44 protein-coding genes (2 of these 44 only partly in view) are annotated in these 57,671 nt (G+C 71.3%); 24 read left to right on the top strand and 20 right to left on the bottom strand.

What is annotated here, in order from left to right; genetic code table 11:
- From ABD932_RS16180 to ABD932_RS16170, 3 genes are all read left to right on the top strand, one after another.
- Positions 1 to 430 carry the final stretch of a PHP domain-containing protein gene (locus ABD932_RS16180; RefSeq protein WP_345013165.1) on the top strand. The gene continues 1,256 nt to the left of window position 1, outside the view, so the window shows 430 of its 1,686 coding nt (coding positions 1,257-1,686); its start codon lies off the left edge, out of view; it ends in the stop codon at positions 428 to 430.
- Positions 430 to 1,278 (top strand): hypothetical protein, encoded by an 849-nt coding sequence (locus ABD932_RS16175; RefSeq protein WP_345013163.1) that lies wholly within the window; start codon positions 430 to 432, stop codon positions 1,276 to 1,278. Before ABD932_RS16180 ends, ABD932_RS16175 begins: the two co-directional genes overlap by 1 nt.
- 167 nt (positions 1,279 to 1,445) lie before the next feature.
- Positions 1,446 to 2,342 carry an alpha/beta fold hydrolase gene (locus tag ABD932_RS16170; protein ID WP_345013161.1) on the top strand — a complete coding sequence of 299 codons (897 nt, stop codon included), beginning with the start codon at positions 1,446 to 1,448 and terminating at the stop codon, positions 2,340 to 2,342.
- A 55-nt stretch (positions 2,343 to 2,397) separates the two neighbouring features.
- Here the strand turns inward: ABD932_RS16170 and fxsT are convergent, their stop codons facing one another.
- From fxsT to ABD932_RS16130, 8 genes are all read right to left on the bottom strand, one after another.
- Positions 2,398 to 6,453: an FxSxx-COOH system tetratricopeptide repeat protein gene (gene fxsT / locus ABD932_RS16165; RefSeq protein ID WP_345013159.1), complete on the bottom strand. Its 4,056-nt coding sequence runs from the start codon at positions 6,451 to 6,453 to the stop codon at positions 2,398 to 2,400.
- Positions 6,440 to 7,768, bottom strand: a complete 1,329-nt coding sequence (locus tag ABD932_RS16160; protein ID WP_345013157.1) for a TIR-like protein FxsC — start codon at positions 7,766 to 7,768, stop codon at positions 6,440 to 6,442. Before ABD932_RS16160 ends, fxsT begins: the two co-directional genes overlap by 14 nt.
- Positions 7,769 to 7,811: 43 nt before the next feature.
- Complete coding sequence (locus ABD932_RS16155) at positions 7,812 to 8,648, bottom strand: AAC(3) family N-acetyltransferase (RefSeq protein ID WP_345013155.1); 837 nt, start codon at positions 8,646 to 8,648, stop codon at positions 7,812 to 7,814.
- Positions 8,645 to 10,777 (bottom strand): FxsB family cyclophane-forming radical SAM/SPASM peptide maturase, encoded by a 2,133-nt coding sequence (locus tag ABD932_RS16150; RefSeq protein WP_345013153.1) that lies wholly within the window; start codon positions 10,775 to 10,777, stop codon positions 8,645 to 8,647. The genes ABD932_RS16155 and ABD932_RS16150 overlap by 4 nt, the downstream gene beginning before the upstream one ends.
- A gap of 416 nt (positions 10,778 to 11,193) precedes the next feature.
- Entirely contained in the window at positions 11,194 to 11,649 is a 456-nt protein-coding gene (locus tag ABD932_RS16145) for a MaoC family dehydratase (RefSeq protein ID WP_345013151.1), read from the bottom strand.
- A gap of 8 nt (positions 11,650 to 11,657) precedes the next feature.
- Positions 11,658 to 13,160: an o-succinylbenzoate--CoA ligase gene (gene menE, locus ABD932_RS16140; RefSeq protein ID WP_345013149.1), complete on the bottom strand. Its 1,503-nt coding sequence runs from the start codon at positions 13,158 to 13,160 to the stop codon at positions 11,658 to 11,660.
- A 10-nt stretch (positions 13,161 to 13,170) separates the two neighbouring features.
- Positions 13,171 to 14,046, bottom strand: a complete 876-nt coding sequence (locus ABD932_RS16135; protein WP_425587483.1) for an amidohydrolase family protein — start codon at positions 14,044 to 14,046, stop codon at positions 13,171 to 13,173.
- Between the two features lie 11 nt (positions 14,047 to 14,057).
- Positions 14,058 to 14,975, bottom strand: coding sequence for an SDR family NAD(P)-dependent oxidoreductase (locus tag ABD932_RS16130; RefSeq protein WP_345013145.1), 918 nt, complete (start codon positions 14,973 to 14,975; stop codon positions 14,058 to 14,060).
- Positions 14,976 to 15,181: 206 nt separating this feature from the next.
- Between ABD932_RS16130 and ABD932_RS16125 the strand changes: the two genes are divergently transcribed.
- The 5 genes from ABD932_RS16125 (at position 15,182) to ABD932_RS16105 (ending at position 20,598) form a co-directional block, all read left to right on the top strand.
- Complete coding sequence (locus tag ABD932_RS16125; RefSeq protein WP_345013143.1) at positions 15,182 to 15,607, top strand: MarR family winged helix-turn-helix transcriptional regulator; 426 nt, start codon at positions 15,182 to 15,184, stop codon at positions 15,605 to 15,607.
- Positions 15,608 to 15,617: 10 nt separating this feature from the next.
- Positions 15,618 to 16,406: an IclR family transcriptional regulator gene (locus ABD932_RS16120; RefSeq protein ID WP_250086562.1), complete on the top strand. Its 789-nt coding sequence runs from the start codon at positions 15,618 to 15,620 to the stop codon at positions 16,404 to 16,406.
- 99 nt (positions 16,407 to 16,505) lie between these two features.
- Positions 16,506 to 17,699 (top strand): sensor histidine kinase, encoded by a 1,194-nt coding sequence (locus ABD932_RS16115; RefSeq protein WP_345013139.1) that lies wholly within the window; start codon positions 16,506 to 16,508, stop codon positions 17,697 to 17,699.
- Positions 17,696 to 18,364 carry a response regulator gene (locus tag ABD932_RS16110; protein ID WP_345013137.1) on the top strand — a complete coding sequence of 223 codons (669 nt, stop codon included), beginning with the start codon at positions 17,696 to 17,698 and terminating at the stop codon, positions 18,362 to 18,364. The genes ABD932_RS16115 and ABD932_RS16110 overlap by 4 nt, the downstream gene beginning before the upstream one ends.
- Before the next feature lie 128 nt (positions 18,365 to 18,492).
- The gene (locus ABD932_RS16105) at positions 18,493 to 20,598 is read left to right on the top strand and encodes an MMPL family transporter (RefSeq protein WP_345013135.1); all 2,106 of its coding nucleotides are present in this window, start codon (positions 18,493 to 18,495) and stop codon (positions 20,596 to 20,598) included.
- A 73-nt stretch (positions 20,599 to 20,671) separates the two neighbouring features.
- Here ABD932_RS16105 and ABD932_RS16100 read toward each other — a convergent pair whose 3' ends face one another.
- A complete protein-coding gene (locus ABD932_RS16100) occupies positions 20,672 to 20,959 on the bottom strand; it encodes a DUF1905 domain-containing protein (RefSeq protein WP_345013133.1) in 288 nt (95 codons plus the stop codon).
- 240 nt (positions 20,960 to 21,199) lie between these two features.
- Between ABD932_RS16100 and ABD932_RS16095 the strand changes: the two genes are divergently transcribed.
- Positions 21,200 to 22,597 carry a glycoside hydrolase family 16 protein gene (locus ABD932_RS16095; protein WP_345013131.1) on the top strand — a complete coding sequence of 466 codons (1,398 nt, stop codon included), beginning with the start codon at positions 21,200 to 21,202 and terminating at the stop codon, positions 22,595 to 22,597.
- Between the two features lie 58 nt (positions 22,598 to 22,655).
- Here the strand turns inward: ABD932_RS16095 and ABD932_RS16090 are convergent, their stop codons facing one another.
- Positions 22,656 to 23,081, bottom strand: coding sequence for a spore germination protein GerW family protein (locus ABD932_RS16090; protein WP_345013129.1), 426 nt, complete (start codon positions 23,079 to 23,081; stop codon positions 22,656 to 22,658).
- 160 nt (positions 23,082 to 23,241) lie between these two features.
- The gene (locus ABD932_RS16085) at positions 23,242 to 24,165 is read right to left on the bottom strand and encodes a helix-turn-helix domain-containing protein (protein ID WP_345013127.1); all 924 of its coding nucleotides are present in this window, start codon (positions 24,163 to 24,165) and stop codon (positions 23,242 to 23,244) included.
- A gap of 177 nt (positions 24,166 to 24,342) precedes the next feature.
- Between ABD932_RS16085 and tkt the strand changes: the two genes are divergently transcribed.
- The 7 genes from tkt to ABD932_RS16050 are packed head-to-tail and all read left to right on the top strand — an operon-like array spanning position 24,343 to position 33,186.
- The gene (gene tkt, locus ABD932_RS16080) at positions 24,343 to 26,418 is read left to right on the top strand and encodes a transketolase (protein WP_345013125.1); all 2,076 of its coding nucleotides are present in this window, start codon (positions 24,343 to 24,345) and stop codon (positions 26,416 to 26,418) included.
- Between the two features lie 19 nt (positions 26,419 to 26,437).
- Positions 26,438 to 27,586, top strand: a complete 1,149-nt coding sequence (gene tal, locus ABD932_RS16075; protein WP_345013123.1) for a transaldolase — start codon at positions 26,438 to 26,440, stop codon at positions 27,584 to 27,586.
- The gene (gene zwf / locus ABD932_RS16070) at positions 27,583 to 29,124 is read left to right on the top strand and encodes a glucose-6-phosphate dehydrogenase (RefSeq protein ID WP_345013121.1); all 1,542 of its coding nucleotides are present in this window, start codon (positions 27,583 to 27,585) and stop codon (positions 29,122 to 29,124) included. Before tal ends, zwf begins: the two co-directional genes overlap by 4 nt.
- The gene (gene opcA, locus ABD932_RS16065) at positions 29,121 to 30,056 is read left to right on the top strand and encodes a glucose-6-phosphate dehydrogenase assembly protein OpcA (RefSeq protein WP_345013119.1); all 936 of its coding nucleotides are present in this window, start codon (positions 29,121 to 29,123) and stop codon (positions 30,054 to 30,056) included. The genes zwf and opcA overlap by 4 nt, the downstream gene beginning before the upstream one ends.
- 4 nt (positions 30,057 to 30,060) lie before the next feature.
- Positions 30,061 to 31,710 (top strand): glucose-6-phosphate isomerase, encoded by a 1,650-nt coding sequence (gene pgi, locus ABD932_RS16060; RefSeq protein ID WP_345014423.1) that lies wholly within the window; start codon positions 30,061 to 30,063, stop codon positions 31,708 to 31,710.
- Positions 31,711 to 31,716: 6 nt separating this feature from the next.
- Entirely contained in the window at positions 31,717 to 32,592 is an 876-nt protein-coding gene (gene gnd, locus ABD932_RS16055; RefSeq protein ID WP_345013117.1) for a phosphogluconate dehydrogenase (NAD(+)-dependent, decarboxylating), read from the top strand.
- Between the two features lie 6 nt (positions 32,593 to 32,598).
- Complete coding sequence (locus tag ABD932_RS16050) at positions 32,599 to 33,186, top strand: histidine phosphatase family protein (RefSeq protein ID WP_345013115.1); 588 nt, start codon at positions 32,599 to 32,601, stop codon at positions 33,184 to 33,186.
- A gap of 18 nt (positions 33,187 to 33,204) precedes the next feature.
- Here the strand turns inward: ABD932_RS16050 and ABD932_RS16045 are convergent, their stop codons facing one another.
- The gene (locus ABD932_RS16045) at positions 33,205 to 34,449 is read right to left on the bottom strand and encodes a lipase family protein (RefSeq protein WP_345013113.1); all 1,245 of its coding nucleotides are present in this window, start codon (positions 34,447 to 34,449) and stop codon (positions 33,205 to 33,207) included.
- A 345-nt stretch (positions 34,450 to 34,794) separates the two neighbouring features.
- Between ABD932_RS16045 and ABD932_RS16040 the strand changes: the two genes are divergently transcribed.
- Both ABD932_RS16040 and ABD932_RS16035 read left to right on the top strand, forming a co-directional pair.
- On the top strand, positions 34,795 to 37,656 hold the full coding sequence (locus tag ABD932_RS16040) for a peroxidase family protein (RefSeq protein WP_345013111.1): 2,862 nt from the start codon (positions 34,795 to 34,797) through the stop codon (positions 37,654 to 37,656).
- A gap of 87 nt (positions 37,657 to 37,743) precedes the next feature.
- Positions 37,744 to 39,210, top strand: coding sequence for a pentapeptide repeat-containing protein (locus ABD932_RS16035; RefSeq protein WP_345013109.1), 1,467 nt, complete (start codon positions 37,744 to 37,746; stop codon positions 39,208 to 39,210).
- A gap of 6 nt (positions 39,211 to 39,216) precedes the next feature.
- Here ABD932_RS16035 and ABD932_RS16030 read toward each other — a convergent pair whose 3' ends face one another.
- Both ABD932_RS16030 and ABD932_RS16025 read right to left on the bottom strand, forming a co-directional pair.
- The gene (locus ABD932_RS16030; protein ID WP_345013107.1) at positions 39,217 to 41,013 is read right to left on the bottom strand and encodes a bifunctional sugar phosphate isomerase/epimerase/4-hydroxyphenylpyruvate dioxygenase family protein; all 1,797 of its coding nucleotides are present in this window, start codon (positions 41,011 to 41,013) and stop codon (positions 39,217 to 39,219) included.
- Between the two features lie 122 nt (positions 41,014 to 41,135).
- Positions 41,136 to 42,023, bottom strand: a complete 888-nt coding sequence (locus tag ABD932_RS16025) for a shikimate dehydrogenase (protein ID WP_345013105.1) — start codon at positions 42,021 to 42,023, stop codon at positions 41,136 to 41,138.
- Positions 42,024 to 42,191: 168 nt separating this feature from the next.
- On the opposite strand from ABD932_RS16025, the gene ABD932_RS16020 reads away from it, so the two are divergent.
- Positions 42,192 to 42,857, top strand: a complete 666-nt coding sequence (locus ABD932_RS16020) for a TetR/AcrR family transcriptional regulator (protein WP_126396514.1) — start codon at positions 42,192 to 42,194, stop codon at positions 42,855 to 42,857.
- Between the two features lie 222 nt (positions 42,858 to 43,079).
- Entirely contained in the window at positions 43,080 to 44,420 is a 1,341-nt protein-coding gene (locus ABD932_RS16015; protein ID WP_345013101.1) for an MFS transporter, read from the top strand.
- 88 nt (positions 44,421 to 44,508) lie between these two features.
- Here the strand turns inward: ABD932_RS16015 and ABD932_RS16010 are convergent, their stop codons facing one another.
- From ABD932_RS16010 to wecB, 4 genes are read right to left on the bottom strand one after another with little or no spacing between them, the layout of a single operon-like run.
- Complete coding sequence (locus ABD932_RS16010) at positions 44,509 to 46,716, bottom strand: glycosyltransferase (protein ID WP_345013099.1); 2,208 nt, start codon at positions 46,714 to 46,716, stop codon at positions 44,509 to 44,511.
- Positions 46,713 to 48,521 carry a hypothetical protein gene (locus tag ABD932_RS16005; protein ID WP_345013097.1) on the bottom strand — a complete coding sequence of 603 codons (1,809 nt, stop codon included), beginning with the start codon at positions 48,519 to 48,521 and terminating at the stop codon, positions 46,713 to 46,715. Before ABD932_RS16005 ends, ABD932_RS16010 begins: the two co-directional genes overlap by 4 nt.
- Positions 48,521 to 49,252 (bottom strand): class I SAM-dependent methyltransferase, encoded by a 732-nt coding sequence (locus ABD932_RS16000; RefSeq protein ID WP_345013095.1) that lies wholly within the window; start codon positions 49,250 to 49,252, stop codon positions 48,521 to 48,523. Before ABD932_RS16000 ends, ABD932_RS16005 begins: the two co-directional genes overlap by 1 nt.
- Positions 49,245 to 50,333 carry a non-hydrolyzing UDP-N-acetylglucosamine 2-epimerase gene (wecB, locus tag ABD932_RS15995; RefSeq protein WP_345013093.1) on the bottom strand — a complete coding sequence of 363 codons (1,089 nt, stop codon included), beginning with the start codon at positions 50,331 to 50,333 and terminating at the stop codon, positions 49,245 to 49,247. The genes ABD932_RS16000 and wecB overlap by 8 nt, the downstream gene beginning before the upstream one ends.
- Before the next feature lie 180 nt (positions 50,334 to 50,513).
- On the opposite strand from wecB, the gene ABD932_RS15990 reads away from it, so the two are divergent.
- The 3 genes from ABD932_RS15990 (at position 50,514) to ABD932_RS15980 (ending at position 54,519) form a co-directional block, all read left to right on the top strand.
- Entirely contained in the window at positions 50,514 to 51,932 is a 1,419-nt protein-coding gene (locus ABD932_RS15990; protein ID WP_345013091.1) for a glycosyltransferase family 4 protein, read from the top strand.
- A 5-nt stretch (positions 51,933 to 51,937) separates the two neighbouring features.
- Positions 51,938 to 53,272, top strand: a complete 1,335-nt coding sequence (locus ABD932_RS15985) for a nucleotide sugar dehydrogenase (RefSeq protein WP_345013089.1) — start codon at positions 51,938 to 51,940, stop codon at positions 53,270 to 53,272.
- A gap of 83 nt (positions 53,273 to 53,355) precedes the next feature.
- On the top strand, positions 53,356 to 54,519 hold the full coding sequence (locus ABD932_RS15980) for a glycosyltransferase (protein WP_345013087.1): 1,164 nt from the start codon (positions 53,356 to 53,358) through the stop codon (positions 54,517 to 54,519).
- A 4-nt stretch (positions 54,520 to 54,523) separates the two neighbouring features.
- Here ABD932_RS15980 and ABD932_RS15975 read toward each other — a convergent pair whose 3' ends face one another.
- A complete protein-coding gene (locus ABD932_RS15975; protein ID WP_345014421.1) occupies positions 54,524 to 54,934 on the bottom strand; it encodes a VOC family protein in 411 nt (136 codons plus the stop codon).
- 262 nt (positions 54,935 to 55,196) lie between these two features.
- On the opposite strand from ABD932_RS15975, the gene ABD932_RS15970 reads away from it, so the two are divergent.
- Entirely contained in the window at positions 55,197 to 57,245 is a 2,049-nt protein-coding gene (locus ABD932_RS15970) for a glycoside hydrolase family 31 protein (protein WP_345013085.1), read from the top strand.
- A 104-nt stretch (positions 57,246 to 57,349) separates the two neighbouring features.
- On the opposite strand, the gene ABD932_RS15965 is transcribed toward ABD932_RS15970, so the two are convergent.
- On the bottom strand, positions 57,350 to 57,671 hold the 3' portion of the coding sequence (locus tag ABD932_RS15965; protein ID WP_345013084.1) for a PPOX class F420-dependent oxidoreductase. 128 nt of this gene lie beyond the right edge of the window; the window shows 322 of its 450 coding nt (coding positions 129-450); its start codon lies beyond the right edge, outside the window; it ends in the stop codon at positions 57,350 to 57,352.

The raw sequence follows: 57,671 nt of genomic DNA, 5'->3' as shown, positions 1-57,671 counted from the left end.
CACGCTGGGCGGCCGGCTGCGGGTGCGCAAGGGCGAGAAGCTCACCCTCGACATCACCGTGACGACCGCCTCACGGCCCAACCCCCAGGGAATTCTGCCGGAGTTGGCGCACGTCGATGTCATCCGGGGCGCGGTGCGCGGCCCGGTGGCCGACCGGGACTCCTGGCGGGCGCCGGACACCAAGGTCGTGCAGACCAAGGACGTGAGCGGCCGCAAGGGGACGTACACCCTGCGCATCCCGCTGACCGCCGGGGACGAGTCCTTCTACGTCCGGCTGCGCGGCAGCGACGGCAACCGCCACGGCGCGGGCTACCTGGGCGCGTCGGTCGACCCGCACGGGCCGATCCCGCACGAGCCCGGGAACGGTGACCCGTGGGCGGATACGTGGTTCTATTCGAACCCGGTATTCGTCGACGTGGCAGGAGTCTGATGAGACGTCATTTCCTCACCCCCGGTTGCTTATTGGCCGCGCTCGCGCTCGGCGCGGGGACGGCGTCCGCCGCCGGTGATCCGCAGTGGGCGCAGGCCGGCAGGGCGTACACGGACACGTTGGGCGGCGGGCAGGGCGTGGCGAGCCGCGCGGACGGCTCACTGCTGTACCGCGGGCTCGCCTCCATCCCGCTGGACCTGCGGATCAAGGGCTGGAACCACATCGGCGACCCGGACGTCGCCCGCGGCCACACCTTCGACGCCTACCAGGGCCCGGACACGGCCACGTCCAAGATGTTCGCGGTGACGACCCCGGCCGGGAAGCGCTACGAGTACGTCCACCCGCTCAACCCGGGCGAGAAGCTGAACAACTCCTTCGCCACCGTCTCGCCCGACGGGCAGTGGCTGGTGTCGGGCGAGTGGGGGGAGCAGAACAGACTCCAGGTCTTCCCCGCTCCCCTGCTCAACCCGTCCACCCCACCCACGGGCGGAGACCTGAAGGAGGCCTGGCAGATCACCCTGGACAAGCCGGTGCGCGACATCCAGGGCTGCGACTTCGTGACGGACACCCGGCTGCTGTGCGCCTCGAACGACGCCACGGGGACGCTCTTCCCTCAGATCCGCCCGCTGCTCCAGGTGGACCTGCCGCGCAAGGTGGACGGTCAGCCGATCACCGGCGCGGTGAAGAGTCTGTTCGCACTGCCGCAGCGCAGCGTGTGCACGGGCACCTTCGAGACGGAGGGCGTCGACTACGACGTGAACAGCGGCACCCTGCGGGCGCAGATGATCCCGCCGGGGGTGTGCGCGGTGACGACGGCCGTGTACTCGTACAAGCAGGTCACGGACTGAGCGAGTTCGGCCGCCGAAGGGACAAGTCCGCGTCACCTGGCGGTCATTGACCCGCCAGAAGCCGGAAACTCCCGCACATCGGGATGATCTGGGGCACGATGGGGAATTGCCGTTGCACGACCACACGGCATGCCACCGCGGGCGGGGGCCTCGAGGGGAGACCGCGCATGCTCAAAGACGTGTACACGGGGGACGGACGACGATTAGCCGTTGAGATCTCCGGCGATCCGGGCGGTTTTCCGGTGTTCCTGCTGCACGGCACACCCGGCAGCAGACTCGGCCCCGCACCCCGGCCCATGCTGCTCTACCACCAGCGGGTCCAGCTCATCACCTACGACCGCCCGGGCTACGGTTCCTCGGATCCGCTGCCCGGGCGGCCCGTCGCGCACGTCGCGGCCGATGTCGCCGCCGTTGCGGACACTCTCGGTATCGAGCGGTTCGCCGTGGTCGGCCGTTCCGGTGGCGGACCGCACGCGCTGGCCTGTGCCGCCCTGCTGCCCGACCGGGTGACCCGGGTCGCGGTGCTGGTGAGCCTCGCCCCGCGCGACGCGGACGGACTCGACTGGTTCGCCGGAATGGCGGCCTCCAACGTCAACGAGTTCTCCAAGGCCCTCGCCAGCCCGGACCGGCTCGCGGCCAGCCTGCGCCTTCGGTCCGTCGCCATCCGCTCGGACCCGGTGCGGCTGCTGGCTCAGTTGCGCCGGGATCTCACCGAGTCCGATCTCAGGGTGGTCGCGGACGCCGGGGTCCGGGCCATGCTGCTGCGCAACTACCGCGAGGCACTGCGGGTGTCGGCCGACGGCTGGGTGGACGACGCGCTGTCGTTCTGCAGCCCCTGGGGTTTCAATCCGGCCGACATCGTCGTGCCGGTGCTGCTGTGGCACGGAGAGCAGGACGTCTTCTCCCCGCCCAGCCACACCCGCTGGCTGGCCGCCCGCATCCCCAGCGTGACCGCCATCCTGCAGCCCGCCGCCGCGCACTTCGGGTCGCTGCGGGTGCTGCCCGACATCGTGACCTGGCTGCTGGGCGGCCGCCGGCCCGGGGTGACCGTCGACCAGCACTGACCCCGCGACCTCTCAGCGCCGGTGAACAGACGCCCGCCTGCGCTGCGGTCGGCTCTCAGACCGGCAGGGGCTCCAGGTCCCGGTGGATCCGCTTGCCCTCGCGCACGGTCGCCGTGTGCGGATGGTCCTCGCCGAGCAGCCGGGCCAGATCGGTGCGGGCGCTCTCCTGGAGCTGTTCGGCCTCCGGGATCCGGTCCAGGGTGCGCAGGGTCACCGCCAGGTTGGCGCGCGAGACGACGGTGTCGGGGTGGCCGTGGCCGAGACCGGCCTGGAATCCGGCGACGGCCATCCGTTCCAGTTCCTCGGCCTCGCCCAGCCTGCCCAGTTCCGCCAGCACGTTGGCGAGGTTGACGGCGCAGGCCAGGCTGTACGGGTGGCGTTCGCCGAGCACCTCGCGCAGCGTGGCCAGGTTCTCCTCCAGCAGGGCCCGCGCCTTGCCCACCTCGCCGGAGCCGCGCAGGAAGATACCCAGGTTGTTGACGGCGGCCAGCGTCGCCGGGTGCCGCACGCCGGGTGCTGTCCGGTACTGGGGCACGATCTCCTCGGCCAGGGCGAGGGCCTCGTCGCGGGCTCCGGTGGCGTACAGGTCGGTGGCGTAGTTGAGGGTGCAGTCCAGGACGTCGGGGGTCGTGGTGGGGATCTCCCGGGTGCGGTAGTTCTCGCGGGTCTGGTGGGTGATGGAGCGGGCCTCGGCGACCTGCCCCGCCTTGCGCAGGGAGACGGCGAGGCTCTTGGCGGTGCGCAGGGTCTCGGGGTAGGTGTCGCCGAACAGCTCCTGATAGGCGGTGTACCCGCGGCGCAGCAGCGAGATCGAGGTGCCGTACTCGCCCACCTCCCGCAGGTCGCGGCCCAGGTTGGTGGCGCTCAGCAGGGTCTCCGGGTTCGTCTCACCGAGATCGTTGCGCCACCGGTCGTAGATCTCCTGGTCGACATCGCGGGCCTCGCCGTAGCGGCCGAGCTGGCGCAGGCAGACGGCACGGTTGTTGTTGGCCTTGAGGGTGCGCGGGTGGTCCTCGCCGAAGCTCTCCTTGAATCCGCTGTACGCCGCCGTGGCCATCTCCAGGGCCTCGGTGAACCGTCCGATGCTCCCCAGGTCGGTCGCCAGACCGCTGGTCGTCATCAGGACGTGCGGATGGTCCGGGGCCAGCAGCCGGCGCTGCTGGGCCAGGGTGTCCGAGCCCACCCGCTCCGCCTCCACGTACTTGCCGAGGGAGCGCAGCACGTTCGCGATGTGGAAGCGCAGATAGAGGATCTGCATCCGCAGGTCCCCGGCATAGCGCTCGTGTTCCGCCAGCGCCTTCGTGTGCTCGGCGTCGGCCGTACCGGTGCGTTCCTTGTCCGCGGCGATCCGTTTCTCCAGCTCGGCGATCTGGGCGCTGCGGGCGTTCAGTTGCACCTCCCAGGAGGAGCGAAGCTCCTCGCCGAGGCCGAAGGCGACGTTCAGGTCACCGCGCTTCCAGAGGTAGCGCACCCGGTCGATGAGGAGTTGGCGGGTCTTGGGCTCGTCGCACGTGCTCGCCTCGGAGGCCTCCAGGTGCGGCCAGATCGCGGCGAAGACCGGACGGTTCTCCGGGGCGTCGATCGGCTCCTCGCCCGAGGGCCGGGCGCCGGCCAGGATGCGGTGCACGACGTGCTGGGCGTCCAGTTGTTCCTGCGGTGTCATCTGCGCGCGGATGACGGCCTGGACCAGCCGGTGCACCTGGATCGACTCGGTGCCCCGGTCGACCTTGGCGAGCGCGAAGCGGCCGATCTCCCGGATCACCCGGCCGAGGACCATCTTCTCCTGCAGCGAGGGGTCCTTCTCGGCCAGCACGCGGATCATCTCGTCGCCGTAGAGCAGCTTCATGGAGATCGGCTCGGCCGCGAAGAAGGCGCACAGTTGCAGCAGCTGTACGGCGGCCGGGGAGCGCTCCTTGAGGCGCTCGATGGAGACGTTCCAGGTGGCCGCGACCGGTTGCGGGTAGTTGGAGGGCTGGCTGAACGACAGGACGATCTCGGCCTGTTGGTCCAGTTCCGCCAGATAGGTGTCGACGGGGGTGCCGGTCTCGGCGAGCCAGGCGCCGGCCTGGTCGAGGGCGAGGGGCAGGTCGCCGACGGCCGCGGCGACCCGGTCGGCGTCCTCGACGCTGAGGTCGGCGGCCCGGCGCAGCAGGTGCTCGATGCTCTCCTCGCGCAGGAAGGGGTCGACCTCGATGGTCTCCCCGTGCTGCGACCAGCCCTGGTTGCGGGAGGTGACCAGGATGTGGCCGTTGCCGCCGGGGAAGTGCCGGCTGACCTCCTGCGGTTCGTCGGCGTTGTCGAAGACCAGCAGCCAGCGCAGCGTGGAGCCGGACTGGCGCAGATGGTCCCGCACCTCCTGCGCGGCCTGCGCCGCCTCGTCGCCGACCCGCAGGCCGAGGCGGCCGCCGAGTTCGGCGAGGGAGGAGATGACGAGCTCGTTCTGCTCGGAGGGGATCCACCACACCAGGTCGTAGTCGGCGGCGAACCGGTGCACGTACTCCAGCGCGATCTGGGTCTTGCCGACCCCGCCGAGGCCGTAGAGGGCGTACGGCGCCGGGGAGACGCCGGTGGTGCTGGAGCCGAGGCTGTCGCGCAGCCTCTCCAGCAGGGCGCTGCGGCCGGTGAAGGAGGCGTTGCGGGGCGAGACGTTCCAGAACTTGGGCGCGGTGCCCGGGAAGCGGGCCTCGGTGGGCGGCCCGTCGGCCTGGCGCTCGGCGGGCAGGGCCGGCTTGCCGAGGGCGCGCAGCAGCGCTCCGGTGGCCTGTGTCTCGTCCAGCCGCACCAGGTCCACCGGCGCCCACTCGCTGAACGTCGGCGCCGGACGGATGTCGCCGACCCGGACCGGGACGACCTGGCGCCGGCCGGAGGGATCGCCCCCGGTCGCGGCCTCCCACACCTGGCGGGCACGCGCCGAGCGCTGGTAGGCCGGGGAGAGCACGACGACCGTGCGGTCGGCCGGCTTCTCGGCTCCGTCGCCCTCGCAGCCGACGTACTTCAGCACCACCCGGAAGCCGGCCCGGGTGAGCAGCGCGGCGATCCAGTCCGCCCACATCCGGTCCTCGGACACATAGCTGAGGTGCAGGTCGGCCGGGAGCGCCGAACGGCTGCGGGTGAACGCCTTCTTGATGGCGAGGCGCACCTCCTCGTCCATCCGCGGCAGCGCGGTGACGGCCTGGTCGGTGATGACGCCGGTGAGCCGTTCGAAGGCCGCGAGCAGCGAGCCGGCGTTGCCGGCCTCGTCACCGAAGGTGGCCAGGGTCTCCTCGTAGGCGTAGTAGGGCCGGTACGGGATCTCCACCGAGCCCCAGTAGCCGGTGAGCTGGGTCTCGGTCATGCCGGAGGGGAACCGGTCGAACTTCGCCCGGGCGAGGGACCGTCCCGCGTCGGCCTTCTCCTTCTCGCCCTCGTCGATGCGCATCGGCACGGGCAGGATGCGGATACGGCGGCTGCGGAAGCGTTCGTCGATGTGGTGGGCGACCGCGGCTGCTCCGTCGATGCTCTGGCCGCTGAGGGTGAAGCAGTCCACGAGGATGTCGGGCAGGTGGGCGGTGCAGATGTCGGCGATGTCGGAGAGGCCGGTGCGGCTGTCGATGAGGACGTAGTCGTAGTGGTGCCGCATGTCGTCGCGTAACGCGTCGAAGAACAGCCCGCCGCCGAGGTGTTCGTAGAAGTTGTCCCAGTCGAAGGTGGAGACGATCGCCGAGTAGTCACGGTTCTGCCGACCGGCGGAGACGAGGTCGAGGGTGCCCGGCTCGGGGAACGGCCAGTCCAGGGAGACCGCGTGGCGCTGGATGCGGGCGTACTGGCGGTGCCAGTCCGGGGGCCGGTGCTCGGTCTCCGTGGCGTCGGCGGAGGCCGCCCAGGCGTAGTCGGTGAGCAGGTCGATGACGCCGGTGGTGGCGCCGACCGTCGCCGGGTCGAGGAACGGGTGGAAGAAGCGGTGCAGGCCGGGCGCCTCCAGGTCCCAGTCCACGGCGAGGACACGCTTGCCGTTGGCGGCGAGGATCCAGGCGGTGTTGGCGAGGGCCATGGTCCGGCCGGTGCCGCCCTTGTACGAGTAGAACGTCACGACCCGGCCGTCGCGGCCGGCCCGTCCGTCAAGGCTGCTCATCGCGGTCTTCCTCCTCGGCATGCGGGCGATGCACCGGTGACAGGTTGTCGTCGTGCCCGGCGATGCTCAGCCGGAAGCGGGGGGTGGCCCTGCCCGGCGGCGGCTGCGCGGGGGCTTGCTTGAGGTGCTGGGCCGCTGCCCACTGCACGACACGTGGCAGCAGCGCGTCGAAGGACTCGTGGTCGGGAATGCCGCGGACGGCGGGCCGGCACGCCTGCTCCGCCTGGCTGACGGTGCGCGGCAGGGTCGCCGCCGTCTCGGCGGTCAGCGCCTGTTTGGCGTCCTCGCTGTCGGGGTCGTCGTCGTTCCAGGGCACCATGAGCCCGGTCGCCGGGCGATGGGTGGCGTCGAACTTGCTGAGGCGGGTGCGCTGTTCGGGGTCGCGCAGCAGCCAGCGGTCGAGCAGCATGACCTCCGGGCCGGCGACGGCCGCCGATCCTCCCCCGGAGGGGGTACCCCCGGCCTCGCTGTGCCAGGTGTCGAAGGCCTGGAGGTCGGGCCGGAACCCGTTGCGTTCGGCGATCGCGGCGGCCATCTCGGCCAGGGGCCTGGGGCATTCGGGCCGGAAGGGGTTCCAGTCGAGCGCCGAGGGGCCGTAGTAGTCGGGGCTGCGTCCCTCGGGCAGCCGGTCCAGGGAGCCCGCGGCCACGGTGATGCGCAGCATGCGTCCGGTGCGCAGGGTCGCGAAGGTGTCGTGCACGGCGTCCCAGGCGGGGGTCTCTCCCGGCTCGACGACAACGCGCTTGCCGACGTCGATGATGCGCCGGGCCAGTTCGAACACGGCTCGCTGGTAGTGGCGGCGTTGGCTGCTCAGCTTCATCAGGCCGTAGAACCCGTAGTCCGGATACCGGTCGCCGAGTTCGGGGTGCTTGTACTGGATGTCCCTGACGGTGTCGGGGAGTTGGTGGTCCTCGATCGGCGCCCAGAGGGCCGGCACGATCGCGCCCGGCGTGCCCCTGTGCCCCTCGGTCCGATACCGCGCGGCCCGGTTCGCGAAGATCGTCCACTCCTTGCCGCACCAGGAACTGTGGAAGTAGCGCGGCGAGTACAGGGGGACGAACACCCGGCAGGCTGCGAGCGCGTCCCCCAGCTCGGTCGTCCACAGCTGGCCCGCGCGCATCGAGCGGTCCATGTATCCGGACGCGCCGATCGGCACGGCGGTCAGCTGCCGGATGTCCTCGCACAGATCGCGGAAGAGCCGGTGCACCCACACGTCCGGATCACTGTCGTCGGTCTCGTCCCGGGGAGTGTGGGCGTAGCTGAGGAAGAAGTACGGGGCGGTCGCGTCCGCCCGTAACGGCGCCGTCGGCTGCACATGATCCCCCGATCCCGCTCCGTCCCCCTGGGAGCGTGGACACTCAGTGTAGGAAGTCGGGCGCTTTTTGTAGCCGCTTCGTCAGCTGTGGGCTGGGGCGATTTCCGGCCAGCCACCCGACCGCGAAGTCCACCGCCGCCCGCAGCGGCAGCGACCTCACCCGGGCCGACCCGAGCCGCCCGTGCCGCACGCCGGGCACGGGCAGGGCGGCGTCGTGCGCCTCGTACGCGGCACCGAGGGCGCCGAAGTCGCTGTCGTTCAGGTCGACGTCCCTGTACGACATCCATTGGCGCAGTCCGTCCCGCAGGACGACGCAGCGGTACTCCCGCCGGGGCGGGTCGGCGATGCGGTACTCGGCGAGGTGGAAGGCGGTGCACACCTCGTAGCCGACGCCGATCAGCAGCACCCGCGCGTCCGCGGCGTACAACCGGGCGAGCGGCGACTCCTCCCCCAGGTGGCATTCCTCGTCGTGGTCCGCCATCAGCTCCGCGGCCCGGGCGCCGACGGCCGCGAAGGACGTCTGCGGATGCCTGCTGCGCACCGCGTCCGGGCTGCGCCGCACGGCCTCGGCCAGCCGCCCCACGCCCTGCGAGGGCGTGCGCAGGTGGTCGAAGGGCGGCATCTCCTCCCGGTAGACCGACAATTGACTGTCCGTCATGTCCTGCGTGTGGCTGCGGTACTCCGGTGAGGTGTCGGAGTTCCCGGCGGTGAACGTCGGCACCACCAGCGTGCCTCCCGGTCCGAGCCCCTCGACCAGCACGCGCCGCACGACGTCGGCGGCCGCACCGACCCGGCGCAGGGAGGCGTGCACCAGCAGGGTCTCTCCGGCTCGTACGCCCAGGGCGTCGAGATCGCGCACCGAGAGCCGGGCCACCGTCATACGCCGCCCCGTCGCACAGCGTCGACGAAACGCCGTCCGAGCGCGGTCAGCGAGGGGGCGGCGGCCAACTCGTCCAGCCGGGCACGCGTACGCCGCGCCGCTTCGGGGTCGGGCCGCAGCAGGTCGGTCGCCACGCGGGCGTAGACGTCGGCGAGCAGCTCGCCGACGCGGGTGTCGGTCTCGTCGTAGAGCTCACACAGGTCGAGCAGGGCGTCGAGGGCGCCGAGCCGGAACCCCCGAACCAGCTCGCTCGCGAGGTGGACCGGGTCGGTGGTCGGGGCGGCCCCCAGCGCCGCGAATCCGGCACCGGCCGCGGTGGGTTGAGGATCGGCCGAGCCGACGAGCGGGGTGACCACACGGACACCGGCGGCCATCGCCTCGGCCGTGCGCGGCAGCGCCTTGCGGATCAACGCCCAGGCCTGGGGCAGTACATGCCGCCACTGTTCGATCTCGGCGTCCGTCAGCCGCCCCTGGACGGGCCGGTCGAAGCAGTCGCGGTACGGATCGATGTCGTCCAGCGCCACCTCCAGCCCGTCGGCCCGCAGCCACCGCAGGGGCTCCCATCCGGGGCCGTCGATCCGATCGGGCGTCAGAACGACCGTGGGCGCCGTGGTTTCGGTGCGCAGCCGCCCCAGCCCGGGAAGGTACGCGTAGCCGTCACGCACCGGCACCGTGATGCGGTCGACCGCGCCTGCGGGCAGCGTGGCAGCGGCCAGGAGCGCGGCGAGATGGCCGGTCGGCGCCGCGCCGTCGAGGCAGCGCACGGCCCAGACACGGGTGTACGGGTGGGACAGCAGTGCCGCCACCGGAGCGCTGTCCCGTCGGCCGATCTCGAGCGCCGTGCGCCATGCGGAGGCCCACAGCTCGGCATCGTCGCCCGGTTCCTGGTCGATGAGGGCCAGCAGCTCACGGGTGACCGCCTGCCTCGCTCGCGCCAGTTCCCGTACGGCCCCACCGTCGTCGGTGCCGTCGGCCAGGGCGTCGAATCCCTCGACCGGTCGGCCCGCTCCGGCTCCGGTGCGTGCGTCGATGGACCGGATGAGCGCTTGGAGGTCCGTGCAGTAGACCGACGGATTGTCGAAGTCCGTGCCGTCGCCGCGATACCGGTGTGCGTACAGCCCGCCCCCGCAGGAGCGCACGACCGGGCAGGACCGGCAGGTCTCGCTCAGCCCGGCGAGCCCCTGCTGACGGGCCGTGATGCCGGGATGCAGAGCCACCTCGTCCAGGGAGTGGCGGAAGACGTCCTCGCCGGTGACCGGTGCGCCGTCAAAGGCGGTCTTGAGCGAGTCCGCCTGCTCGAAGGTGCCGTCGGTCTCGACCACCACGACATCGGCCGGCGCGAGTCCCATGGTCTCGGTCAGGCTGGGGCCGCCGCCCAGGGTGCTGATGACCGAGTCGAACAGCCGCACCGGCATCGGCCGGCCCTGGGCATCCCAGCGGTCGTAGACGGCCATCAGCCAGTCGGCGTACGGCGTGCCGGCGCCGTCGGGGCGCAGGGGCGGGTCGTCCCAGGTGGCGTGCGGTAGAAGGAAGTCGATGCGCGGCGGGTCCTCGGCGGCCAGCGCGTCGTAGGCGGCGACGGGGTCGTTGCGCACGTCGATGGTGCAGAGCAGGCCCGCGTACAGATGGCGGTAGCTTTCCTGCCGGAGAAGTGAGAGTGCCGCCAGCACTCTGTCGTGACTGCTGCGGCCGTCGGAATAACGGCGGTGCAGGTCATTGGCGGCCCGGTCGCCGTCCAGGGAAACACCCACCCGGACATCGAATTCAGCGAAAAGGTCAAGGAATCTGCTGCTGAGCTGAATTCCGTTGGTGTGAATGCGTAAGTCGAGCCGGGAAACCCCGTCCAGATTGGTCCGCAGTTCTTCGCAGATTCGGCGTAAGCGCCCCGGGCCGGCCAGCAAAGGCTCACCTCCGTGCAGGATGACCTGCACGGAGGGCAGTGCGTGAGCCTTGGCGTGTTCCGCCAGACGCAGCGCCGTCCAGGAGACGACCTCGTCCGAGATCACTTTCGGCCGGGAGGTCCAACTCTGGTCGGCGTGCTCGTACACGTAGCAGTGATCACACGCCAGGTCGCACCGGCTGTGCACCTTGAGTACGAGTTGTCGAAGCGGAACCAGCGGGCTAGTCATTCCGGGAGACTCGATGTCATCCAACCGACGACGAGAAGGTGATCCCGTCCGTCCTACGGTTCTGCGTGGCGGAGAGAGCGCGGCGCCGTGCTCGGGCGTACTTCGGTTCACTCGGGGCGTCGAGTCGCGTCGCGGCAGCGTGGGTGTCGACGACGGCCGTCGACCGCGCAGTGGTTCTTGCTCGCTTGATCACAGTGTCCCCTGGTCAGGAGAGTGGAAGGGTGAGGTGCATCGACCCTGCGCCGCGCGGCGGAGAGCCTGGTCCGCAAACCGTATCGCCTACCGGGGCGTAGCGACCCTAGGGGAAGGCTACGAGTCGGGACATTCCGCAGGTCAACGACCGACGGACGCAGGGTGTGAACTTTGGACCACTCAGGTGACGTACCTCACAGGCGCCTTCGGCGCCGCGCTCCGGGTCAGGCGTAGAACCGCGAGAGGCTCTGCAGCACCGCCGCCGGCTTCGCCCCGCCGTCGATCTCGATGGTGCCGTCGACCATGATCTGCACCCCGCCCGGCACCTCCTCGACCTCCGCCAGCTTCCCGACCAGCCGTATGCGCGAGCCGACCTTGACCGGGGAGGGGAAACGCACCTTGTTGAGGCCGTAGTTCACCTTTGTGGTGACGCCCTGGACGTCGAGCAGCTCGGTGAACAGGGGGATGAAGAGGGAGAGGGTGAGGTAGCCGTGGGCGATGGGGGCGCCGAAGGGGCCCTCGGCCGCCTTCTCGGGGTCGACGTGGATCCACTGGTGGTCGCCCGTGGCGTCGGCGAACGTGTTGATGCGCTCCTGGGTGATCTCGATCCACTCACTGGTGCCGAGGTCGCTGCCCGCGAGCTTCTTCAGTTCGTCGAGGCCGTTCACGGTGATGCTCATGCGGTTCCTTACTGGTTGCCGTACCGGTTACGGACACGGGATTTGAGGAGTTTTCCGGAGGCGGTGCGCGGGAGTTCGTCCGCGAGCACCACCGATTTCGGGATTTTGTATTTGGCGAGCCGGCCGGCGAGGGAGGCGAGGAGCTCGTCGGGGTCGAGCGAGGCGCCCTCGCGCGGCACGACGACCGCGCGCGGCACCTCGCCCCACTTGTCGTCCGGCACCCCGATCACCGCGCACTCGACGATGTCCGGGTGGGCGAGGAGCAGGTCCTCGATCTCGGCGGGGTAGATGTTCTCGCCGCCGGAGATGATCATGTCCTTGATCCGGTCGACGACGAAGACATAGCCGTCCTCGTCGACGCGGGCCGCGTCCCCGCTGCGGAACCAGCCGTCCGCGAAGGAGGCGGCCGTCTCCTCGGGCAGCCCCCAGTAGCCGGGCATGACATGCGGGCCGCGCAGCACGACCTCGCCGGTCTCGCCCACGTCGACCGGCACCATGTCCGGCCGTACCACCCGTACGTCGCTGAAGAAGTGCGGCACGCCCGCCGAACCGGCCTTGGTGACCGCGTGTTCTGCGTCCAGGAACAGGGTCCCGGGGGCGGCCTCGGTCATGCCGTAGCCCTGAAGGAACGTCAGTCCCCGTTCCTGGTAGGCGGCGATGAGCGGGGTCGGCACCGGGGAGCCGCCGCAGGTCAGGATGCGCAGGGAGGACAGGTCGGCGTCGGGCCAGCGCGGGTGCCTGGCCACCTGGTCGAACATGGTCGGGACGCCGAACATGAAGGTGATCCGGTGCCGTTCGATCAGGTCGAAAGTGGCGTCCGGGTCGAAGGCCTCGACCAGGACGCAGGTGCCGCCCTTGAGCAGGACCGGCAAGGTCAGCATGTTCAGGCCCGCCGTGTGGAACAACGGGGCCGAGACCAGGGCGCGTTCGTCGGCGATCAGGTCGGTGTCGACCAGCACGTTGATCGCGTTCCAGATGATGTTGCCGTGGGTGAGCATCGCGCCCTTGGGGCGGCCGGTCGTGCCCGAGGTGTACATGATGATGCAGGTGTCGTCCGGGGTGACCGGCGCGTCGATGGGCTCCTCGGCGGCCGACGCCAGCGCCGCCTCGTATTCCGCGCCGACCTCGACGTACGTACGCACGTCGGTGCTGCCCGGAAGTCCCGCGACGAGTCCGGCGTGTGACGGGCCGTAGACGAGGGCCTTGGCTCCGGAGTCGGCGAGCTGGTAGGCGATCTCGGGGCCGACCAGGCGGGTGTTGAGCGGGACGAAGACCGCGCCGAGCGTGCCGGCCGCGAACAGGGTCTCCAGGTAGGAGGGGTGGTTCGGGCCGAGGTAGGCGATGCGGTCGCCGCGCCGGACGCCCCTCTCGCGCAGGGCGTGGGCAAGGCGGGTGGTGCGATCGTGGAGCTGTGCGTACGTGTAAGCGGTGTCGCCATGGATCAGGGCGGTGCGGTGGGGGGTCTTGCGGGCCCGGCGTGCGGGCCACGACCCCAGTCCCTCGTTGCGCATGTCGCGCCCCTTACGGTTTCGTCAGCCCGAGCAGGCGGGCGGCGTTCTCCTTGAGGATCTTCGGCCTGACCTCGTCCTTGATCGACAGCTTCTCGAAGTCGGCGAGCCAGCGGTCGGGGGTGAGGACGGGGAAGTCGGAGCCGAAGAGGACCTTCTCCTTCAGCAGCGTGTTGGCGTACTGCACCAGCTGCGGCGGGAAGTACTTCGGCGACCAGCCGGACAGGTCGATGTGCACGCCCGGCTTGTGGGTGGCCACGGCGAGGGCCTCGTCCTGCCAGGGGAAGGACGGGTGGGCGAGGATGATCTTCAGGTGCGGGAAGTCGGCCGCCACGTCGTCCACGTGGAGCGGGTTCGAGTACTTCAGGCGGATGCCGCCCCCGCCGGGCACCCCGGCACCGATGCCCGTCTGGCCCGTGTGGAAGAGGGCGATCGTGCCCGTCTCCTCGATCACCTCGTACAGGTCGTACGCCACCGAGCGGTCGTTGGGGAAGAAGCCCTGGATGCTGGGGTGGAACTTGAAGCCCTTCACCCCGTACTCCTCGACCAGACGGCGGGCCTGCTTCACGCCCGCCTTGCCCCGGAAGGGGTCGATGGAGGCGAAGGGGATCAGCACGTCGGCGTTGGCGGCCGCCGCCTCGGCGACCTCCTCGTTCGGGACCGGCGGCGTGCCCGTCGCGGACTCGGCGTCGACCGTGAAGATCACGGCGGCCATCTTCCGCTCGCGGTAGTAGGCGGCGGTCTCCTCCAGGGTCGGCTTCCGCTTGCCCTCGACCTTGAAGTAGGCGGAGGAGGCATCGTGCAGGTCGTCGTCCAGGGAGGAGTGGCCCTTGGAGGACACCTCCGCGTGGGTGTGGACGTCGATCGCGACCAGTTCGTCCACGTTCAGCGAGAGGTCCATCACGCCTCCGGAAACTTGGGCGCCGGAATGCCGACCGACTGGAGCTCGGCGCCGACCGAGGTCGGCCAGACGTCGGCCAGCGTGCCGGGGGTCCAGCCGCCGTCGGCGTAGGCCGCCGCGATCTCCTGCGGATGCGACCAGAGTGCCACCTTGTCGCCGCCGATGCCGATGGCCTGGCCGGTGATGCCCCGGGCGGCCTCGGAGGCGAGGAAGGGGATCAGGGCCGCGCAGTCCTCGGGGGTGCCGAAGCCCTCGCCCTTGCGCAGGAAGTCCGGGAAGGGCTGCCCGTTCTTCAGGGCCTCGACGTACGGGGCGAAGGCCGGGATGGTCTCGGTCATCGCGGTCGCGGCGACCGGCACGATCGCGTTGACGGTGATGCCGGCGCGGCCCAGCTCCATCGACCAGGTGCGGGCGAAGGCGGCGATGCCGGCCTTGGCGGCGGCGTAGTTCGTCTGCCCGAAGTTGCCGCGCTGTCCGGCCGGGGAGCCGACCAGGATCAGGGTGCCGCCCTCGCCCTGTTCGCGCATGCGGACGGCGGCGGCGCGGGCGCAGGTGAAGGTGCCCTTCAGGTGGGTCGTGATCACCGCGTCGAAGTCGTCGTCGGTCATCTTCCACAGGACCTTGTCGCGCAGGATGCCCGCGTTGGTCACCAGGACGTCGAGCCGCCCGAACTCCTGGACCGCGCGGCCGACCAACCGGTCCGCGGCCTCGGTGGTGCCGACCGGGACGACCTCGGCGACGGCCGTGCCGCCGGCCTCGGTGATGGTCTTCACGGCCGCGTCGGCCACGGCCTCGTCGATGTCGTTGACGACCACGGAGGCGCCGTGGGCGGCCAGGGCCTGCGCGTAGGCGAGGCCGAGGCCCCGGCCACTGCCGGTGACGACGGCGACCTTGCCGGTGAGATCGATGCTGGGCACGAGCGGGTCCCTTCGGTGGGGGTGCGGCTTCGAGATCGAAGGTAAGAACAATAGTTGTCGACGTCAATAGTTGTTGTCGACCCGTCCTTGCGTCATGCTGGGTCCCGTACGTACGCACCGCCCCACCCGGGGCCTCGACCAGGGAGCCCGCCATCACCAGCCGGCAGACCACGAACCCCGCACCGATCGACTCGAACGAGCCGTGGATGCGCGGACTGCACGCGGACACGGGCTATCTGCTGTACCGCCTCGGCCTGCGCTCCGGTCAGCTGTTCAACTCCTTCCTCCAGGAGTCGGGACTGCGCCTGCGCCACTACGCGCTGCTGCGCTTCCTCGCCACCTCCCCGGGCGCACTCCAGCGCGAGCTGAGCGCGTCGCTCGGCTACGACCCGAGCGCGATCGTCGGCCTGGTCGACGACCTGGAGAAACTGGGCTTCGCCGAGCGGCGGCCCTCCCCCGACGACCGCCGCAGCCGGATCGTCGTCCTGACCGACGGGGGCCGGGCCTTCCTGCGGAACACCGACGAGGCCGGGCAGCGCGTGACCAACGAGCTGGTCCAGCCCCTCGACGCCGCCGAGCGCGAGCAGCTGCACACGTTGCTGCGGAAAGTCTCCGAGTCCGGGCTGGGGTGACGGGACGCCGATGACCGCCGACGCCGTGCCCTCCTTGACGGCCAAGGGGACGCGTTCCGCGCCCGACCGGCTGCTGGCGGTGCTCGCCGCCTTCGACCTCGAGCATCCGGCGCTCAGCCTGACCGACATCAGCCGCCGGGCCGGGCTGACCCTGACCACCGCGCACCGGCTCGTGACCGCGCTGACCGAGTGGGGCGCCCTGGAGCGGGACGACTCCGGCCTCTACCACGTCGGGCTGCGGCTGTGGGAGGTGGCCGCGCTGGCCCCGCGCGGGCTGGCGCTGCGGCAGATCGCGCTGCCGTATCTGGAGGACCTGTACGAAGCGACGCACGAAAACGTGCAGTTGGCGGTCCAGGACGGGCCCGAGGTCGTCTACATCGAGTGGCTGTCGGGGCGGTCGGCGGTCGGCGTGCACATCCGGGTCGGGGCGCGCTGGCCGCTGCACGCCACCGGGGTGGGGCTCGCGCTGCTCGCGCACAGCGCCCCGGAGTTCCAGGAGGAGTACTGCGCCGCGCCGCTCGCCTCCTTCACGCCGTACACCGTCACCGAACCGGCCCGGCTGCGCCGCATGCTGGCCGACGTACGCCGCACGGGGGTGGCGGTGAGCAGCCGCCAGGTCACCGACGACGCACTGTCGGTCGCCGCCCCGGTGCGCGGCCCGGGCGGGTCGGTCGTAGCCGCCGTGTCCGTGGTCGTACCGCAGACCGACGCGCAGGTGCCGGTGCTGGTGCCGGCGGTGCGGCTCGCGGCGCGCGGGATCTCGCGGGGGCTGGGGTGGCAGCCGGAGAAGGGGGCGTAGCGGACCTCGCGGCGGGCCGCGGATATCCCTCTCGTCGGTGAGGACGGGGCGTGAGGTCCCTCGCGATACTGAAAGGGCCCTTGCCCCGAGGAGCCGCCCGTGTCCGCTCGTTCCTGGATCTCGCCCGTAGCCGAGCGCCTGCGCACCGCCAACCCGTACGTCGTCGACTCGGCGCTCGCCGCGCTCGTGCTGTTCGCCGTCTCCCTGCAGTGGATCTTCCCCGACGAGGGCGACGACCGGCTGACCTGGCAGGGCTGGCTGATCGGCGCCGCCACCGCGGTGCCGCTGGTGTGGCGCCGACGGGCGCCGTTCGCGACCGCGTGTGCCGTGTCGATGGCCACCCCGGCACAGGCCGTCTACCACGCGCCGCCGCCGGACGTGATGTACGGCGGCATGGTCGTCCTGTACACGATGGCCGCCCTGGGCAAACCCTGGCATCGGCGTGCGATGCTCGTCGGCTGGCTGCTCGGGGTCTCGCTCACGATGGCGCACAAGGAGGATCCCCAGCCGTTCGAGTACGCCTTCCACCTGCTCAGCGTGGTCTGCGCGTACGGCTTCGGCGTGCTCGCCCGGGTGCAGCGGGCCTACACCGCCGAGCTGGAGGACCGGGCCCTGCGCCTGGAGCGGGAGCGGGCCGCCGACACCGCGCGGGCCATCGCACAGGAGCGCTCCCGGATCGCCCGGGACATGCATGACATCCTCGCGCATGCGGTGAGCCTGATGGTGGTGCAGGCCGAGGCCGGGCCGGTGGCGCTGCGCAGCGATCCGGCGCGCGCGGAGGCTTCCTTCGACGCGATCGCGACGGCCGGGCGGGACGCGATGGCGCAGCTGCGCCGGATCCTCGGCGTGCTCAAGGACCCGCAGGGCAACGGCGGCCCGTGGCGGTTGCCGCAGCCGGGCGTGGCCGAGCTGCCGAGCCTGGTCCGCCAGGTCGGCGAGTCCACCGGGCTGCGCGTGGAGCTGCGTACCTCCGGCAATTCCCGCCCGCTGCCCCCGGACTCCGAGGTCGCCGCCTTCCGGGTGGTCCAGGAGGCCCTCACCAACACCGTCAAACACGCGTACGCTGCCTCCGCGATCGTCGAACTCGACTGGGCGGAGGACGAATTGACCCTGACGGTCACCGACGACGGCCGGGGGCCCACGGCCGGCCACGGCGGGCACGGTCTCATCGGCATCCGGGAGCGGGCCGCCGCCTGCGGGGGCAGCGCAGTCACCGGGCGCGGGCCGGAGGGCGGCTTCCGGGTCGTCGTACGGCTGCCCGCGACCGTCGACCGGGAGGCGGCCCTGGGATGAGCATCCGGGTGGTCGTCGCCGACGACCAGGAACTGGTACGCGCGGGCTTCAGCATGATCCTGGAGGCGCAGCCGGACATCGAGGTGGTCGCCGAGGCCGGCGACGGCGCCGAGGCGGTCGCCGCGGTGCAGCGGCACGCGCCCGACGTGCTGCTCCTGGACATCCGTATGCCGGTCATGGACGGACTGGACGCGGCCCGGCGGGTGTGCGGGCAGTCCAGCTGCAAGGTGGTCATGCTGACCACGTTCGACCTGGACGAGTACGTGTACGAGGCGCTGTGCGCGGGCGCCAGCGGCTTCCTCCTGAAGGACGTGCGACGCGACGATCTCGTGCACGCGGTGCGGGTCGTCGCGGCCGGGGACTCGCTGCTCGCACCCACGGTGACCCGGCGGCTGGTGGCGGACATCGTGCGGCGCCGCCGTGAGGAGGCCGCGGCCGAGGTCACCCCGCAGCGCCTGGACGTCCTGACCGCGCGCGAGGTGGAGACCCTGCGGCTGCTGGCCCGCGGGCTGTCCAACGCGGAGATCGCCACGACCCTGTTCGTCAGCGAGCACACGGTGAAGACCCATGTCAGCAACGTGCTGGGCAAGCTCGCTCTCAGGGACCGGGTGCAGGCGGTGATCTGCGCCTACGAGACGGGGCTGGTGACTCCGGGATCCCCCTAGCGAGGGAGATCGCGGCACCTCTCCCCCGTGCGACGGATGCCCGCAAACCGCTCCCTCCGGCGATCCGGTGACCACCCCCGCGGCACGAGTCTGGGGGCGATGGCAACCGACATCCGCCGGGAGGCACCGTGCTCTCCATGCTCGCCCGGGCGGCGACCCGCCGCCCGCTCACCGTCATCGCTCTCTGGGTGCTCTTCCTACTGCTCGGCTTCGGCCTCGGGACGGGCGTCTTCAGCCGGCTCTCCGACAACGTGGCCGACATCCCGGGCACCGAGTCGGAAGCGGCCGGACAGTACCTCGAACGCACCGACCCCACCGGCGAGTCGATCACCGCCGTCGTCGAGGGCACCGCCGTGTCCGACCCCGGTCTGCGGGCCCAGGTCGAACGGGCCGTCGCCGACGTGCGGGCCGTCGCCGGGGTGGCCGACGTGCCCGATCCGTACGCCACGCGCGGCCTGATGGCCGAGGACGGGCGGGCCCTGATCATCCCCGTCACCCTCGACGGCGGTCTCGATGACGACGCCGAGGAGAAGGCCGTGGACGCCGCCGCCGACCGTATCCGGCAGATCGACGCGCCCGAAGTCCACGTCAGCGGCGGCCCGTTGCTGGGCACGCAGATCTCCGAACGGGCCCAGGAGGACGTACGGAACGCGGAGCTGATCTCGCTGCCGGTCGTCCTCGCCCTGCTGCTGGTGGTGTTCGGCGGGCTGCGCGCGGCCGGGCTGCCACTGGTGATCGCGGTCAGCGGGATCGCGGGGGCGTTCCTGGCACTGTTCCTGTTCAGCGAGGTCACCGACATCTCGGTGTACGCGATCCAGGTCACCACGATGCTGGGGCTCGGACTCGCCGTGGACTACGCCCTGTTGATGGTGGTCCGCTTCCGCGAGGAACGCCGGAACACCGAGGACGTGGTGGAGGCCGTGCACCGCACGGTCGCCGCGGCCGGCCGGACCGTGCTCTTCTCCGGGCTCACCGTCGCCGTCAGCCTGACCGGGCTGCTGGTGTTCCCGAGCGTGTTCCTGCGCAGCATGGGCCTGGCCGTGGCCGCGGTGGTGGTCGTCGACATGCTGGCCGCGCTCACGCTGCTGCCCGCGCTGCTCGCCAGGTTCGGCGGGAAGATCAGCCCGGCGAAGGTCCGGCCGGAGGCCGAGGAGGGCCGTGTCTTCGCCCGCCTGGCCCGCTTCTCGGCCCGCCGCCGCGTCGCCGTCCTGGCCACCGTCGTCCCGGTCCTGCTGGTCCTGGCACTGCCCGTCACCGGCATGACGATCAACCTCGGCGACGCCGAGCAGCTGCCGTCGAGCACCGAGGCACGGCAGTTGTACGACACCGTCGACGCGCACTTCCCGCCCGGCACCGGCGTCTCCCCGATCACCGTCGTCCTGAGGCCGGGCACGGACGGCGCGATCGCCGACCGGATCCGGGCCCTGTCCCCGACGGCCGAGTCCCGTGAACTGCCCGGCGGCGCCACGGTCGTCCGCATCCGGCCGCCGGGCAGCGTCGACGGTGAGGAGGCCACCGACCTGGTCGAGCGGATCCGGGACGTCCGCGGCGACGAACCCGTCGAGGTCACCGGGCCGGCCGCCCGCCTGGTGGACTTCCGGGAGATGCTCGCCGACCGGGCGCCCTGGGCGGCGGTCACCGTCCTGGCCGGCATCTTCGCCCTGCTCTTCGCCTTCACCGGCTCGTTGCTGATCCCGCTGCGCACCATCCTCACCACCCTGCTCAGCCTGGGCGCCGCACTCGGCGTGGTGGTGTGGGTCTTCCAGGACGGACACCTGGCCGGGCTGCTGGGCGGCGAGGGCCTCGACGCACTCAGCCTCACCGCGCCGCCGCTGATCGTGGCGATCGCGTTCGGCCTCGCCATGGACTACGAGCTGTTCATCCTGGCCCGGATGCGCGAGGCGCGTGAACTGACCGGCGACGACCAGGAGGCCGTGGTCACCGGTCTGCGCCGCTCCGGCCGTGTGGTCACCTGCGCGGCGCTGCTCCTGGCGGTGGTCTTCGGCGCCTTCATGACCGGCGGCTTCGCGCCCATCCTGCAGATCGGCCTCGGGCTCACCCTCGCGGTGCTGATCGACGCGACGGTCGTCCGCATGCTGCTGGTCCCGGCGACGATGGCGCTGCTCGGCCGCCGCGCCTGGTGGGCGCCGGGACCGCTGCGCCGGCTGCACGACCGGTTCGGCCTGCACGAGGAGACACCGGCCTCCCCGCCGTCCGTGCCGACGCACGTCTGACGCCGGCGTGGCACCGGCACCGCACGGGTGCCGGTGCCACGCAGCCGTCCGATGCCGGAGCGGCCGCGCGTCGCTAGAGGCGCACGGTCATCTCCACGGCCACCTCGTCACCGGAGCCGAGACCCTGCGGCTTGCGTACGGCGTTCTTCAGCGGCAGCAGATAGCCGCCGTCCTTGGGGAAGAGCGACGTCTCGAAGGCGACCTCGCCGACCCTGGCCTCGACCGGGATCACACCCCAGCCGTACGTGGCCATCGAGGCCACCTGCTGGATGTCGGCGGACTCCTCGTCCGGCACACGGACGAAGTAGTACGGCGCGGGCCCGCGCCATTCGATCACCGGGCCGGTGAAGGCGAGTTCCATGCGGTCAGTCTCTCCTGTGATCCAGGGCAGTGCGGTGTAGTGAATGGCCGTGTTCAAAGGGTGAAGACCCCCGTGAGGGAAGGGATTTCTCTGCTTCACCTCTTGACGGCCGGGGTGCCGGGGAGCACATTGGCGACACTTTGAGAGCGCTCTCAGCGACACGCACGTGGAACGCATTCGCCCTCTCTCAAAGGCACTCGCACCCTTCCCCACTCCGTACACCGAGAGGCAGCACCCCCCATGAGTGAATCCTCCGGCATACACCGCAGACGGCGGCCCCTCAGGCGCATACTCGTCGCCGCGCTCGGCGCGCTGGGTCTGGCGGCGGCCGCCGCGACCGTCGCCGTCCCGTCCGCGAACGCCTCCGCCCCCGCTCCCCCATCGGGCTGGACGCAGGTCTTCCTCGACGACTTCAACGGCGCCGCGGGCACCGGCGTCAACACCTCCAACTGGCAGTACGCGACCGGCACCGGCTATCCGGGCGGCCCCGCCAACTGGGGCACCGGCGAGGTCGAGACGATGACGAACAGCACGAACAACGTCTCGCTCGACGGCAACGGCAACCTCCGCATCACCCCGCTGCGCGACTCCGCCGGCAACTGGACCTCGGGCCGCATCGAGACCAACCGCACCGACTTCCAGCCCCCGGCGGGCGGCAAGCTGCGCATCGAGGGCCGTATCCAGATGCCGAACGTCACCGGCACCGCCGCCGAGGGCTACTGGCCGGCGTTCTGGGCCCTGGGCGCGCCCTACCGCGGCAACTACCAGAACTGGCCGAGCGTCGGCGAGCTGGACATCATGGAGAACGTCCAGGGGCTGAACCGGGTCTGGGCCACGATGCACTGCGGCACCAACCCCGGCGGGCCGTGCAACGAGACCTCCGGCATCGGCAACTACACGGCGTGTCCCGGCTCAACGTGCCAGTCGGGCTTCCACACCTACACCATGGAGTGGGACCGCTCGGTGAGCCCCGAGACGATCCGCTTCTACGTCGACGGCACCCAGTTCCACTCGGTCAACGCGAGCCAGATGGACGCGACGACCTGGTCCAACGCCACCAACCACGGCTTCTTCATCATCCTGAACGTGGCGATGGGCGGCGCCTTCCCGGACGCGTTCGGCGGAGGGCTGGACAGCGGCACGCAGTCCGGCGTGCCCATGGTCGTCGACTACGTCCAGGTACTGTCGGCCAGTGGGAGCGGTACCACGCCCCCGCCGACGGGCAACCGTGACGCCTACAGCGCCATCCAGGCCGAGTCCTTCGACAGCCAGAGCGGCACGAGCACCGAGGCCACCTCCGACTCGGGCGGCGGACAGAACATCGGATCCCTCGCCAACGGCGACTGGGCGCTGTACCGGGGCGTCAACTTCGGCTCCACGGCGGCCACTCAGTTCGTCGCCCGGGTGGCGAGCGGTGCGGCGAGCGGCGTCAGCGGCCTGGTCGAGGTGCGCCTGGACAGCCGTGGCAACGCGCCCGTCGGCAGTTTCGCCGTCGGCAACACGGGCGGGTGGCAGTCGTGGCGGACGATCCCGGCGAACATCAGCGGGGTGACCGGCACGCACGACGTCTACCTCACCTTCACCAGTGGGCAGGGAGCGGACTTCGTGAACGTGAACTGGTTCAACTTCGGGCGCTGACAGGCATGTTGACCGTGCCCCGCGAGGCTTGGCCCTTCCTCGCGGGGCACCGGCACGTTCAACGGCGGCGCCGCAGCGCCCAGACGGCCGTCGGGACCGCGGCGCCGGCGAGGAGGGCGACGAGGGGGAGCACCACGTCGCCCCAGGTCTCCCGGATCGGCTTGTACGTCGCGCCGCCGTCCCGGATCTCGATGTAGCCGAGGGGCTTGGCCTCCACGCCGCCCGCGCCGGCTCCGCCGTCACCGGCCCCGCCTCCCTCGACCGCGCGGCCCGCTCCCCCGCCGAAACCGAAGCTGACTTTGGCGACCGGGATGACAGTGACGCCGTCCGTGGTGACCGGTTCGCCGTAGACGGCGGTGACCGAGGCACGACCGCCCAGCTTGTCGGCGAGGCGTTCCAGGAAGGTGGCGGAGGCGCGGGCTGCCGTGATCTCCGGGTCCAGGTCGGGCGGCACGGAGGCGGAGTCTTCTTCGTAGACCGTCATGCAGGTGTCGTAGGCAGGCGGGATCCCCTCTGTCAAGGGACCCCAGGGGCGCGGCTGTATCGATGTGCGGCTCCGCCGCGTGGCTGCGGCAAGCCCCAACGGCCCCGCGGTGACCCGACGGCCTACCGCGGTATCCCCTCGCGGCCCTACCAGCGGAGCGTCACCGCAGCTCCGCCCGGAACGCCGCCGGCGTCACCTCCGTGTGCTGGTGGAAGAACTTGGAGAAGTTCGCGGCGTCCGGGAACCCGATCGACGCGCCCACACGGCCGATCGGCATGTCCGTGTGCGCGAGGAGCCGCTTCGCCTCCAGGATCACGCGCTTGTCGATGAAGCCCTTGGGGGTCTCGCCGGTGGCGGCGCGGACCGCGCGGACGAGGGTGCGGCGGGAGTAACCGAGCTGGTCGGCGTAGGCGCTGACGCTGTGGTTGGTGGCGAAGCCCCGCTCCACCGCCTCCCGGAAGAGGGTGAAGGTGGTGTCGCCCTGGTGGCGCACGGCCTCCGCCGAGCTCGCGGCGAGGTGGGCGAGGCGAAGGAGGAACGCCGTCAGCGAGTGGCGCAGGACCGCCGTGTGCAGGCTCAGGGGGAGGGTCGTCGTGTCCTCGTACTCGCACCGGAGTTGGGTGAGGGAGGAGCGCAGGGCGGTGAGCTGGGCGCCGTCGGGGCGGAACAGGGGTGGGAGGTCGTAGCGGTAGAGGCCGGTGGCCTCGACCGTGGCGCGGGGCAGGAAGCCGGGTTGCATCGTCAGGACGGTGCCCCGGTAATCACTGGTGCGGGAGAAGCGGTGGACCTGGCCGGGGCGGATCCACAACAGGTCGCCGGCCTTCGCCTCGTACTCGGCGAAGTCGACCATGTGTCGGACCGGGCCCTCGCCGAAGAGCATCACGACATGGAAGTCGATGCGGTGGACGCGCTCCAGCGGTGCGTCGGCGGCGTGCCAGGTGCGGCCCGAGCCCATCGGGCCGACGTGCATGCCGACGCCGAGGACGCTCAGATCGACCGGGAAGGGGAAGGTTCGGATCGGGTCGCCGCCACCGTCGCCGTCGTCCTCTCGACCCGTTCCGCCTTGGGCCCTTGTGTCCACCATGTCCGTCTCATGCCGTCTCAGTCGTGCGCGACCCGCGCTCAGCCGTGCGCTGCGCCCGCCGCGGTGTCCCACTTTCACCACAGCCTGACACACGCCGACCTTCCCTCATAAAAGTCAGACTTTTACTTTTGAACGCGTTGGACCAGCCACTTCGCTCCGATCGAGGACTTTTTGAAGATGAGCACGCAGACACCGGACAGCTTCGAATGGACCGAACTCGACCGGCGTGCCGTCGACACCGCGCGTCTTTTGGCGGCGGATGCCGTACAGCGGGTCGGCAACGGCCACCCGGGCACCGCGATGAGCCTCGCCCCGGCCGCGTACACGATCTTTCAGAAGGTGATGCGTCACGATCCCGCCGATCCTGAGTGGACCGGGCGGGATCGTTTCGTTCTCTCCCCCGGCCACACCTCGCTGACCCTCTACACCCAGCTCTTCCTCGCCGGGTACGAGCTGGAGCTCGACGACCTCAAGGCGTTCCGGACCCACGGTTCGAAGACGCCGGGTCACCCCGAGTACGGGCACACGGCAGGGGTCGAGACGACGACCGGCCCGCTCGGCCAGGGCGTCGCCAACGCGGTCGGCATGGCGATGGCCGCCCGCTACGAGCGCGGCCTGTTCGACCCGGACGCCCCGCAGGGCGAGTCCCCGTTCGACCACACCATCTGGGCGATCCTCTCCGACGGCGACCTGGAGGAGGGCGTCTCCGCCGAGGCCTCCTCGCTCGCCGGCCACCAGAAGCTCGGCAACCTCGTCTTCCTCTACGACGACAACCACATCTCCATCGAGGGCGACACCGCGACCGCGTTCTCCGAGGACGTACTGAAGCGCTACGAGGCGTACGGCTGGCACGTGCAGCGCGTCGAGCCCGCGCTGGGCGGCGACATCGACGTGGCCGAGTTGTACGCGGCGCTGAAGGCCGCGCAGGCCGAGACCGAGCGCCCCTCGTTCATCGCGATGCGCACGATCATCGCCTGGCCCGCCCCGAACGCGCAGAACACCGAGGCCTCCCACGGCTCCGCCCTCGGCGCCGACGAGATCGCCGCCACCAAGCGCGTCCTCGGCTTCGACCCCGAGCAGTCCTTCGAGGTCGCCGACGAAGTTCTCGCCCACGCCCGCAAGGCCCTGGACCGGGGTGCCGAGGCGCACGCCGCCTGGGACAAGCAGCTCGGCACATGGCGCGCCGCCAACCCCGAGCGCGCCCAGCTGTTCGACCGGATCGTCGCCGGTCAGCTGCCCGAGGGCTGGGAGTCCTCGATCCCGGTCTTCGAGGAGGGCAGGTCGGTCGCCACCCGCGCCGCCTCCGGCAAGGTGCTCCAGGCGCTCGGCGCCGTCATCCCGGAGCTGTGGGGCGGCTCCGCCGACCTGGCCGGCTCCAACAACACCACCATCGACAAGACGAGTTCGTTCCTGCCGAAGGGCAACCCGCTGCCCGAGGCCGACCCGTACGGCCGCACCGTCCACTTCGGCATCCGCGAGTTCTCGATGGCCGCGGAGATGAACGGCATCGCGCTGCACGGCAACACCCGTATCTACGGCGGCACGTTCCTGGTGTTCTCCGACTACATGCGCAACGCCGTCCGCATGTCCGCCCTGATGCAGCTGCCGGTGACGTACGTCTGGACGCACGACTCCGTCGGCCTCGGCGAGGACGGCCCCACCCACCAGCCGGTCGAGCACCTCGCCTCGCTGCGCGCCATCCCGGGCCTGAACATCGTCCGCCCGGCCGACGCCAACGAGACCGCGGTCGCCTGGGCCGAGATCCTCAAGCGGCACGCCACCCACCCGGCCCCGCACGGGCTCGCGCTCACCCGCCAGGGCGTGCCGACGTATGCGCCCAACTCCGATGCGGCGAAGGGCGGTTACGTCCTCCAGGAGTCCTCGACGCGGACGCCGGACGTGGTCCTGCTCGCCACCGGCTCCGAGGTCCAGCTCGCCGTCGCCGCGCGGGAGGTGTTGGAGGCCGAGGGGATCGGTACCCGTGTCGTGTCGATGCCGTCCGTGGAGTGGTTCGAGGAGCAGCCGCGCGAGTACCGGGACAGCGTATTGCCGCCGGCCGTGAAGGCGCGGGTCGCCGTGGAGGCCGGGATCGGGCTCACCTGGTACCGGTTCGTGGGCGATGCCGGGCGCATCGTCTCCCTGGAGCACTTCGGCGCCTCCGCCGACGCGAAGACCCTGTTCGCCGAGTACGGCTTCACCCCCGAGAACGTGGCCGCCGCCGCGCGCGAATCCCTTGCCGCCACCCGCGGTTGATCCGAACGCCAGAAGGAAGTTGATCACAGTGACCACCGAAGCAACCGCCACCGCGGGCATCCTCGAGAGTCTCTCCGACGAAGGCGTCTCGATCTGGCTGGACGACCTGTCGCGCAAGCGGATCGAGTCCGGGAACCTCGCCGAGCTGATCGCGAACAAGAACGTCGTGGGTGTCACCACCAACCCGTCCATCTTCCAGGCCGCCATCGGCTCCGGTGAAGGCTACGAGGAGCAGCTCGCCGACCTCGCGGTGCGGGGCGTCACGGTCGACGAGGCCGTACGGATGATGACCACCGCCGACGTGCGCGCCGCCGCCGACATCCTGCGGCCCGTGTACGACGCCACCGACGGTCGCGACGGCCGGGTCTCCATCGAGGTCGACCCGCGCCTCGCCCACAACACGGCGGCCACCATCGCCGAGGCCAGGCAGCTCGCCTGGCTGGTCGACCGCCCCAACGTGATGATCAAGATCCCGGCGACGAAGGCCGGTCTGCCCGCCATCACCGAGGTCATCGCCCAGGGCATCAGCGTCAACGTCACGCTGATCTTCTCCCTGGAGCGCTACCGCGAGGTCATGGACGCCTACCTCGCCGGTCTGGAGAAGGCGGCTGCGAAGGGCCTGGACCTGTCCGGCATCCACTCCGTGGCGTCCTTCTTCGTCTCCCGTGTCGACTCCGAGATCGACAAGCGGCTGACGGCGATCGGCACGGACCCGGCCCTCGCGCTCAAGGGCAGGGCGGCGCTCGCCAACGCGCGGCTCGCCTACGAGGCGTACGAAGAGGTCTTCGCCGGTGACCGCTGGACCGCCCTCACCGGCGCCAAGGCCAACAAGCAGCGGCCGCTGTGGGCCTCGACGGGCGTCAAGGACCCCGCCTACAAGGACACCCTGTACGTCGACGAGCTGGTCGCGCCCGGCACCGTCAACACGATGCCCGAGGCCACCCTGAACGCCACCGCCGACCACGGCGAGATCACCGGCGACACGGTGACCGGCGGCTACGCGCAGGCACGCGCCGACCTGGCCGCCGTGGAGGCGCTGGGTATCTCTTACGACGAGGTCGTCACCCGCCTGGAGGACGAGGGCGTCGCCAAGTTCGAGGTGGCGTGGCAGGACCTGTTGGACGCCGTGAAGAAGTCGCTCGGCAGCAAGGGAGCTGACGCAGCATGACCACCGACTGGGACTGGAACTGGGACAACCCCCTGCGCGACCCGCGCGACCGCCGTCTGCCCCGGATCGCGGGCCCGTCCGGGCTCGTCATCTTCGGCGTCACCGGCGACCTGTCCCGCAAGAAGCTGATGCCGGCCGTGTACGACCTCGCCAACCGCGGGATGCTGCCGCCGGGCTTCTCGCTCGTCGGGTTCGCCCGCCGGGACTGGGAGAACGAGGACTTCGCGCAGATCGTGCACGACTCGGTGCGCGAGCACGCCCGCACCGAGTTCCGCGAGGAGGTCTGGCAGCAGCTCGCCGAGGGCATGCGGTTCATCCCGGGCGACTTCGACGACGACACGGCCTTCGAGCAGCTGCGCCGGACGGTCGACGAGCTGGACGCGGCACGCGGCACGAGCGGCAACTACGCCTTCTACCTCTCGGTACCGCCGAAGTTCTTCCCGAAGGTCGTCCAGCAGCTGAAGAAGCACGGCCTGGCGGACGCCCCCGAGGGGTCCTGGCGGCGCGCGGTCATCGAGAAGCCGTTCGGGCACGACCTCGCGAGCGCCCGGGAGCTCAACGAGATCGTGCACGACGTGTTCGACCCGGAGCAGGTCTTCCGGATCGACCACTACCTGGGCAAGGAGACCGTCCAGAACATCCTGGCGCTGCGCTTCGCCAACCAGATGTTCGAGCCGATCTGGAACCGGTCGTACGTCGACCACATCCAGATCACGATGGCCGAGGACATCGGCATCGGCGGCCGGGCGGGCTACTACGACGGCATCGGCTCGGCCCGTGACGTCATCCAGAACCACCTGCTCCAGCTGATGGCTCTCACCGCGATGGAGGAGCCGGCCGCCTTCGACGCCGCGTCGCTGCTGACGGAGAAGCTGAAGGTGCTCAGGGCCGTGAAGCTGCCGGAGGACCTGGGCAAGCACACCGTGCGCGGGCAGTACGCGGGCGGCTGGCAGGGCGGTGAGCAGGTGCTCGGATACCTGCAGGAGGACGGCATCGACCCGAAGTCGAAGACCGACACCTACGCGGCCGTGAAGCTGAACGTCGACAACCGGCGCTGGGCGGGCGTGCCGTTCTACCTGCGCACCGGCAAGCGGCTCGGGCGGCGGGTCACGGAGATCGCCGTCGTCTTCCAGCGGGCGCCGCACTCGCCGTTCGACTCCACCGCCACCGAGGAGCTCGGCCAGAACGCCATCGTCATCCGCGTCCAGCCGGACGAGGGCATCACGGTGCGGTTCGGGTCCAAGGTGCCGGGTACCTCGATGGAGATCCGGGACGTGACGATGGACTTCGCCTACGGCGAGTCGTTCACGGAGTCCAGCCCGGAGGCGTACGAGCGGCTCATCCTGGATGTCCTCCTCGGGGACGCCAATTTGTTCCCCCGTCACCAGGAAGTGGAAGAGTCCTGGAAGATCCTCGACCCGATCGAGGAGTACTGGGACAGGCACGGCAAGCCGGCGCGGTACGCGTCCGGGAGCTGGGGACCCGAGGAAGCCGACGAGATGCTCGCACGAGACGGACGGAGCTGGCGCAGGCCATGAAGATCGACCTGACCGACACCACGGCAAGCAAGATCAACAAGGCGCTGGTGCAGGGCCGCCGCGCGATCGGCACGCCGGCCGTGGGCATGGTCCTGACGATGGTCATCGTCACGGACGAGGAGAACGCGTACGACTCGATCAAGGCGGCCGAGGAGGCCTCGCACGAGCACCCCTCGCGCACCCTGGTCGTCATCAAGCGGCACGCCCGCACCCCGCGTGACCGCACCCGCTCGCACCTCGACGCCGAGGTCCGGGTGGGTGCCGACGCCGGCACCGGGGAGACGGTCGTGCTGCGTATGTACGGCGAGGTGTCCGACCACGCCGACTCGGTGGTGCTGCCGCTGCTGCTGCCGGACGCCCCGGTCGTGGTGTGGTGGCCGGTGGAGGCGCCGGAGAACCCGGCGAAGGACCCGCTGGGCGCGCTGGCCCAGCGCCGCATCACCGACCTGTACACCACCGAGAACCCGCAGGCGGAGCTCGAGTCCCGGGCCCGCTCCTACGCGCCCGGCGACACCGACCTCGCCTGGACCCGGCTCACCCCCTGGCGCTCCATGCTCGCGGCGGCGCTGGACCAGGCCCGGGTGCCGATCCTCTCGGCGGCCGTGGAGGCCGAGGCCGACAACCCGGCGGCCGAGCTGCTGGCCCGCTGGCTGGAGGCCCGCCTGCACGTGACCGCCGAGCGGGTCGTCACCGCCGGACCGGTCGTCACCGGCGTGCGTCTGGGCACCGAGAACGGCGAGATCGTCATCGACCGCCCCGAGGGCCCGCTGGCCACGCTGACCCTGCCCGGCCAGCCGTCCCGCACCCTCGCGCTGAAGGTCCGCACCACCTCCGAACTCATCGCCGAGGAGCTCAGGCGCCTCGACGCGGACGAGATGTACGCCATCGCCCTGCGCGGCGAGGCTCCCAAGGAGACTCCTGAACATGTCTGACTCGCTGTCCGACTCCCCCAGGCTCACCCGGCGCCCCGAGTGGGCGGCCCTCGACGACCACCGCGCGGAGGCCCTGCAGCGCCCGCGGCTGCGTGAGCTGTTCGCGGCCGACCCCTCCCGGGCGGAACGGTACGTGGTGCGCGTCGGTGACCTGCGCATCGACTACTCCAAGCATCTGATCAACGACGAGACGCTCGCCCTGCTCCAGGAACTGGCCACCGCCACCGACGTGTTCGGGCTGCGCAACGCCATGTTCCGCGGCGAGAAGATCAACGTCACCGAGGACCGGGCGGTACTGCACACCGCGCTGCGGGCGCCGCGGGACGCGGTGATCGAGGTGGACGGCGAGAACGTCGTGCCCAAGGTCCACGCGGTGCTGGACAAGATGAGCGCGTTCGCGGACCGCGTCCGCTCCGGCGAGTGGACCGGCCACACGGGCCGCCGTATCCGCAACGTCGTCAACATCGGCATCGGCGGCTCCGACCTCGGCCCCGCCATGGCGTACGAGGCACTGCGACCGTTCACGGCACGGGAGTTGACGCTCCGGTTCGTCTCCAACGTCGACGGCGCCGACCTCCACGAGGCGGTCCGCGACCTGGATCCGGCGGAGACGCTGTTCATCGTCGCGTCCAAGACGTTCACCACGATCGAGACGATCACCAACGCCACGTCGGCCCGTTCCTGGCTGCTGGCCGGGCTCGGCGGCGAGGACAAGGCGGTCGCCAGGCATTTCGTCGCGCTGTCGACCAACGCCGAGAAGGTGACCGACTTCGGCATCGACCCGGACAACATGTTCGAGTTCTGGGACTGGGTCGGCGGACGCTACTCGTACGACTCGGCGATCGGGCTCTCGCTCATGATCGCCATCGGCCCCGAGCGCTTCCGGGAGATGCTCGACGGCTTCCACATCGTCGACGAGCACTTCAAGAGCGCGCCCGCCGAGGCCAACGCCCCGCTGATCCTGGGGCTGTTGGGCGTCTGGTACGGCAATTTCTGCGCCGCCGAGTCCCACGCGGTGCTGCCGTACTCGCACTACCTGTCGAAGTTCACGGCGTATCTCCAGCAGCTCGACATGGAGTCCAACGGCAAGTCGGTGGACCGCGAGGGCAACGTCGTGGGCTGGACGACCGGTCCGGTCGTGTGGGGCACGCCCGGCACCAACGGGCAGCACGCCTACTACCAGCTGATCCACCAGGGCACCCGGCTGATCCCGGCCGACCTGATCGGCTTCGCCCGGCCGGTCGCCGAGCTGAGCGACGAACTCAAGGCGCAGCACGACCTGTTGATGGCGAACCTCTTCGCCCAGGGGCAGGCGCTCGCCTTCGGCAAGACGGCGGACGAGGTGCGCGCGGAGGGCGTGCCCGAGGAGCAGGTTCCGCACCGCACCTTCCTCGGCAACCACCCCACCACCACGATCCTCGCCCCCGAGCTGACCCCGTCGGTCCTCGGCCAGCTGGTCGCCCTCTACGAGCACAAGGTCTTCGTGCAGGGCGCCGTCTGGAACATCGACTCCTTCGACCAGTGGGGCGTGGAGCTGGGCAAGGTCCTCGCCAAGCGGGTCGAGCCCGCGCTGACCGAGGGCGCGGACGTCCCCGGTCTCGATGCCTCCACCGCCGCCCTCGTGGCCGCCTACCGTGAACTCAAGGAAGTGTGAACTGATATGCAGCTCGGTCTCATCGGTCTCGGCAAGATGGGCGGCAACATGCGCGAGCGGATCCGCCGCGCCGGCCATACCGTCATCGGCTACGACCGCAACCCCGAGGTCTCCGACGTCAAGAGCCTCGAAGAGCTGGTCCAGCGGCTCGACGCGCCGCGCACGGTGTGGGTGATGGTCCCGGCCGGCACCGCCACCCAGGGCGTCATCGACGAGCTGGGGGACCTGCTGTCCGAGGGCGACACGGTGGTCGACGGCGGCAACTCCCGCTGGACGGACGACGAGAAGCACGCCGCCGAACTCGGCATCAAGGGCATCGGCTTCGTCGACGCGGGCGTCTCCGGCGGCGTGTGGGGCCTGCAGAACGGCTACGCGCTGATGGTCGGCGGCGACAAGGAGCACGTGCAGCGACTCCAGCCGATCTTCGAGGCGCTCAAGCCGGAGGGCCCCTACGGCTACGTCCACGCCGGCCGGGTCGGCGCCGGGCACTTCTCCAAGATGGTCCACAACGGCATCGAGTACGCCATGATGCAGGCCTACGCCGAGGGCTGGGAGCTGCTGGAGAAGGTCAACTCCGTGACCGACGTCCGCGAGGTGTTCCGCTCCTGGCAGGAGGGCACGGTCATCCGGTCCTGGCTGCTGGACCTCGCGGTGAACGCCCTGGACGAGGACGAGCACCTGCAGAAGCTGAAGGGCTTCGCGCAGGACTCCGGCGAGGGCCGGTGGACCGTCGAGGCGGCCATCGACAACGCGGTTCCGCTGCCCGCGATCACGGCGTCGCTGTTCGCCCGGTTCGCGTCCCGCCAGGACGACTCCCCGCAGATGAAGATGATCGCGGCGCTGCGCAACCAGTTCGGCGGCCACGCCGTCGAGTCGAAGTAGCGAACCGTGGGGGATCTTCTCCTGGTCCGCCACGGCGAGACGGAGTGGAGCAGGTCGGGACAGCACACCAGCTGGACCGACCTGCCCCTCACCCGGGAGGGCGAGGAACAGGCCAAGTCCCTCGCCCCGCTCCTGTCCGGCCGGACCTTCGCCCTGGCCCTGACCAGCCCGCTGCACCGCGCGGTCCGCACCGCCGAACTGGCGGGCGTGTCCGGGGCCGTACCCGAACCGGACCTGCACGAGTGGGACTACGGCGGCTACGAGGGCGTCACCACCGTCGAGATACACCGCACCCGCCCCGACTGGTACCTGTGGACCGACGGCGTGACACCCGGCCCGCACGACCACCCCGGTGAGTCACCGGCCGAGGTCGGGGCACGCGCCGACCGAGTGCTGGCCCGCGTGGCGGCGGCGCTCCCCGAAGGCGACGTCATCCTCGTGGCCCACGGCCACTTCCTGCGCATCGTGACGGCCCGCCGGCTGGGGCTGGCCCCGTCGGAGGGGCGGCTGTTCCAGCTGGCGACGGGCACGGTGAGCCGGCTGTCGACGGAGCACGGGCGGCCCGTGATCGCGGAGTGGAACACCAGGGCGTAGGCCGACGAAGGGCCCGGGCTACAACACGTCACCGAACTCGCTCAACACCCCCGGCGGGGCGAGCGCGTTGACGTAGTGGCCCGGGCCGTGGTCGTCGAAGGAGTACTTGAAGGGGATCGTGCGGGTGAGGGCGAGCTTGGCGGCGAAGAAGGCCAGCGGGGCGACGACGGCCAGGCCCGCGAGGGTGTCCATCTGGGGGTAGTGGAGATGGGGTTCGGTCACCTCGGTCCAGCCCTGGGCCCGCCCGCGTGGCAGGCGGCGGAGGGTTCCGACCCGCCTGGACAGGTCTCCCCAGTCCCGGTTCGCGACGGCCCGCAGGACGTCTCCCGGCAGGGTCAGCGCGTCGACCGCCGAGTCCGCGGCGAAGGCGAGCGCCGTGTCGGTGCGGCCGCGTGGCCTGCGGTAGTGGAACTCACGGCCGAACGGGGCGTACGGGCCGACGGGGCGGGGCGGCAGGGCGGGGACGACGTCCCGGTCGAAGATATAGCGCAGCAGCCGGTCGTTCAGGGGGCCGGGGGCCTCCGCGCAGGCGCGGGCGAGGTCGGGGCCGCCGACCATGGGCTGGCCGAAGGTGTAGACGCCCTTGAGCTTGTCGGTGATGTGCCGGTAGCGCGGTTCGTGGACGAGCGTCACGGCCATCAGCGCGGCCATGGCGCCGCCCAGACTGTGGCCGGTGATGTAGAGCGCCTCCAGACCGTCGCCCCGGGTGCCTGATTCGTCGGGGTTGACGGACTCGCCGCGCAGGGCGCGTTCCAGGGCCCGGACGACGAGGTGGCGGGTGGCGCGGACGTTGCGGTAGAAGCCGGCGTGGACCTCGTGGCGGCGGCCCTGGAGTTCGACGGCGAGCATCTCCGGGCGTACGTCGGCGTCGGTGAGGATGCTGATGATGTCCTCGGGCTGGGTGCCGCGGTAGGCGAGGATGACGACCCGGCGGTCCTTGTCCTGGACGAGGTAGGCGGCGGAGGCGATGTACAGGGCGTCCACGCGCTGTTCGAGGACCCGGCAGGCGTTCTCGTCCATGCCGAGCCGCGCCATGATCATGGACACGGTCTCGGGGTCGCCCTGGTGCTGGAATCCGGCGTACGCGTACGCCGAGCAGGTCGCCAGGACGTGCGGGACGACGCCGTCGGGGTCGGGCTGGTGCTTGTCCTCGGCGAGCCGGTCCACCAGGTCGGGGTAGACCGGGAAGCCGCTCGGGTCGGTGGGTGACTTGGCCGGGCGCAGCTCGGCGAAGCCGGGCCCCTTGACGTATGTGTCCCGCATGGTGGGACCTCCCCCGGAACGTCGGCGGATGGTGAGCACACCACCGGCCGCCGGGGTCGTCAATCCGGCAAGCAACCGGTGGCCGTCGTTCCCCGGCCACTGCGGATGCGGCCGGGTGGGGTTGCTGGGATGCTGGGGTGTGGCGGGACGGACACGGGATGTCGGCCCGCCCCGAGGCGCCCGCTGGACGTGCCCGAACGGCGCTCCCCCCGTGATTGTTCACATCCGGAACGACCGGAAGCACATCGGCGCGAACCTTCGCTGTGGGCGCCGTGGGCCGTCGGTAGCGTGCTGGCCCCTGTCCCCGTACGCATCCGTACGCAGTCGTACGAAGGAAGACCACCGATGGCCGAGTCAGGGCAGCACGAGCAGCGCTACGAACGGTACGAAGGCGGCAGTCCTCAGGCGGAACGGCTGGTGTTCGAGCAGCTGGCCCGCGAGCTGATGGAGGTGCAGGTCAGGAACCGGCGGGCCGGGGGCGGCGATGCCGCCCGGGCCTTCCACGCCAAGGCGCCGGTGGCCGTGGAGAACGCGCGGCTGCGCTTCCACGACGACCTCCCGGCGGCCCTGCGCGTGGGGTTCGCCCAGCCCGGCGCCGAATACCCGGCGACCGTACGGCTGTCGAACGCGAGCGGCATCCGGCAGGGCGACGGCTCGCCCGATCTGCGCGGGGCGGCCGTGCGGGTGCGGGTGTCGGAGGAGGAGAGCCACGACCTGCTGGCGACGAGCTATCCGGTCTCGCATGCCGCGAACGCCCGCGAGTTCGTGGCCTTCGCCAAGGCGATGGCGGGGGCCCGAAGTCCGTTGCGGAAGGCCTTCGGGCTGCTGGTCAAACTTCCGCTGGCCGTGGGGCTGCGGACCGCCGACCGGATGCGGCGCAATGTCCGGGCGGCGGCGCGGCACACCGTCGACTCCCTCGCGCAGGAGACGTATTGGAGCCGGGGCGCGATCCTGTGGGGCGATGCGGGGCCGGTGCGGTTCCTGTTCCGTCCCGCGCCGGGCAGTCCGCCCGCGCCCACACCGGACCGCCGGGACCCGGACTTCCTGCACCGCGAGTTCGCGCGCCGGCTGGCGCGGAGCGACGTCGACTACGACCTGTGCGTGCAGCGCTTCGTGGACGAGCGGCACACTCCGGTCGAGGACGCCTCGGTGGAGTGGAAGGACGGCACGTCACCCGCGATACCCATAGCCCGGCTCTCCATCCCGAGCCAGGACCTGGACGCCGCCGAGGCACGTGCGATCGCCCGCCGGATCGAGGACCTCGCCTTCAACCCCTGGTACACGACCGAGGAGTTCCGGCCGCTCGGCAACATCAACCGCGCTCGCAAGGCGGCGTACCAGGCGTCGAGCGCGCACCGGCTCGGCCTGCGGTTCGCCACCGGGGAACCGGTGCGCAACCGGGTGCTGCGCCGTCCGATGGAGACGGCGTTCGCGCTGCTCAACCGCTACGTTCCCTGGCACCGGCTGCCGGTGCAGCTGAGCCTGCTGAACCTGGTGTTCCTGCGCAAGGTACTGCGCCGGCTGAACCTGATCGACACCGAGGCGCGCGAGGCCCCGCCGCGGGCCCAGCGGGTGCCGGAGCCGATCCCGGAGCGGCTGCGCGGCGAGCGGTCGTACGACGGGACGTACAACGATCTGTCGGCCCCACGGATGGGCGCCGTCGGTTCGGCCTTCGGCCGCAATCTGCGACCCGACTACCGTCCCGACCTCTTCGACACCCCGAACCCGGTGACGGTCAGCCGCCAGCTCCTGTACCGCGAGAGCTTCCTGCCCGCGACCTCGCTGAACGTGCTGGCCGCGTCCTGGATCCAGTTCCAGGTGCACGACTGGGTCAACCACCGTCGCCACAAGCCCGGCGAGCGCAGTGTCGAGGTGCCGTTGCCGCCCGGGAGCGGGCCGTGGCGGAACACGCCCGGCGGGCCCGGCGAGAACGTCATGCGGTTCGCGGAGAACGAGGGCGTCGAGGTGCCGGGCAGGCCGCCGATCCTGTTCGCCAACACCGCCTCGCACTGGTGGGACGGCTCCGAGGTGTACGGCGCCGACGAGCAGACGGCCCGCTTCCTGCGCGAGGCCGACGGCCGCGCCGAACTCCGCCTGGAGGACGGCCACTTGCCCACGGGGACCAACGGCGGGATTCCGCTGACCGGCTTCAGCGACAGCTGGTGGATGGGCCTGAGTGCCATGCACACGCTGTTCGCCCGGGAGCACAACGCGGTGTGCGCCGCGCTGCGTGCCGAGTATCCGACGATGAGCGAGGAGCGGATCTACCAGACGGCCCGCCTGGTGGTCTCGGCGCTGATCGCGAAGATCCACACGGTGGAGTGGACACCGGCGATCCTGGCGACCGAGGCGATCGACATCGCCCTGCACACCAACTGGCAGGGCCCGCCGAAGAAGTGGCTCGACCAGCTGGGCCTGTGGCTGTTCGAGTCGCACTCCCTGACCGGCATCCCGAAGACCCTGCCGGACCACCACGCGGCCCCGTACTCCCTGACCGAGGACTTCGTCACCGTCTACCGCATGCACCCGCTGATCCCGGACGACTTCGAGCTGCGCGAGCACCACTTCGGGCAGCGGCTGGAGACGGTGGGCTTCCTGGACATCCAGGGCGGCGCGGCGGAGACACGGATCCGCAAGACGGGGCTGGCGGACACGCTGTACTCGTTCGGCATCGCCCACCCCGGCGCGATCACGCTCCACAACTTCCCGCGTTCGCTGCAGCAGTTCGAACGCGAGGGCGAGATCATCGACCTGTCGGTGGTGGATCTGGTGCGGACGCGGCGGCGTGGCGTGCCCCGCTACAACGACTTCCGCGAAGGACTGCACAAGCCGCGCATCCGCTCCTTCGAGGAGCTGACGGAGAACGCGCAGACGCTGGCCCGGCTGAAGGAGGTCTACCGCTCGGTCGACGAGATCGACACCGTCGTGGGCCTGTTCGGGGAGAACCCGCCGACCGGGTTCGGCTTCAGCGACACCGCGTTCCGGATCTTCATCCTGATGGCGAGCCGGCGCCTGCAGTCCGACCGCTTCCTCAACGTCGACTACCGGCCCGAGGTGTACACGCCGCTCGGGATCGACTGGGTCGAGCGGGGCGGCATGAACTCCGTGATCCTGCGGCACTGCCCGGAGCTGGCGGCGCTGCTGCCGCGCGGGGCGAGCGCGTTCGCGCCGTGGCGGGCGGTGCGGCCGACGGGCGGTTCCGCCTGAACGATCCTGCGGACAGACGGGCGGTTCATCCTCGACCACCCTGGGGCGAGTTGACAGGTTCGGCGGCCGGCGTCAGAGTCCCGGCTGATGGAGATCAACGATCTGACGCCGGCCGAGCGAACCGTGTGGGAGGCCTTTCCCAAGGGCCGGGCCGTGGACTTCCGCGTGGCGGGAGAAGAGAGCGCGGCCCAGGACACCGACCGGGAAGCCCAACGGACCGTCCGCGCGGCGGTGTTGAGGGCGCTGCTGCTCGACGGCCCGGTGGAGAGCGGGGAGGTCGCGGCCCTCAAGGTGGCGGGCGCGCGGATCACCGGCGTGCTGGACCTCCGTTACGCGACGATCGAGAGCGTCGTACGCCTGAGTGACTGCCACTTCGACGAGGTCCCGGACTTCTCCGGCGCCCAACTGAAGTACCTCAATCTGAGCGGGTCCCAGCTGCCCGGTCTGGCGTCCGCGCGGGTTCGGATCGACGGCGGGCTGCGGCTGACGAACTGCCGGTTCCGCGGGCCGGTGCGGCTCGGCGGGGCGCAGGTCGCCGGGGCGCTGTATCTGGAGGGCACGGAGGTCACCGCGCCGGAGGGCAACGAGAGACCGGTGCTTCAGCTCCACCAGGTGACTGTGGGAGAGGACCTGTGCGCGTCAGGGCTGCGCACACACGGCGAGATCCGCCTCAACGGCGCCACCATCAGTGGCTCGCTCCGGCTGGAGAACGCCGAGCTCCGTCATCGCGGCGACTTCGTCCTGAACGCCGAGGCCCTCGAAGTGGGCGCCAACGTCCTGGGCAGGCGCCTGAGCGCGCGCGGCCGCATCGACCTGCGCGGCGCCCGCATCCCCGGTCGGCTCGACCTGCTGTACTGCGAGCTGTCCAACCCCGGCGGCACCGCGATGCGGGCGAGCAGCTGTGTCATCGGCGAGGTGTGGCTGCGCGGGGGCACCCCGATGGAGGGCCGGCTCAACCTGCGCCGCTCCCAGATAGAACACCTCAATCTGGACCCGGAGATGCTCCCGGACCAGGTCCGCCTCCTCGACCTCACCTACACCTCCCTCACCCCGCATGTGCCGCCCGAACTCCGGCTGCCCATGCTGGAGCGGGACGAGGACACCTTCGACCCGCACGGGTACGAGCAGTTGACCGCGTCGTACCGCCGTACCGGCGACGACCACGCCGCCCGCCTGGTCCAACTCGCCAAACAGCGCCGCCATCGCACCACCCTGCCCTGGTACGGCCGCCTGTGGGGGCACGTCCAGGACGCCACCGTCGGCTACGGCTTCCGGCCGATGCGGGCCCTGGGCTGGTTGCTGTCGCTGCTGGCCGTCGGCTCGGTCGCGTTCACGCTGCACACGCCGCCGCGACTGAAGGCGGACGAGGCACCGGAATTCAACCCGGTGTTCTACACGCTCGACCTGCTCCTGCCGGTGATCTCCTTCGGCCAGGAAACGGCGTTCGCCCCGGAGGGCGGGCAGCAGGCCCTGGCGTATGTCCTCATCCTCACCGGCTGGATCCTGGCCACGACGGTCATCGCCGGCGTGACCCGGACCGTCAGTCGCCAGTAGGCCCGTTCACCGGACCGGCCGCCCGGCATGCTGGGCGGATAGCCGCACCGGCGCGTTCTGGGCGCCGTAACCCCGGTAGCCGTCCCGCTGCACGAGCTCGAAGAAGACGCGGCCGACCGTCACGGTGTAGCAGTGCCGGAACTCCCCATGTGCGTCGCGGTCGTAGAGGATGCCGAGTTCGCGGTACGTCTCCAGCTCGCCGTCCGCGAACTCGTACCGGGCCGCCAGGTCGTCGTAGTAGTTGACCGGGATCGGCAGCAGACGCCCGCCCGCTTCCCGGAAGCGGCGGGCCGCCGCGACCACGTCGTCCGTGGCCAGTGCGATGTGCTGGGCGTGCACGGTGTCGTCGGTGGGCGCCGCACCGACGCTCAGGGCGATGCGCACGCTGCCGTCGGCGTTGGTGACGGCGCGGCTGCGCATCAGACCGTACGGGTCGGCGACGTCGACGCTCTCCTGGGCGTGCAGGCCGAGGACGCTGCGGTGGAAGAGGGTGGCCTCGTCGAAGTGATGCCAGGGCTGGACGAGGGCGAGGTGATCGATGCCGGTCACGCCCGGGGTGCCGGACTCGTGTCCGATGTCCGTGAAGTCGGTGCGCCAGTTGGGCAGTTCGGGGCGATCGGTCGCGCAGAAGAACAGTTCCGTGCCGTCGGGTGCCTCCACCGCGTCCAGCGCGGCGTCCTCCAGGGCCCGGCGGCGTGGCAGGACGGGTGCCAGCAGGGCCTCGGCGCGGCGGGCCGCAGCGGCCGGGTCCGGTGACTCCAGGCCGATCGCGGCGAGTCCGGTGCCGTCTCGGCGTGCGGCACCCGCGGTGTTGACCAGGACGCGGGCCGCGCCCTGCTGCCAGAGGTCGACCGGCTTGCTGCGGTGCCGTGCGGTGCGGGTGAAGCCCAGGGCGCCGAGCAGCGCCGTGATCGGCTCGGCGTCGGGCGTGACCAGTTCGGCGAAGGCGACGCCGGTGGGGACGACGGGGGCGGGCGGTGTCGCCACGCCGACCGCGTCCTGGAGGACCAGCAGGGAGCGGTGGGCGTCGACGGCGGTCGGGCCTGCCTCGGCCTGGCGGAAGACGTCGTTGAAGACTTCGAGGGACAGCGGTCCGTCGTAGCCCGTGTGCAGGACACGGCGTACGAGATCCGCCACGTCGAATCCACCCTGCCCCGGGAAGCAGCGGTAGTGGCGGCTCCACTGCAGGACGTCCATGGCGAGCAGCGGGGCGTCGGCGAGCTGGAGGAAGAAGATCTTCTCACCGGGGATGTCCGCAATGCCTTCGAGGTCCTTGGGGTCGGAGCCCCGGGAGAGGATGTGGAAGCTGTCCAGGCAGGTGCCGAGCGCGGGGTGGTCGGCGGCCTCGACGATGCGCCAGGCGTGGTCGTACGTGCTGACGTGCCGTCCCCAGGCGAGCGCCTCGTAGGCGACGCGGATCCCGAAGTCCTGGGCTAGATCGGCGAGTTGACGCAGGTGGTACGCGGCGAGCGCGTCGTCGTCCACGGCCAGCGGGTGGACGCTGGAGCAGACGAGGACGGTGTCGGCGCCGAGCCGCCGCATCAGCTCGAACTTGTGCCGGGCCCGGCGCAGATTGCGTCCGAACTCGTCGGCGGGCACGGCCTCGATGTCCCGCATCGGCTGATAGAGATCGATGGTGAGACCGAGGTCGGCACAGCGGCCGCGGATCTCCTCAGGGGTGAGAGGGCTGGCCAGCAGGTCGTTCTCGAAGATCTCCACACCGTCGAAGCCGGCCCGGGAGGCGGCGGTCAGCTTCTCGGTGAGGGACCCGCTGAGGGAGACGGTGGCGATGGACGTACGCATGGACGCGCTCCTTCAAAATGCCGGGCACTGCAGCGCCCCGATAGGGGCGCGGGGCTGTGTCAATTCGCGGCTCCGCCGCGTGGGCGCGACCGGCTACGGACGGCCCGCAGTGATCACAGGACCTAGCCCGCCGAGCTCTCGACAACCCCGGCCATCTCGGCGATGTCCGCCAGCATTCGCCCGCAGTCGGGCTCACGACCGGTGAACAGCCGAAACGCATCCGCGGCCTGGAACACGGCCATTCCACCCCCGTCCAGAGCGGCGCAGCCCATCGCTCGGGCGGTGCGGAGCAGCTCGGTCTCCAGGGGTCGGTAGACGACCTCGGCAACCCACAACCCGGGATGCAGCAGCTCGGCCGGGAGGGGCAGGCCCGGGTGCGCGGCCATGCCGGTGGGGGTGGCGTGCACGAGACCGTCGGCCTGAGTCATCAACGCGGGGAGCGCGTCCAGGGCGGCGCCGACGGCCCGGCCGGAGCCGAAGTGCCGGTTCAGGGCGGCGGCGAGGTCGGCAGCCCGGTCGGTCAGCGCATCCACCACAGTCACCCGCTCGGCCCCGAGCGTCAGCATGGCGTGCGCGACGGCCGCGCCCGCACCCCCGGCCCCCAACTGCACGACCCGCTCCATCGGCACGTCGGGAAGCCCGCGCGCGAAGGACGCGGCGAAGCCGGTGACGTCCGTGTTGTGGCCGACGGCCCGGCCGTCCTCGAAGACGACGGTGTTGACCGCGCCCAGCGCCTCGGCCTGCGGGGCCAGCGCGTCCAGGTGCTCGATGACGAGCTGCTTGCACGGGTGCGTGATGTTGAGCCCGTCGAAACCCAGGTCACGGGCGGCCCGCACGAGGTCGCCCACCGCCTCGGGCGGGACGCCGAGCGTGTCGATGCCGATGAGCCGGTACAGATAGCGCAGGCCCTGCCGGTCGGCCTCCCGCTCGTGCAGCGCCGGGCTGAGCGAGGGGCCGATGCCGGAACCGATCAGCCCGACGAGATACGAGTCCTTGGCGTCCTTGGCCACCGGGGACCTCCTGAGCGGCTCACTAATGTACGAACTGGTGAGTTAGTCATAGCAGGCGACGCCGGAGCTTGGGAAGGCCTGACCCGACACACGAAGCCGGAGGGCTTCTACAATCACCGGCACACGGGTGGGCCACCGGGGCGCGCTCGCCCTCGCCGAAGGAACCCGATGACCAGCGTCGAAGAGCCGGCACGAACGAACGGGCGGATCCGTGACGCCGCCCGCACCCAGGCCGAGATCCTCGACGTCGCGACGCAGGAGTTCGCCCGCGCCGGCTACGACGGCGCCCGCGTCGACGAGATCGCCGCCCGCACCCGCACCACGAAGCGGATGATCTACTACTACTTCGGCGGCAAGGAGCAGTTGTTCACCGCCGTGCTGGAGCGGGCGTACGGCGTGATCCGGGAGGCCGAGCAGCAGCTCGACGTCGAGCATCTGGACCCGGTCGCGGCCATCCGCCGGCTCGCCGAGCTGACCTTCGACCACCACGAGCAGCACCCCGACTTCATCCGCCTGGTCAGCATCGAGAACATCCACGGGGCCGAGCACATCGCCGCCTCCGAGAAGCTCGGCAAGATCGGCTCGCCGGCCCTGGACGTGATCCGCCGGATCCTGGAGTCGGGCCAGAAGTCCGGCCTGTTCACGGCCGACGTCGACGCCGTCGACCTGCACGCGATGATCAGCTCCTACTGCTTCTTCCGGGTCTCCAACCGGCACACCTTCGGCGCCCTGTTCGGCCGTGACCTGGTGGACCCGGCCCGGCGCGAGTACTACCGCGCGTTGCTCGGCGACATGGTGATCGCGTACCTGACGGCACCGCGCGCCGAGGACTGACCCGGGCCGATCCGGACACCTCGCACCACAAGATCCTTCGGCATGACCTCTTGACACCCGGGAAACGTCGGCGCAACATCCGTAGCCATCCGCTACTAACTATCCAGTGGGTTAATTAGCCGGGTAGCTCCCGGCGCGGCCGACCCGTCACCCCAGGGATCCGGCGCCTCTTTCTCGCCACGCACTCCCCGTATGGTGGAGTTCCCTCGAAGGAGCACCCCTGTGTCCGTCCCCGACACCCCCGCCGGCCAGCCGAGGAAGGCGGCCACGGCTGCCTGGATCGGCAGCGCCCTGGAGTACTACGACTTCTTCATCTACGGCAGCGCGGCCGCGCTGATCTTCCCCGAGGTCTTCTTCGACGAGTCCGACCCGGCGACCGCCACCCTGCTGTCGCTGGCCACCTTCGGCGTCGCGTACGCCGCCCGGCCGGTCGGCGCGCTGTTCCTCGGTCACTTCGGCGACCGGCTGGGCCGTAAGAAGATCATGGTCTTCACGCTGATCCTGATGGGCGTGTCGACGTTCCTCATCGGCTGTCTGCCGACGCGCGACCAGGTCGGCACCCTGGCGCCGGTCCTGCTGGTGCTGTGCCGTGTGCTGCAGGGCATCTCGGCGGCGGGTGAGCAGGCCAGCGCCAACTCGATGACTCTGGAACACGCGCCGCCGAACCGGCGCGGCTTCTTCACCAGCTTCACGCTGAGCGGCACCCAGGGCGGGCAGCTGCTGGCCACCCTGGTCTTCATCCCGGTCGCCGCGCTCCCGGAGGAGCAGCTGCTGTCGTGGGGCTGGCGGGTCCCGTTCTGGATGAGCGTCGCGGTCGCCGTCGTCGGGTTCGTCATCCGCCGCAAGCTGGACGAGACGCCGGCCTTCGAGCAGCAGGCCGCCACCGAGGGCGTCGTCAAGCTGCCGCTGGTGGTGCTGCTTCGGGAGCACTGGGCGGATGTGCTGCGGGTGATCGGCGGTGCGCTGGTGGCCTCGGTCAGCACGATCTTCACGGTGTGGGCGCTGTCGTACGCCACGAGCGACTCGGTCGGGATGAGCAGGTCCTCCATGCTGTGGGTGGGCGCCCTCGCCAACCTGGTCGCGCTCGGCGCGATCCCGCTGTGGGCCACGCTGTCGGACCGCATCGGCCGCCGCCCGGTGTTCCTGATCGGCGCGGCCGGCAGCGCGGTGATGATGTTCCTGTACCTGTGGTCGATCTCGACCGGCTCCTACCCGCTGACCCTGCTGCTGGGCATCGTCACCTTCGGTGTGGTGTACAGCGCCGCGAACGGCGTGTGGCCGTCCTTCTACGGCGAGATGTTCTCCACCCGGGTCCGGCTGTCCGGCATGGCCATCGGCACCCAGATCGGCTTCGCGGTCGCCGGTTTCGCGGTCACCTTCGCCGCGCAGATCGCGGGCCCGAACGGCGACGACTGGTCGGCGGTCGCCCTGTTCACGGCGGCCCTGTGCGTGCCGCCGGTCGTGGCCGCCCTCTCGGCCCGCGAGACGGCCAAGGTCCCGACGGAGCAACTCGGCGAGCGGACGGCCGGTCAGGCCGCTCAGCGGGAGACGGTGACGGCCTGAGCGTGCCGTGATGGTGCGTTGAGCGTGCTTTGATCGCGCGCGAACTCCCGAGTCCCCGGACGCCATGACGGCTCCGGGGACTCGGGCATCAGCGCGCCACCAGCAACTCCGTCCAGGTCTCCGCGACCCGGTCCAGGGAGAAGCCCTCCCGTACCTGTGTGCGGGCCACCTCACCGGCGGACCGCCACCCGTCCTCGCCCAGAGCTGCGATCGCGTCGGCCATCGCCTCGGGGTCGTCGTGGATCCACCGCTTGTCGTAGATCTCGTCGGCCCCGGGCCACGGCAGCAGTGCGGGCACGGCACCCGAGGCCATCCCCTCGGCGGGGGCGAGGTGGAAGCTCTCGTCGTCGCTGGTGGACAGGACGTGCCCGACCCGCCGCAGCCAGCCCGCCACGTCCGGCCCGAACGTGTCGACGACGACGGCCCCTTCGAGCAGCGGCGAGGTCTGCATACGGCGCAGCACGGCGTCGTAGTGGGCACGCTCCTCCGGCTTGTTCCAGATCCACCAGTACTCCCAGGGCGGCTTCGACTTGACCGACAGATGCCAGCGCCGGTCGCGGGCGCGCAGCGCCTCCAGCACGTCGAGGCCGAGGTCGAGGCGTTTACGGCTGGGCGCGATGCCGATCATGCCGAGGCGGTGATGGGCGCCGGGGGCCTTCGGGCGGTCGAGCTGGTCGGTGTCGACCCAGTTGGGAACGACCACGACCTTGGACTCGGGCCAGCCGGTGTGCTCGCGGGTGCGGCGGGCGTAGTACGGACTGACGCACACCACCCGGTCGACGGCGTCGATGTCGACCTGCCCGGGCCACGGGGCGTCCAGTTCGAAGCGGTGCAGCCGTACGATCAGCCGGCTGCCGCGCCGCTTGTGGCGGCTGTACCAGACGGCGGCCGGACCACACCATTCGACGACCACCACGTCCGCCCAGTCGGCGAGTTCACGACTGGCGTCCGGGTCGTGGCGGGCCAGTGCGGGCCAGGCGTCGACCCGTACGTCCAGACCGGGCAGGGCGCGGAAGTGGTCGAGCAGCCGGGTGAGGAACTTCAGGTCGTGCCCGGCGACGCCCACCCGCAGGGGGCGCTGACGCGCCGTCACCTCGCCGGGCGCGGCGGGGAAGACCCGGCCGAGGTGGGCCCGCCAGCGGGCGGCCGCTCCGTCCAGGGTGTGGTGCCGGGCGGCCTCGCGGCAGCGGTCGGCCGCAAGACGCCGGGCCTCCGGCTCGCGCACGGCGCGGGCGACGGCGTCGGCGGCGTCGTCGAGTCCGGCCCGCCCGGGCACGAACAGCGGATAGTCGGTGCCCAGCAGCGCCTCGTGCGCCGGGGTGCGGTTGAGGACCACGGGCAGGCCCAGCGCACCGAACTCCAGGACCTTCGTGGACAGTTCGAGGCTGGAGTCGAGCACCGGATCCCGCCAGCCCAGGCCCACGTCGCACCCCGCGGCGATGCGCATGGCCTCCTCGCGGGGCTGTCCGCCGTGGTGGTGGACGCCGGACGTGGCGGCCAGCGCCCGCGCCATGTCGGCCTGGAAGTGGGGGTGGCCCGGGTCGTCGTGGATCTTGTCGCCGACGGTGTGCAGTTCGGCGGGGACGCCCCGCTCGGCGAGCAGCTCGGGCAGCCGGGTCATGGGCAGGGTGTTCCAGCGGGGCGCGAACTTGCCGGTGTAGACGAGCCGCAGCGGATCCTGCGGTAGCGGATCACGCGGTCGGCCGGCGCCGTCCCGGTCCGGCACCGGGAAGTCCGGCTCGGGCACGGCGGGCGGGCTGAGCACGCACTTGCCGCAGGCCTCGGGCACCCAGGCCTCCAGGAAGCAGCGCAACTCCTCGGTCTGGCACAGCAGCCGGTGCGAGGCCTCCGCGATGCGGACGAGATCCGCGCGGGCCGCCTCGGTCATCTCGGCGGCGGACTGCGGGATGTCGGTGAGGTAGGCCCAGATCCGCCCGTCGAACACACCGTCGGCCACGATCCGGGTGACCAGCCGCCGGCCGCGCAGCACCAGCAGGTCGCAGGGGTCGTCCTCGTCGAGCCGGGTGAGTACCGCCGAGGCCTGCACCGGCGACATGGGCCGGTCGGCGAGCCCCGGCAGCAGCCTCTCCTCGTGCGGATGTACCAGGGTGACCCCGGGCAGCTCGGCCAGCGGATCGGTCAACCGACCCGTGCGGACGGGCGACTTGAGGACGAGCCGGGCCTCGCAGCCCGCCAGGGACAGCGCCTGCACCGTCGACTGCGCCCACACGGCGGAGCCGTCGATCAGGTTGAGGTCGACGTCGCCGTAGACGAGCGCCCGCAGCGTACGGCTCATGACGGCTCCTTCCCGCGCACGGCGAACAGTCGGTGTCCTCGCGCCGCCCAGCTGCCGGGATCCGTACCGGACAGGTGCAGCGAGCGGCGCACGAGCAGCGGGCGCAGTGATGGTACGAAGACGTAGTCGTCGGCGGTCGGCGTGTGGCCCACCGCGTCGGCGCCGGAGTACTCCTGGGCGCACATCAGATCGAGCAGCAGGGTGTCCGGCCGGTCCTCGGTGAGGTCGGTCCAGTCGGCGACCCAGGGCGCCGAGGGCTGCCCCCGACGTACCGTCAGCCCGGCGGCGGTCAGTTCTTCGAGTCCCACCGGGTCGGGTACGACGACCTCGACCGGGCGGTGCAGCTGGCCGAGCACCTGCCCGACGAGCCGGGCGACGTCGGTACGGTCCCGGGGCGCGGCCAGCACGGCGACGCGCCGCTCGTCCAGCGGATCCGGGGCACCCGTCAGCCGCGCGAGCTGCGACAGCCGTACCCGGGTGCCGTCCTCCCGGAACACCTCGCGCAGCCGTTCGCGGCCTTCGGCGGCCGGGTCGAGCCGGGCAAGCCGTACGCCGGTGTCGGCGTCGACGACGGCGTCCCAGGCGAGCCGGGCGAGCCCGGGTGCGGCGGAGGGGGGAGCGTCCCGCCACAGCACCGCCGACCGCCCCGACACCCGTGCCTCGGCGAGCAGTTCGGCCAGGGTGCGGTCCAGGTCGGGGGCGAGTCCGGTACCGGTGAGCCACCAGGGTCCGTCGCCCGTGCAGGCGCTCAGCTGGACGACGAGGACATCGGGATCGGTGCGCTGCAGGAGCAGCCGTCCGTCGTGCGGCAGCAGACGGTTGACGACCACGTCCGCCGCGAAGTCCTCGGCGGTCGCGGCCGTGAGCACACCGGCGACGACGAGACGGTCGCGGGGCGCCGCGGTCAGGGCACGATGGGCGAGGTGGAACCGGTCGTCGGCAGGTGCGTCCGGCTCGGGCTGCGCCTTCGGGGCGCTGTCGGGCGCCCGCCCGGTGGAGCGGCGCCGCCCGCGCCACAGTCCGTACAACTCCCCGGGCAGCCGCACCGCGCCCCGCTTCGGCGCCCGCGCGGCCGTCACCAGCGCCTTCCCCACCCGCAGCGAGGTCGAGCCCTCCAGCATGGCCACGCGCGCCTGAAGCACGTCGACCCGGTCCCGGGCGGCCCGCAGCGCGGCGGCAAGCTGCTCCTTCTCCCGTACGGCGGCGGCGAGCCGCTCGGCGATCCCGTCCTGCCCGGCGGCGCCCCGGAGGCGCTCCGTCTCCTCGACGGTCCTCTCCAGGTCGAGCGTGCGGGCGCGCAGGGACCGGGACGCCAGGTCGGCGAAGACGTACTCGTCGGCGATCCGCAGCGCGGTGGCGTAGCCGTCGGACGGGACCGGACGGCCGAAGAAGTCGTGCGGCGGCAGGAGTTCGTCGGTGCGGGCGATGACCGCGCCGGCGTGCAGCTGGACGTAGTCGAGGGGCGCCGCGCGCAGGACCTGGCAGCGGTGGGCCACCAGGTCGTCGAGGAGCCGGTGGTAGGGAAGTTCGGATCCGCGGTGACCGAACACGATCAGCCCGCGTGCGCCAGGGCGCATGCGGGCCAGTACGGCTCGGCAGGCGTCCTCGCTGCCGTGCAGGCCGGCGTCGGGACCGTAGGACAGGAGAGCCAACTCGCCCTCCCCGATGGGCCGTTCGTCGTCGTCACGCAGGGTGACGCCGGGCGGCAGGTGCAGATAGGGCTCCAGGCGCAGGCCGCCGCCGGTCGCATCCACCAGCGTCGTGACCGCGTCGAGGTGCGGATGGAGCAGATCGGTCAGGCGCATCAGCGGGTCCTCGTGAAGACGTGGAAGCCGACCCGGTTCTCCCGGAAGCCGTACGGCCTGGAGAGGGTGTGCCGCAGGCCGAGCGGCTCGAGTTCGGCGCGGTAGGCAGCGGGCGGGCGGTGCGCGATACGGGCGCCGCGGGTCGTGGGCTCGGTGGTGTCCTCGTCGCCGACGGTGTCGGTGACGATCAGCCGTCCGGCGACGCGGACGAGGGAGGCGAGGTTGCGCAGCCCGGCCGCCCACTCCTCGTCGTCCGGCACGTGGAACAGGACGTCCACGCAGACAACGATGTCGTACGGCCACGGACCGCGCCACTCGTCGAGCGTGGCGACGGCGTAGCGCGGGCCGCCGCCCTCGGCTCGGGCGTGGTCGACGGCGGTCGGACTGGCGTCGAAAGCGTCGACCCGATGGCCGCATCGGGCCATGGCACGGGCGAAGTAGCCCTTGCCGCAGCCGGCGTCGAGCACGAACAGCGGGGCGGCGGGGCTGGACAGGTCACCGATGAGGGACAGCAGCGTGCCGAGTCGCTGGGCGTAGAAGATCTCGTTGCCCGGACGGTCGAGGCCTGTGTGCCCGCCGGAGGCGAGCTCGTCGTGGTCGGCGTGGCGGGTGTCCCAGTACGCCCGTGTGTCGTCGTGTGTCCCTGAGTCGTCGTGCGTCCCCGTGTCGTCGTGCGTCCGTGCACCCCCGTACGTCGGGATGTCGCCGTACGTCCGCGTGTCGTCAGCCATGTCGCTCCAGCCATGCGGTGATGACCCGGGCGATACGGCCGCCCGACCGGCCGTCCCACAGCGGTGGCCCCTCCCCCGGCGCGACTCCCCCGCCGTCCAGCACCTTGCGCAGCGCGGGCACCAACTCCCCGTGCGTGACCAGCCGGTTGGTGCCGTGGGTGACCGTGACCGGGCGTTCGGTCGTCGTCCGCAGGGTCAGGCACGGGACACCCAGGACGGTCGTCTCCTCCTGGACGCCGCCCGAGTCGGTGATCACCGCGGCGGCTCCGCGCACGAGGCTCATGAACTCGACGTAGCCGAGCGGGTCGAGCAGGTGGACGCCCGGCGCGTCCGCCAGGCCCGCCGCCCGCAGCGCGGCCCGGCCGCGCGGATGCAGCGGTACGACCAGGTCCAGATGGCGGGCTGCCTCGGCCAGCACACGGGCGGCGGCCGCGGCGGCCTCCGGGTCGTCGACGTTGGCGGGCCGGTGCAGGGTGACGACGCCGTAGCGCTCGGGCAGTCCGTGTGCCGCGCGGGCGGTCGCCGGGTCGAAGTGCTCCATGTGGGTGAGCAGGGTGTCGATCATGGGGTTGCCGACGAGGTGCACCCGCTCGGCGGCGATCCCCTCGCGGGCGAGATGCCCTACGGCCTCGGGGCTCGTGACGAACAACAGCTCCGCCAGCTGGTCGACCAGGCGCCGGTTGACCTCCTCCGGCATCGCCATGTCGAAGCTGCGCAGCCCGGCTTCGACGTGCGCGACGGGGATGCCCAGTTTGGCGGCGACGAGGGCTGCGGCCAGCGTCGAGTTCACGTCGCCGTACACCGCGACGAGCGCGGGTGCGCGGGCGGTCAGTTCGCTCTCCAGGGCCACCAGGAGGTCGGCGGTCTGCCGGGCGTGGCTGCCGGAGCCCACGCCGAGGTCGGTGTCGGGTTCGGGCAGGCCGAGTTGCCGGAAGAAGACGTCCGACATCCGCTCGTCGTAGTGCTGCCCGGTGTGCACGAGCACCTGGTCGCAGCCCGCCGCGCCGAGGGCGGCGACGACCGGTGCGGCCTTGACGAAGTTCGGCCGGGTGCCGACCACATGAAGTACGCAGCCGTCCATCGGCGCCTCCTGCTGTCTGATGGCTCGGTCGCCTACGGGCGCCACATGCCGGGGTCCTTCGGCTCCCTCGCGGCCGGTGTCCTCGGGACAGTGCCTGTTGGTGGGCACTTGCCCGGCGTTGCGACCTACCTTTGGCGTATGTACCGAAATCTCCCCCTTGCTCTCAGTTTGGCTGCCTCGGTGGCACTTGGCGAGCTGCGGCAGGATCCGGCTCGGGCGGCGCTGCTCGGTCTGCGTCTGCTGCCCGGTCGGGTGCGGCGCGGGGTGGGGCCGTTGGAAGGGCGGCTCGCCATGCGTGCCCGGACCGCGGGTCCGGTCGCGACACCGTCCGGCGCGCGGGTGCCCGCGCCCGGCGGCCGGCCGTTCCGTCCGGTGCCCGGGCGGGTGCTCCATCTGGTCACCAACGGGCTGCCGTTCCGGCACGCCGGCTACACCGTGCGCACGCAGAAGCTCGCCGAGGCGCAGCTGGCGGCCGGGCTGGACCCGCATGTGGTGACACGGATCGGCTTCCCCGTGACGGCGGGAGTGCTGGACGCCCGCCCGACGCAGCACGTGGGCGGGGTGCCGCAGCACCGCCTGCTGCCGCCGCGGCTGCCGTACGGACAGGCGGCGGCACTGGCGCGCAACGCCGAGCTGGCCGCGCGGCTGGTGGAACGGCTGCGGCCCGCGGTGCTGCACGCAGCGACCGACCACGGCAACGGCCGGGTGGCGCTCGCCCTGCGGGAGACGTTCGGGCTGCCGGTGGTCTACGAGGTGCGGGGCTTCCTGGAGGAGACCTGGCTGACGCAGGCGCCGGACCGCGGCCGGGACGACGAGACGTACCGGGCGCGGCGCGCCCTGGAGACGTTCTGCATGCGTGAGGCCGATCTGGTGCTGACGCTGGGTGAGGCGATGCGCGCCGAGATCGTGGGGCGCGGGGTGCCCGAGGAGCGGGTTCTCATCGTGCCCAACGCCGTGGACGACACGTTCCTGGCCCCGCTGCCGGACGGGGCGGCCGTGCGCGCCCGGCTCGGGATCGCGCCGGACGAGTACGTGGTCGGCACGGTCGGCAGTCTCACCCCGCACGAGGGGATCGGCACATTGCTCCATGCGGGTGAAGAGCTGCGTCGGCGCGGCGTCCCGCTGCGGCTGCTGATCGTCGGCGACGGACCGGAGCGCCCGGCGCTGGAGCGACTGGCCGCCCGGCTGGGCCTGGACGACGGGACCGCGCTGTTCACGGGCCGGGTGCCGCACGAGCAAGTGCGCGATTTCTGCGCCGTGTTGGACGTGTTCGCGGTGCCGCGCACCGACGAGCGGGTCTGCCGGCTGGTGACCCCTCTCAAGCCGGTGGAGGCGATGGCGTGCGGGATCCCGGTGGCCGCCAGTGACGTCGCCGCGCTGAGGGAGCTGGTCGAACCGGAGGTGAACGGACGCCTAATTCCGTGCAAATCGGCAAAATCCTGGGCTGATGAACTGGAAATGCTCATTTACAGTCAAAAGCAGCGGAATGAATGGGGAGCAGCCGCCCGCGCGATGGTCGCGCGTGACCGCACCTGGAAGCGGGTCGCCGCCACAACCCGTGAGGCGTACCGCGCCCTTGGATGCCTTGAGGCGGGGTGAGTCCTATGCAGGTCGAACAGACCGGAGCACTCGGGGAACTCGGAGAAGAGAGCGAACCGCTCGGGGAAGCAGAACCGCCCGATCGCGTGGAACTGGCGGTGATCGGGCTCGGCTACGTCGGACTGCCGCTCGCACGCGAGGCCGCGTCGATCGGCCTGAGAGTCGTGGGTCTCGACCGCGACCCCCGGATCGTGGAGGCGCTCAACACCGGGCACTCCCATGTCGACGACGTCTCCGACGAGGACGTCCGCCGGATGCGGGCGGCCGGGTTCACGGCGTACACGGACGACGCCTGTCTGGCCCGCGCGCAGTCCGTGGTGATCTGCGTGCCGACCCCGCTCAGCGAGGACGGCGGCCCGGACCTGAGCGCGGTCAAGGCCGCCGTGCGCACGGTCGCGGGGCGGTTGCGGCCCGGTCAGCTGGTCGTGCTGGAGTCGACCACCTATCCGGGCACCACCGAGGAGGTCGTACGGCCGCTCCTGGAGGAGTCGGGGCTGCGAGCCGGCCCAGACTTCGCGCTGGCCTTCTCTCCCGAGCGCATCGACCCCGGCAACGCCACCCACGGGCTGCGCACCACACCGAAGGTGGTCGGCGGCTGCACCCCGTCCTGCGCGGCACGCGCGGTCGCCTTCTACGGCAAGCTCGTCGACACCGTCGTCCAGGCGAAGGGCACCCGCGAGGCCGAGATGGCCAAGCTGCTGGAGAACACCTACCGGCATGTCAACATCGCCCTGGTCAACGAACTGGCCGTGATCAGCCACGAGTTGCACGTCGACCTGTGGGACGCGATCCGCTGCGCCGGCACGAAGCCCTTCGGCTTCCAGGCGTTCCGGCCGAGCCCCGGGGTCGGCGGGCACTGCATCCCCATCGACCCCAACTACCTGTCGTACAAGGTGCGTTCGTCGCTCGGCTACGAGTTCCGGTTCGTCGAACTCGCCCAGGAGATCAACCGTCGGATGCCCGAGTACGTGGTGCGCCGCGCCCAGGACCTGCTCAACACCGCCGGCCGGCCGCTGCACGGCTCCCGGGTGCTGCTGCTCGGGGTCACCTACAAGCCGGACGTCGCGGACCAGCGGGAGTCGCCCGCGGTGCCGGTGGCGCGACTGCTGCGGGAACGGGAGGCCGAGGTGTCCTTCCATGACCCGCATGTGCGGCTGTGGTCCGTGGACGGGGCGAGCGTCCCGCGCGTCGGCGACGTCATGGCGGCGGTGCGCGAGCACGACCTGACGATCCTGCTCCAGGACCACTCGGCGTACGACCTGCCGGCCATCGGCGACACGGCCCGGCTGCTGTTCGACACCCGGGGGCGGATCTTCCGGCCGGACGTGGAAGTGCTGTGACCGGCCGGACGCAGGGGTGGTGCGATCGGCCGCCCGTTCGTCCGGGCCATGGATCTCGGGGCAGTCGAAAGGTACGTGCTCTGATGCGGATACTCGTCGTCACCGTCGTCCACCACCCCGAGGACGCCCGGATCCTGCACCGGGAGATCGGCGCCCTGCGCGAGCGCGGCCACCGCATCGTGTACGCCGCGCCGTTCGCGGCCCGCGAAGTGAAGCCACGGCCGTACGTCGAGGGCGTGGACCTGCCCCGGGCCGCCGGCCGGGACCGCCGGGCGGCACTGCGCGCGGCCCGCACGCTGCTCGCCGAGCGGGGACCCCAGGCGGACGTCGTCCTGCTGCACGACCCGGAGCTGCTGCTCGCCCTGCCCGGCACGCTGCGCCGATGGCGGCGCGCGGGACGCACTCCCGTCACCGTGTGGGACGTGCACGAGGACACGGCGGCGGCGCTGGTGATGAAGCGCTGGCTGCCACGACCGCTGCGGCCGCCGCTGCGGCTGGCCGTGCGGGCGGCGGAACGGCTGGCGGAACGGCGGCTGCGGCTGCTGCTCGCCGAGGACGCCTACCAGCGGCGTTTCCGCCGCCCGCATCCCGTGGTCGCCAACCTCACGACGGTGTCGCCCGAACGGCCCGAGCCGCCGGGCGACGACCGCGTCGTCTACCTCGGGCACCTGTCCCGGGCACGGGGCGCGCTGGAACTCATCGAGACGGCACGGCTGCTGGCGCCCGACGTCCAGGTCGAGGTGATCGGCGCGGCGGACCCCGAGGTGCGGGACGCCCTCACCGAGGCCGACCGGGACGGAGTCCTGTGCTGGCGCGGCTACCTCCCCAACGACGACGCCCTCGACCGGCTCTCCGGCGCCCTGGCCGGCCTCTCCCTCCTCCACGACCAGCCCAACTACCGCCACTCACGGCCCACCAAGGCCGTGGAGTACATGGCCCACGGCGTCCCCCTCGTCACCACGCCCACCCCACTCGCGGCCGACCTCGTCGAACGCTACGGCTGCGGTCTCGTCGTACCGTACGAGGATCCGGCCACGGCCGCGGACGCCGTACGGCGCCTCCGCTCCGACCCGGAGATGCGCCTGCGTGCGGCCACGCGGGGCTGGGAGGCGGCCCTCTGCGACCTCAACTGGGCGGACCGGGCGACCGAGTTCGTGATGTGCCTGGAGGCCTGGGTGAAGGAGACGTCCGGTTCGGCGCCGGACACCGCTGCCGCGGTCGCGGGCGGCACGGCTCGTACCGTCTGACCCACTAGGTGTTGGACCAGCCCCTCCTGCACAGCACCAGCCGGTATCCGTCCGGGTCCTCGATGGTGACACCCCACTCGTTCCAGTACGGGTTGGGCGACGGCACCCGCTTGCCGCCGTGTTCCTCCAGCCTGGCCACCAGGTCGTCCGGGACGGGACCGTCCAGGTAGATGACGAGGAGGTCCTCCTCGGTCGGCCGCGGCTCGACGGGATGGGCCGGCTCGTGGACGAGTTCCAGATGCCACTCGGCGTCCGGCCAGCCCAGCATCAGCAGGTCGTGCTCACCGGGTTCCGGGCCGCCGGCCGCCCGCCATACGACGCCGAGTCCGAGCCCCTCGGCCCAGAAGCGCTCCGCGGCGGCCAGGTTCCGGGACGGGCGGGCGATACGGATGTGGCTGCGGCCGTTGACCGGCATGAGGCCCTCCATGTGTCTTTCCATGTGTCTTTCCATGTGCCTGAGCTGCGTTGATCCGCTCCGCAGCCTAGGCAGCCCGGGTGTGCGGCGGCCATCGGTCATCCGCCTTGGGCCCAGCGTCCTAGGCCCTGACGATCGCCCCTCGCCCCGTTGACAGTTGACGTTTTGCGCAAGAACATCGGCCAGAACGAGCAGAAAAGAACAGCACTGCGGCACACAGCGATCCCATGGCTCTCCCGTCTCCCGCCGAAGGACGTGAGTGGTGCGCTTCCTTTCCCGCAAGTCCGTCAGTCTGCTGGCAGCCGCTCTGGCGGCGACGCTTCTGCCGCCCACGGCCCACGGCAAGACCGAGCCGACCACCATCGCCAGGGTCTCCGAAGCGCCCGGCACGGTGACGCTCGACTCCGCCGGCTACTCCGTCTCCGTCCGCACCGACGGCCAACTCGCCCTCACCACACGAAGATCGGGCCGCACCGTACTCGCGACCGGCCCCGACGCCCTCCGCTTCCGCAGCGGCGGCACCTGGCAGCACGCCACGAGACTCACCGACTGGCGCTGGCGGAACGGCGTGCTCACCCTGACCGCGGACACGACGCTCCCGGGTGCCCAGGTCGAGGCACGCCTGACACCCGCCCCCGACCGCTACCAGCTCGACTGGGACGTCACCGGCACCGAGGCCGACGAACTCGGCCTCACCTACGACCTCTCCTCCGCCGGCCACTGGTACGGCCACGGCGAGACCGGCACCCCCGCGGGCGGCCCGTACACCGACCAGCCCTGGCCGCTGGACGCCGGGCAGGTCGACCAGGAGGACTTCAGCGCGGCGTCGTACCAGATGGTCGACCCCTTCTGGTTCACGGCGAGTTCGGCCGGCCTGTACGTCGACACCGGCGACACGATGGACGTGTCCCTCAACGCCGGCGGTGACGGACTCGGGCGCTTCACGGTCGAGTCGGGGACGACGTACAAGGCGACGGTCTTCGTCGAGTCGACCCCGCGCGCCGTCTACCGCGACTACATCGGCATCGTCGGCAAGCCGCGCCAGAGCGACGCGACCTACGAGCAGTACGCCAAACCACTGTGGAACTCGTGGGCGCAGTTCTACACGAAGGTCGACCAGGACAAGATCCTCGACTACGCGACCGACCTGCACGACAACGGACTTGAGGGCCACACCGTCCAGCTCGACGACAAGTGGGAGTCGAACTACGGGAACATGACCTTCGACCCGAAGGCCTACCCCGACCCCAGGGCCATGTCCGACAGGATCCATGACCTCGGCTACGACTTCGGACTCTGGGTCACCCTCTGGATCAACCTGGACTCCACCAACTACCGGTACGCGGCCGACCACGACTACCTGCTCCGGGACGCCGCCGATCCCACCAAGCCCTGCACGGTGACCTGGTGGAACGGAACGGCGGGCATCGTCGACCTCGCCAACCCCGAGGCGAAGGCCTGGTACCAGTCCACCTTGCGGAAGCTGATGGACACGTACCGGGTCGACGGGCTGAAATTCGACACCCGCTTCTTCGACGACAACTGCGCCGGCCGCGACGGGCACACCCGCACCGACTACCAGCGCCTCGGCTCCGAACTCGCCGACTCCTACGACCTCCAGGGCGCCGGAATCCGCGTGCACTGGGGCAGGTCGGCACACGAGTCCGGCTTCGTGATCCGGCAGATCGACAAGGGCACCGGCTGGAACTCCCTCAAGGCCTCCGTCACCCAGAACCTCGCCCTGTCCACCATCGGCTACCCCTTCGTCGAGACCGACATGATCGGCGGCTCCCTCGGCCAGCCCGCGCCGACGAAGGAGGTGCTGGTGCGCTGGGCGCAGTCGGCGTCGTACATGCCGTTGATGTACGCCTCCACGTCGCCCGTGGACACGATCGACCCGACGACCGGCCAGAAGGTCGACTACGACGAGGAGACCGTCGCCCTGTACCGCGAGGCGATCGCCCGCCACGAGCGGCTCGCGCCCTACATCTGGGACCAGGTACGGCACACGCTCAGGACCGGCGACCCGATCGTCCGGCCCCTGTTCTTCGACTTCCCTCGGGACAGGGCGAGTTACACGGTCGCGGACCAGTGGATGCTCGGCCCGGCGGTACTCGCGGCACCCAACCTCACCTCGGCACCGTCGCGGGACATCCATCTGCCGCCCGGCACGTGGTACGACGTCAACCACGGCAGGACGATCAAGGGCCCGACGACCCTCACGTCGTACCCGACCCCGCTCGCCGTCACACCCGCCTTCGTGAACCTCCGGGCGGAGGGCGCGGACCGGGCGCTCCGCGCGCTGCGCTAGCCAGGGAGGGGGAGCTTCGCGCGTACCGGCCGGTTTCAGGGGCGGCCGGTACGCGCGACGCACGGGGATCAACCCTGATGGCAGGCCGTGAAGGTGACGGAGAGTCAGCCGCGATTGGCATCCTTCGGGATCCCGTACGCCCGCTCCACCCGCAACCGCAGCACCAGCCGCCGATCGCGGACCATCGCCGCCCGGTAGTCCTCCCAGTCGGGGTGCTCGCCCAGGACGTCCCGGTAGAGGCGGACGAGTTCGTCGACCGTGGCGTCGTACGGGTCCTGCGCGACCGGCGTGAGGTCGGCCGTGCCCTCGGCGACGACGTAGGCCCGCCGGTCGGGGGACGTGACGTGGTACGAGGCCCGGGGGTCCCGGCGCAGATTGCGGGTCTTGGCGCGATCGTCGGTGATCGAGACGCGGATGGTCCGCTCG

Origin of the sequence: Streptomyces shaanxiensis, from assembly GCF_039537145.1 — a bacterium.
GTDB lineage: Bacteria > Actinomycetota > Actinomycetes > Streptomycetales > Streptomycetaceae > Streptomyces > Streptomyces shaanxiensis.
This window is presented reverse-complemented; position numbering and strand designations above follow the sequence as displayed.

Excerpts from the sequence above, each read along its gene's own strand:
- ABD932_RS16175 (WP_345013163.1), top strand. The coding sequence starts at position 430 with ATGAGACGTCATTTCCTCACCCCCGGTTGCTTATTGGCCGCGCTCGCG.
- ABD932_RS16170 (WP_345013161.1), top strand. The coding sequence starts at position 1,446 with ATGCTCAAAGACGTGTACACGGGGGACGGACGACGATTAGCCGTTGAG.
- fxsT (WP_345013159.1), bottom strand. The coding sequence starts at position 6,453 with ATGAGCAGCCTTGACGGACGGGCCGGCCGCGACGGCCGGGTCGTGACG.
- ABD932_RS16155 (WP_345013155.1), bottom strand. The coding sequence starts at position 8,648 with ATGACGGTGGCCCGGCTCTCGGTGCGCGATCTCGACGCCCTGGGCGTA.
- ABD932_RS16150 (WP_345013153.1), bottom strand. The coding sequence starts at position 10,777 with ATGACTAGCCCGCTGGTTCCGCTTCGACAACTCGTACTCAAGGTGCAC.
- ABD932_RS16145 (WP_345013151.1), bottom strand. The coding sequence starts at position 11,649 with ATGAGCATCACCGTGAACGGCCTCGACGAACTGAAGAAGCTCGCGGGC.
- menE (WP_345013149.1), bottom strand. The coding sequence starts at position 13,160 with ATGCGCAACGAGGGACTGGGGTCGTGGCCCGCACGCCGGGCCCGCAAG.
- ABD932_RS16125 (WP_345013143.1), top strand. The coding sequence starts at position 15,182 with ATGCGCGGACTGCACGCGGACACGGGCTATCTGCTGTACCGCCTCGGC.
- ABD932_RS16120 (WP_250086562.1), top strand. The coding sequence starts at position 15,618 with ATGACCGCCGACGCCGTGCCCTCCTTGACGGCCAAGGGGACGCGTTCC.
- ABD932_RS16110 (WP_345013137.1), top strand. The coding sequence starts at position 17,696 with ATGAGCATCCGGGTGGTCGTCGCCGACGACCAGGAACTGGTACGCGCG.
- ABD932_RS16100 (WP_345013133.1), bottom strand. The coding sequence starts at position 20,959 with ATGGAACTCGCCTTCACCGGCCCGGTGATCGAATGGCGCGGGCCCGCG.
- ABD932_RS16095 (WP_345013131.1), top strand. The coding sequence starts at position 21,200 with ATGAGTGAATCCTCCGGCATACACCGCAGACGGCGGCCCCTCAGGCGC.
- ABD932_RS16090 (WP_345013129.1), bottom strand. The coding sequence starts at position 23,081 with ATGACGGTCTACGAAGAAGACTCCGCCTCCGTGCCGCCCGACCTGGAC.
- ABD932_RS16085 (WP_345013127.1), bottom strand. The coding sequence starts at position 24,165 with ATGGTGGACACAAGGGCCCAAGGCGGAACGGGTCGAGAGGACGACGGC.
- tkt (WP_345013125.1), top strand. The coding sequence starts at position 24,343 with ATGAGCACGCAGACACCGGACAGCTTCGAATGGACCGAACTCGACCGG.
- zwf (WP_345013121.1), top strand. The coding sequence starts at position 27,583 with ATGACCACCGACTGGGACTGGAACTGGGACAACCCCCTGCGCGACCCG.
- opcA (WP_345013119.1), top strand. The coding sequence starts at position 29,121 with ATGAAGATCGACCTGACCGACACCACGGCAAGCAAGATCAACAAGGCG.
- gnd (WP_345013117.1), top strand. The coding sequence starts at position 31,717 with ATGCAGCTCGGTCTCATCGGTCTCGGCAAGATGGGCGGCAACATGCGC.
- ABD932_RS16045 (WP_345013113.1), bottom strand. The coding sequence starts at position 34,449 with ATGCGGGACACATACGTCAAGGGGCCCGGCTTCGCCGAGCTGCGCCCG.
- ABD932_RS16040 (WP_345013111.1), top strand. The coding sequence starts at position 34,795 with ATGGCCGAGTCAGGGCAGCACGAGCAGCGCTACGAACGGTACGAAGGC.
- ABD932_RS16035 (WP_345013109.1), top strand. The coding sequence starts at position 37,744 with ATGGAGATCAACGATCTGACGCCGGCCGAGCGAACCGTGTGGGAGGCC.
- ABD932_RS16030 (WP_345013107.1), bottom strand. The coding sequence starts at position 41,013 with ATGCGTACGTCCATCGCCACCGTCTCCCTCAGCGGGTCCCTCACCGAG.
- ABD932_RS16020 (WP_126396514.1), top strand. The coding sequence starts at position 42,192 with ATGACCAGCGTCGAAGAGCCGGCACGAACGAACGGGCGGATCCGTGAC.
- ABD932_RS16010 (WP_345013099.1), bottom strand. The coding sequence starts at position 46,716 with ATGAGCCGTACGCTGCGGGCGCTCGTCTACGGCGACGTCGACCTCAAC.
- ABD932_RS16005 (WP_345013097.1), bottom strand. The coding sequence starts at position 48,521 with ATGCGCCTGACCGATCTGCTCCATCCGCACCTCGACGCGGTCACGACG.
- ABD932_RS16000 (WP_345013095.1), bottom strand. The coding sequence starts at position 49,252 with ATGGCTGACGACACGCGGACGTACGGCGACATCCCGACGTACGGGGGT.
- wecB (WP_345013093.1), bottom strand. The coding sequence starts at position 50,333 with ATGGACGGCTGCGTACTTCATGTGGTCGGCACCCGGCCGAACTTCGTC.
- ABD932_RS15985 (WP_345013089.1), top strand. The coding sequence starts at position 51,938 with ATGCAGGTCGAACAGACCGGAGCACTCGGGGAACTCGGAGAAGAGAGC.
- ABD932_RS15980 (WP_345013087.1), top strand. The coding sequence starts at position 53,356 with ATGCGGATACTCGTCGTCACCGTCGTCCACCACCCCGAGGACGCCCGG.
- ABD932_RS15975 (WP_345014421.1), bottom strand. The coding sequence starts at position 54,934 with ATGCCGGTCAACGGCCGCAGCCACATCCGTATCGCCCGCCCGTCCCGG.